46 protein-coding genes and 8 pseudogenes are annotated in these 53993 nt (G+C 68.7%); 27 read left to right on the top strand and 27 right to left on the bottom strand.

What is annotated here, in order from left to right; all coding sequences use genetic code 11:
- Positions 1 to 228 precede the first annotated feature (228 nt).
- Together ABT009_RS42360 and ABT009_RS42355 are read left to right on the top strand one after the other, a co-directional pair.
- Positions 229 to 1062: a YhjD/YihY/BrkB family envelope integrity protein gene (locus ABT009_RS42360; RefSeq protein ID WP_351307119.1), complete on the top strand. Its 834-nt coding sequence runs from the start codon at positions 229 to 231 to the stop codon at positions 1060 to 1062.
- 78 nt (positions 1063 to 1140) lie between these two features.
- Positions 1141 to 1581 (top strand): SDR family NAD(P)-dependent oxidoreductase, encoded by a 441-nt coding sequence (locus ABT009_RS42355; protein WP_351307117.1) that lies wholly within the window; start codon positions 1141 to 1143, stop codon positions 1579 to 1581.
- Between the two features lie 630 nt (positions 1582 to 2211).
- Here ABT009_RS42355 and ABT009_RS42350 read toward each other — a convergent pair.
- Positions 2212 to 2601, bottom strand: coding sequence for a MerR family transcriptional regulator (locus ABT009_RS42350; protein WP_351307115.1), 390 nt, complete (start codon positions 2599 to 2601; stop codon positions 2212 to 2214).
- A gap of 74 nt (positions 2602 to 2675) precedes the next feature.
- Here ABT009_RS42350 and ABT009_RS42345 point away from each other — a divergent pair, with 74 nt between their 5' ends.
- The 4 genes from ABT009_RS42345 to ABT009_RS42330 all read left to right on the top strand — a co-directional run bounded on the left by ABT009_RS42345 (position 2676) and on the right by ABT009_RS42330 (position 6527).
- A complete protein-coding gene (locus ABT009_RS42345) occupies positions 2676 to 3878 on the top strand; it encodes an MFS transporter (RefSeq protein ID WP_351307113.1) in 1203 nt (400 codons plus the stop codon).
- A gap of 116 nt (positions 3879 to 3994) precedes the next feature.
- Positions 3995 to 4225, top strand: a complete 231-nt coding sequence (locus ABT009_RS42340) for a hypothetical protein (protein ID WP_351307111.1) — start codon at positions 3995 to 3997, stop codon at positions 4223 to 4225.
- A 284-nt stretch (positions 4226 to 4509) separates the two neighbouring features.
- The gene (locus ABT009_RS42335; protein ID WP_351307109.1) at positions 4510 to 5385 is read left to right on the top strand and encodes a PP2C family protein-serine/threonine phosphatase; all 876 of its coding nucleotides are present in this window, start codon (positions 4510 to 4512) and stop codon (positions 5383 to 5385) included.
- Complete coding sequence (locus ABT009_RS42330; RefSeq protein ID WP_351307107.1) at positions 5382 to 6527, top strand: MASE1 domain-containing protein; 1146 nt, start codon at positions 5382 to 5384, stop codon at positions 6525 to 6527. The genes ABT009_RS42335 and ABT009_RS42330 overlap by 4 nt, the downstream gene beginning before the upstream one ends.
- A 435-nt stretch (positions 6528 to 6962) precedes the next feature.
- On the opposite strand, the gene ABT009_RS42325 is transcribed toward ABT009_RS42330, so the two are convergent.
- Entirely contained in the window at positions 6963 to 7760 is a 798-nt protein-coding gene (locus tag ABT009_RS42325) for an N-formylglutamate amidohydrolase (RefSeq protein ID WP_351307105.1), read from the bottom strand.
- Between the two features lie 377 nt (positions 7761 to 8137).
- On the opposite strand from ABT009_RS42325, the gene cutA reads away from it, so the two are divergent.
- The 7 genes and pseudogenes from cutA to ABT009_RS42290 form a co-directional block, all read left to right on the top strand.
- On the top strand, positions 8138 to 8434 hold the full coding sequence (gene cutA / locus ABT009_RS42320) for a divalent cation tolerance protein CutA (protein ID WP_351307103.1): 297 nt from the start codon (positions 8138 to 8140) through the stop codon (positions 8432 to 8434).
- A 354-nt stretch (positions 8435 to 8788) separates the two neighbouring features.
- Positions 8789 to 9607: a TnsA-like heteromeric transposase endonuclease subunit gene (locus tag ABT009_RS42315; protein ID WP_351307101.1), complete on the top strand. Its 819-nt coding sequence runs from the start codon at positions 8789 to 8791 to the stop codon at positions 9605 to 9607.
- A complete protein-coding gene (locus ABT009_RS42310; RefSeq protein WP_351307100.1) occupies positions 9607 to 11916 on the top strand; it encodes a transposase in 2310 nt (769 codons plus the stop codon). The genes ABT009_RS42315 and ABT009_RS42310 overlap by 1 nt, the downstream gene beginning before the upstream one ends.
- Positions 11870 to 12589 (top strand): annotated as a pseudogene (locus ABT009_RS42305) (hypothetical protein); the annotation flags it as partial. The gene ABT009_RS42310 and the pseudogene ABT009_RS42305, both read left to right, overlap by 47 nt.
- A 113-nt stretch (positions 12590 to 12702) precedes the next feature.
- Positions 12703 to 14442 carry a TniQ family protein gene (locus tag ABT009_RS42300; protein WP_351307124.1) on the top strand — a complete coding sequence of 580 codons (1740 nt, stop codon included), beginning with the start codon at positions 12703 to 12705 and terminating at the stop codon, positions 14440 to 14442.
- Between the two features lie 8 nt (positions 14443 to 14450).
- Entirely contained in the window at positions 14451 to 15674 is a 1224-nt protein-coding gene (locus tag ABT009_RS42295) for a TniQ family protein (protein WP_351307098.1), read from the top strand.
- Between the two features lie 2 nt (positions 15675 to 15676).
- Positions 15677 to 16096: pseudogene (locus ABT009_RS42290) on the top strand (TniQ family protein); the annotation flags it as partial.
- A 799-nt stretch (positions 16097 to 16895) separates the two neighbouring features.
- Here ABT009_RS42290 and ABT009_RS42285 read toward each other — a convergent pair.
- From ABT009_RS42285 to ABT009_RS42270, 4 genes are all read right to left on the bottom strand, one after another.
- Positions 16896 to 17699, bottom strand: coding sequence for an alpha/beta fold hydrolase (locus ABT009_RS42285; protein ID WP_351307097.1), 804 nt, complete (start codon positions 17697 to 17699; stop codon positions 16896 to 16898).
- Between the two features lie 162 nt (positions 17700 to 17861).
- A complete protein-coding gene (locus tag ABT009_RS42280) occupies positions 17862 to 18866 on the bottom strand; it encodes an NADP-dependent oxidoreductase (protein ID WP_351307095.1) in 1005 nt (334 codons plus the stop codon).
- A 172-nt stretch (positions 18867 to 19038) separates the two neighbouring features.
- On the bottom strand, positions 19039 to 20094 hold the full coding sequence (locus ABT009_RS42275; protein ID WP_351307093.1) for an aldo/keto reductase: 1056 nt from the start codon (positions 20092 to 20094) through the stop codon (positions 19039 to 19041).
- Between the two features lie 60 nt (positions 20095 to 20154).
- The gene (locus ABT009_RS42270; RefSeq protein WP_351307092.1) at positions 20155 to 20847 is read right to left on the bottom strand and encodes an SDR family oxidoreductase; all 693 of its coding nucleotides are present in this window, start codon (positions 20845 to 20847) and stop codon (positions 20155 to 20157) included.
- Positions 20848 to 20963: 116 nt separating this feature from the next.
- Here ABT009_RS42270 and ABT009_RS42265 point away from each other — a divergent pair, with 116 nt between their 5' ends.
- Positions 20964 to 21539 carry a TetR/AcrR family transcriptional regulator gene (locus ABT009_RS42265; protein WP_351307090.1) on the top strand — a complete coding sequence of 192 codons (576 nt, stop codon included), beginning with the start codon at positions 20964 to 20966 and terminating at the stop codon, positions 21537 to 21539.
- A gap of 564 nt (positions 21540 to 22103) precedes the next feature.
- Here ABT009_RS42265 and ABT009_RS47615 read toward each other — a convergent pair.
- The 5 genes and pseudogenes from ABT009_RS47615 to ABT009_RS42235 all read right to left on the bottom strand — a co-directional run.
- A pseudogene (locus tag ABT009_RS47615) lies at positions 22104 to 22386 on the bottom strand (transposase); the annotation flags it as partial.
- Positions 22387 to 22851: 465 nt separating this feature from the next.
- Complete coding sequence (locus tag ABT009_RS42250; protein ID WP_351307085.1) at positions 22852 to 23424, bottom strand: cytochrome b; 573 nt, start codon at positions 23422 to 23424, stop codon at positions 22852 to 22854.
- 1495 nt (positions 23425 to 24919) lie between these two features.
- Complete coding sequence (locus tag ABT009_RS42245; RefSeq protein WP_502990069.1) at positions 24920 to 26218, bottom strand: serine/threonine-protein kinase; 1299 nt, start codon at positions 26216 to 26218, stop codon at positions 24920 to 24922.
- A 376-nt stretch (positions 26219 to 26594) separates the two neighbouring features.
- Positions 26595 to 27011: a YeeE/YedE thiosulfate transporter family protein gene (locus ABT009_RS42240; RefSeq protein ID WP_351307081.1), complete on the bottom strand. Its 417-nt coding sequence runs from the start codon at positions 27009 to 27011 to the stop codon at positions 26595 to 26597.
- On the bottom strand, positions 27011 to 27667 hold the full coding sequence (locus tag ABT009_RS42235; RefSeq protein WP_351307080.1) for a YeeE/YedE family protein: 657 nt from the start codon (positions 27665 to 27667) through the stop codon (positions 27011 to 27013). Before ABT009_RS42235 ends, ABT009_RS42240 begins: the two co-directional genes overlap by 1 nt.
- 778 nt (positions 27668 to 28445) lie before the next feature.
- Here ABT009_RS42235 and ABT009_RS42230 point away from each other — a divergent pair.
- Positions 28446 to 28962: pseudogene (locus ABT009_RS42230) on the top strand (transposase); the annotation flags it as partial.
- Between the two features lie 74 nt (positions 28963 to 29036).
- Here ABT009_RS42230 and ABT009_RS42225 read toward each other — a convergent pair.
- The 10 genes and pseudogenes from ABT009_RS42225 to ABT009_RS42175 form a co-directional block, all read right to left on the bottom strand.
- Positions 29037 to 29246 carry a hypothetical protein gene (locus ABT009_RS42225; RefSeq protein ID WP_351307078.1) on the bottom strand — a complete coding sequence of 70 codons (210 nt, stop codon included), beginning with the start codon at positions 29244 to 29246 and terminating at the stop codon, positions 29037 to 29039.
- Positions 29247 to 30020: 774 nt separating this feature from the next.
- Positions 30021 to 30743 carry a pyridoxamine 5'-phosphate oxidase family protein gene (locus ABT009_RS42220; RefSeq protein WP_351307076.1) on the bottom strand — a complete coding sequence of 241 codons (723 nt, stop codon included), beginning with the start codon at positions 30741 to 30743 and terminating at the stop codon, positions 30021 to 30023.
- Between the two features lie 359 nt (positions 30744 to 31102).
- A pseudogene (locus ABT009_RS42215) lies at positions 31103 to 31345 on the bottom strand (globin domain-containing protein); the annotation flags it as partial.
- A gap of 177 nt (positions 31346 to 31522) precedes the next feature.
- Positions 31523 to 32263 carry a DUF6233 domain-containing protein gene (locus tag ABT009_RS47610; protein WP_502990070.1) on the bottom strand — a complete coding sequence of 247 codons (741 nt, stop codon included), beginning with the start codon at positions 32261 to 32263 and terminating at the stop codon, positions 31523 to 31525.
- A gap of 245 nt (positions 32264 to 32508) precedes the next feature.
- Positions 32509 to 32880, bottom strand: coding sequence for an iron chaperone (locus tag ABT009_RS42200; RefSeq protein ID WP_351307075.1), 372 nt, complete (start codon positions 32878 to 32880; stop codon positions 32509 to 32511).
- A gap of 437 nt (positions 32881 to 33317) precedes the next feature.
- On the bottom strand, positions 33318 to 35915 hold the full coding sequence (gene rph / locus ABT009_RS42195) for a rifamycin-inactivating phosphotransferase (protein ID WP_351307073.1): 2598 nt from the start codon (positions 35913 to 35915) through the stop codon (positions 33318 to 33320).
- Positions 35916 to 36543: 628 nt separating this feature from the next.
- A complete protein-coding gene (locus ABT009_RS42190; protein ID WP_351307071.1) occupies positions 36544 to 37038 on the bottom strand; it encodes a hypothetical protein in 495 nt (164 codons plus the stop codon).
- The gene (locus tag ABT009_RS42185; RefSeq protein WP_351307069.1) at positions 36945 to 37601 is read right to left on the bottom strand and encodes a transposase family protein; all 657 of its coding nucleotides are present in this window, start codon (positions 37599 to 37601) and stop codon (positions 36945 to 36947) included. The genes ABT009_RS42190 and ABT009_RS42185 overlap by 94 nt, the downstream gene beginning before the upstream one ends.
- A gap of 190 nt (positions 37602 to 37791) precedes the next feature.
- The gene (locus ABT009_RS42180) at positions 37792 to 38658 is read right to left on the bottom strand and encodes an AraC family transcriptional regulator (protein ID WP_351307067.1); all 867 of its coding nucleotides are present in this window, start codon (positions 38656 to 38658) and stop codon (positions 37792 to 37794) included.
- Between the two features lie 291 nt (positions 38659 to 38949).
- Positions 38950 to 39537 carry a helix-turn-helix domain-containing protein gene (locus ABT009_RS42175; protein ID WP_351307065.1) on the bottom strand — a complete coding sequence of 196 codons (588 nt, stop codon included), beginning with the start codon at positions 39535 to 39537 and terminating at the stop codon, positions 38950 to 38952.
- Between the two features lie 143 nt (positions 39538 to 39680).
- On the opposite strand from ABT009_RS42175, the gene ABT009_RS42170 reads away from it, so the two are divergent.
- The 7 genes and pseudogenes from ABT009_RS42170 to ABT009_RS42140 form a co-directional block, all read left to right on the top strand.
- Positions 39681 to 40934 carry a benzoate/H(+) symporter BenE family transporter gene (locus tag ABT009_RS42170; protein ID WP_351307064.1) on the top strand — a complete coding sequence of 418 codons (1254 nt, stop codon included), beginning with the start codon at positions 39681 to 39683 and terminating at the stop codon, positions 40932 to 40934.
- Positions 40935 to 41060: 126 nt separating this feature from the next.
- The gene (locus ABT009_RS42165; RefSeq protein ID WP_351307062.1) at positions 41061 to 41915 is read left to right on the top strand and encodes a hypothetical protein; all 855 of its coding nucleotides are present in this window, start codon (positions 41061 to 41063) and stop codon (positions 41913 to 41915) included.
- 40 nt (positions 41916 to 41955) lie between these two features.
- Positions 41956 to 42444 (top strand): flavin reductase family protein, encoded by a 489-nt coding sequence (locus tag ABT009_RS42160; RefSeq protein WP_351307061.1) that lies wholly within the window; start codon positions 41956 to 41958, stop codon positions 42442 to 42444.
- A gap of 64 nt (positions 42445 to 42508) precedes the next feature.
- The gene (locus ABT009_RS42155; RefSeq protein ID WP_351307059.1) at positions 42509 to 43162 is read left to right on the top strand and encodes an MBL fold metallo-hydrolase; all 654 of its coding nucleotides are present in this window, start codon (positions 42509 to 42511) and stop codon (positions 43160 to 43162) included.
- A gap of 52 nt (positions 43163 to 43214) precedes the next feature.
- Positions 43215 to 43454: a hypothetical protein gene (locus tag ABT009_RS42150; protein WP_351307057.1), complete on the top strand. Its 240-nt coding sequence runs from the start codon at positions 43215 to 43217 to the stop codon at positions 43452 to 43454.
- Positions 43454 to 43831, top strand: coding sequence for a toxin Doc (locus ABT009_RS42145; protein ID WP_351307056.1), 378 nt, complete (start codon positions 43454 to 43456; stop codon positions 43829 to 43831). The genes ABT009_RS42150 and ABT009_RS42145 overlap by 1 nt, the downstream gene beginning before the upstream one ends.
- A gap of 218 nt (positions 43832 to 44049) precedes the next feature.
- Positions 44050 to 44241, top strand: a pseudogene (locus ABT009_RS42140) (DUF2637 domain-containing protein); the annotation flags it as partial.
- A 204-nt stretch (positions 44242 to 44445) separates the two neighbouring features.
- Here ABT009_RS42140 and ABT009_RS42135 read toward each other — a convergent pair.
- Positions 44446 to 44604, bottom strand: a pseudogene (locus tag ABT009_RS42135) (hypothetical protein); the annotation flags it as partial.
- On the opposite strand from ABT009_RS42135, the gene ABT009_RS42130 reads away from it, so the two are divergent.
- The 3 genes from ABT009_RS42130 (at position 44586) to ABT009_RS42120 (ending at position 47933) form a co-directional block, all read left to right on the top strand.
- Positions 44586 to 45014, top strand: coding sequence for an AAA family ATPase (locus ABT009_RS42130; RefSeq protein WP_351307054.1), 429 nt, complete (start codon positions 44586 to 44588; stop codon positions 45012 to 45014). The pseudogene ABT009_RS42135 and the gene ABT009_RS42130 sit on opposite strands and share 19 nt — an antisense overlap.
- A gap of 175 nt (positions 45015 to 45189) precedes the next feature.
- Positions 45190 to 47148 carry a hypothetical protein gene (locus ABT009_RS42125; protein ID WP_351307052.1) on the top strand — a complete coding sequence of 653 codons (1959 nt, stop codon included), beginning with the start codon at positions 45190 to 45192 and terminating at the stop codon, positions 47146 to 47148.
- Positions 47149 to 47510: 362 nt separating this feature from the next.
- Complete coding sequence (locus ABT009_RS42120) at positions 47511 to 47933, top strand: hypothetical protein (protein WP_351307050.1); 423 nt, start codon at positions 47511 to 47513, stop codon at positions 47931 to 47933.
- 137 nt (positions 47934 to 48070) lie between these two features.
- On the opposite strand, the gene ABT009_RS42115 is transcribed toward ABT009_RS42120, so the two are convergent.
- Positions 48071 to 48484 carry a hypothetical protein gene (locus tag ABT009_RS42115; protein WP_351307122.1) on the bottom strand — a complete coding sequence of 138 codons (414 nt, stop codon included), beginning with the start codon at positions 48482 to 48484 and terminating at the stop codon, positions 48071 to 48073.
- 48 nt (positions 48485 to 48532) lie between these two features.
- A pseudogene (locus tag ABT009_RS42110) lies at positions 48533 to 48826 on the bottom strand (hypothetical protein); the annotation flags it as partial.
- 83 nt (positions 48827 to 48909) lie between these two features.
- On the opposite strand from ABT009_RS42110, the gene ABT009_RS42105 reads away from it, so the two are divergent.
- On the top strand, positions 48910 to 49266 hold the full coding sequence (locus ABT009_RS42105; RefSeq protein WP_351307049.1) for a hypothetical protein: 357 nt from the start codon (positions 48910 to 48912) through the stop codon (positions 49264 to 49266).
- Between the two features lie 12 nt (positions 49267 to 49278).
- On the opposite strand, the gene ABT009_RS42100 is transcribed toward ABT009_RS42105, so the two are convergent.
- The 3 genes from ABT009_RS42100 to ABT009_RS42090 form a co-directional block, all read right to left on the bottom strand.
- Positions 49279 to 49443 (bottom strand): immunity protein TriTu family protein, encoded by a 165-nt coding sequence (locus ABT009_RS42100; protein WP_351307047.1) that lies wholly within the window; start codon positions 49441 to 49443, stop codon positions 49279 to 49281.
- Positions 49444 to 50634: 1191 nt separating this feature from the next.
- Entirely contained in the window at positions 50635 to 51480 is an 846-nt protein-coding gene (locus ABT009_RS42095; RefSeq protein WP_351307120.1) for an aldo/keto reductase, read from the bottom strand.
- A gap of 141 nt (positions 51481 to 51621) precedes the next feature.
- Positions 51622 to 52509, bottom strand: a complete 888-nt coding sequence (locus tag ABT009_RS42090; protein ID WP_351307046.1) for a helix-turn-helix domain-containing protein — start codon at positions 52507 to 52509, stop codon at positions 51622 to 51624.
- Positions 52510 to 52850: 341 nt separating this feature from the next.
- On the opposite strand from ABT009_RS42090, the gene ABT009_RS42085 reads away from it, so the two are divergent.
- Entirely contained in the window at positions 52851 to 53828 is a 978-nt protein-coding gene (locus ABT009_RS42085) for an aldo/keto reductase (RefSeq protein WP_351307044.1), read from the top strand.
- The last annotated feature ends 165 nt before the right edge of the window (positions 53829 to 53993 follow it).

The raw sequence follows: 53993 nt of genomic DNA, 5'->3' as shown, positions 1-53993 counted from the left end.
GGGCGTGAGTCACGCGTCCCTGCCACCCCATAGGGGTGTCTGGACGGAGGAGCCCACCCAGCAGCCAGCTGGGCGCTACCTCCAAGCCCGGCCCTTCAGTTCAGTCTTCAGGGCCGGGTCAAGTTGACTGAGACAGGACAGCACAGTCCTGTGCCACCGAAGGTTGAGTGGGGAATCTCTGCGTCGCGCCTCACGCGGCCAGGGTTGCGAACGTGGTAGTCGACAGGCATGCCGATGGAACCTCTCGGTGCCGCGGACCGTTCATCTCGGTTCGGGCGGCTGCACCGCGTCATCAGCCGTTCACCAGTCGGGCGCGGATGGCGGCGGAGCAGGGAGCTTGAACTGTTGTCGCGTTCGCTGGGCTTCGCGGCGCTGGGGCTCCTCACGCTGGTACCGCTGCTGATCATTGTCTCCTCTGCCGACCCCGAGCACGGGCGGGGGTTCGCACAGTGGCTGGGTGAAGGGCTCGGCGTGTCGACTACCTCCAGGCGGCAAGTCGAGCAGTTGTTCACCCGGCCCGGCCAGGCCCTGCGGACCACCACGGCGTTCGGTATCGCCGCCCTTGCCGTGTTCGGACTGACCTTCGGGGCGGCTGTACAGACCGGCTATGAGAAGGTCTGGGACCTGCCGTCGGCCCGCTGGTGGGCCAGATGGCGGCATGTGGTGTGGCTCGGCGTCCTCACCGGATACCTCTTCGTCTCCGCCACCACCACGCTGCGGCACGAACCCCTGGCCGGTGGGGCTGCGGCCTCGCTGAGCGCGGTGCTGTTCCTCTGGTGGTCCCAGCGCCTGCTGCTCGGAGGGCGGATCCGCTGGCGTGCCCTGTTGCCCGGCGCCGTGACCATCGTGGTCGGGCTGCTCGGTCTGAGGGTCTTCTCCAGGCTCGTCTTCTCGCCGTTGATCGCCTCCAACGCCGTCACCTACGGACCCGTCGGAACCGTTCTGGTCATCCAGTCCTGGCTGGTCGGTGTGGGTGTCGTCGTCTTCGGCGGTGCGCTGATCGGCCGATTGCTGTGCGAGGAACTGCCCCGCGCGGCACACGCACTGAAACGGCGCAGCTGAGATGCGGCCGAACCTAGTGGTCACCAACCTTCGCTGGTTCTGAAGCGCTCCGGGTCTGTTGGAGGCTCGATTCCCTGCGTGTGGGAGCGGACCCTGGACGTCAACGTCCTGGGCTACGTCCGCACCGCCCGGGCCGTCCTGCCGCACCTGCTGGACAACGGCGGCGGCAGTATCGTCAACTGCTCCTCCGGTGCCGCGATCAGCGCCACCGACGGCAAGCGCCCCGCCTACGGGGCGTCGAAGTCGGCGGTCAACGCGCTCACCCGTCACATCGCCCGGCGCTTCGGCCCCCAGGGCGTGCGCTGCAACGGCGTGATGGCCGGCCTGGTCATGGGCGAGACCCAGGAGACGCAGAACGACGCCGCCCTGCAGAAGATGTTCCTGCAGCTCGTTCCCGCCACCCGCCTGGGCCGCCCGAGCGATCTGGCCGCCGCCGTGGCCTTCCTGCTGTCCGACGACGCCGAATGGTTCAACGGACAGGTATGGGCGATCGACGGCGGCGCCAACATGCGCGCCTGACCTCCGCGCGCACAACCGCCACTGAGCGGGGCGGTGCGCACCGAGGCCGGCGTACCGCGTCCTGTGGCGCCGCAAGGGTCTTCTGGGCGCGCGGTCTGCTCCGTAGACACGTCGCGCTGCCGCTACGCGGCCGGGGCGGGGGCGGGCGCGTTCCGCGCTCTGGGCAGTGGGGCCGTGCGGGCCGGGCTCGGGGAAGTTCCCGGCCCGCACGGGGGTCTGTTAGCCGTGCGCGGCGGCGGCCGTGAGCGCGGGGAGCGCGAGTGCTTCCAGGGGCGACGGCCTGGTCGGCGTCGGTGAGGGTCTGCGCGGTCGACGTGACGGCCTGCATCACGCCCCCGGCCGTCATCTGACCGCCCCGGATGAAGTGGGCAAGGATCATGTCCTTGGTCTCGGTACCGATGCTGAGCGTCTTGGTGACGTGCTCGATGGTCTTCGTCGGCTCGGCCAGCGTCTTACCGGCGGCGGCTTCCACCTTGCGCACCTTGGCCTCGACGTACTCCCGCGACAGGAACGTGCGCACGGCGTCGGCGCAGGGCCGCCGTAGGGAGCGGCTGCTGGGCAAGCGCCGCATAGGTGCGGTTCCACTCGCGCTGTGCCTGCACCAGGAGCGTCTTTGGCGAGGCTCCGTGTCTACGCAGCGCCAGCGACCGTCCGGCCGGAGGTTGCCTGCTTGACGGCGTCGATGTAGTTATCGATGGCTTCCCGGTTCCGGGTGAGGCAGTCGATGCGGGCCGTCATCCGGTCGCGCTCGCGGGCGAGGAGTTCGATCAGTTCCGGGTCGGCGTCGTCGACGACGATCGCGCGGGGACTGCCGAGGCAGGGCAGCATCTGCTTGATGATCCGGGTGGGGATGCCGCTGTCGATCAGCCCACGGATCTGGGTCACCCGGCGCACCAGATAGTCGTCGTATTCGCGGTATCCGTTGGGCAGCCGCAGAGGCTCGATCAGCCCCTGTTCCTCGTAGTAGCGCAGTGACCGCGCCGGCGTGTCCGTCAGCTTCGCGAGCTCTCCAATGCGCACGTGAGTGCCCCTTTCCGACCTCGTCCGGCTCCCATTTGACCTTCACACTAATGTCAACCATGCACGGTAAGGTCATGACGCAAGTACAACAGGCACCCGCCCCCACCAGCCAGTCGGGTCGCCTTCCGCTCAGCGGCCTGCTCGCCCTCGCGGCCGCCAGCTTCATCACCATCATGCTGGAGACGATGCCGGCGGGAATCCTCCCGGCGATCAGTGGCGGCCTCGGGATCTCGGAGTCGGCCGCGGGCCAGACAGTGACCATCTTCGCGATCGGATCCATCGTCGGCGCCATCCCGCTGATCAGCGCGACGATGGGCTGGCCGCGCAGGCGGCTCCTGCTCCTTGCGCTGACGGGTTACGCCGTGACCAGCGTCGTCACCGGCCTGTCCGGCAGCTTCGTCCTCACCCTCGCGGCCCGGTTCGTCGCCGGACTGTTCGCGGGCGTGCTGTGGGGAATCCTCGCCGGATACGCCCGGCGCATGGCGGCGCCGCACCAGCAGGGCAAGGCACTGACCATCGCGCTGGCGGGCACCCCGATCGCGCTGGCGATCGGCACCCCGGTCGGAACGCTCCTGGCCAGCCTGGTCGGATGGCGTGCCACGTTCGGGGTGATGGCGCTGCTCGCCGTCCTGGTGATCGTCTGGGCGCTCGCGGCCGTGCCGGACTTCCCCGGACAGGCCAAGGGGGAGCGCACGCCCATAGGGCGGGTGTTCGCCATCCCCGGTGTGGTCCCGGTCCTCGTCGTCGCCCTCCTGTACGTGATGGCGCACAACGTGCTCTACACCTACATCGCCTCGTTCCTCGCCCCTGTCGGCCTGGGCGGCAGCGTCAGCGCCGTGCTGCTCGTCTTCGGCGTCGCCTCTCTGGTCAGCATCTGGATCACGGGCGTCCTCATCGACCGCCACCTGCGGCTTCTCATGATCAGCAGTACCGCGCTCTTCGCGCTGGCGGTGCTCGCACTCGGCCTGCTGGCCTCCCTGCCCGCAGCCGTCTTCCTCAGCGCCGCGCTGTGGGGACTCGCCTTCGGCGGAGCAGCGAGCCTGCTGCAGACCGCCGCCTCCAACGCGGCCGGTGACGCCGCGGACTCCGTCCAGCCCGTCATCGTGACCGGCTGGAACATCGGCATCGCCGGCGGCGGTGTCGTAGGCGGACTCCTCCTGAGCGGGCTCGGGACCTCCTCCCTGGCCTGGGGCCCTCTCGTGCTGCTGGTCGTCGCGCTCGTCATCACCGTCGCCGGACGGCGCCACGCCTTCCCCGCCCACCGCGCACGACCTTGAGGAATATCCACGATGAACAGCAACCATTGCACCCCAGCGAGCGACTGCGCCGGCCTTCGGGCCTCCGGTCACTGCAGCTCGGCGAGACGAAGGTGACCTGCGTACCGAACGGAGCGGTGAAGTCCTCGCCACGCGGCTGGCTCCCGCAGAGCACCGACGAGGCGTGGGCCGCACACCCCGAGTACCTGGACGAGACCGGCCAGCTCACCGGATCCAGCGGCGCCCTCCTGGTCGAGCGGGGCGAGCGCGCGCTGCTCATCGACGCCGGGTTCGGACCCCAGTCGCTCCCCAAGCGGTCGGCCCAGGGCACATGCCTCGAATGGGGCCACACGTCTTCCTGGGCGTAGAGGTGTTGGGTGATGCCGCGCGCCCACTCCCACGCCGCTGCGGCCTTGCCGCTCTGCGCGGCCAGGTCCAGGTGGCGGCGGTGCGCGGCCAACACACGAGCGGCTTCCACACAGCCGAGGTGGCCGAGCCGGATCAGGGTGGGGCCCATATAGCCCTACCTAACCGGTGGGCTGGGGGGCGACTTCGTAGAGGCGTCGGTCTCGGATCAGGGCGACGACGCACGCCACGGATCTCACCGGCGATAAGGTGACATGAAGGGAAATCCGATCGTTTCGGAGTCGCTATGGGCCGACGCCGCACCTTCCTTCCCGGCAGCCCCAACAGCCCCGACAGCCCGGTAGAGGAGCTGCTGACGCTGGGGCATCTTGCGGGTGAGGCTCTGGAGCGGGTCAAGCTGCAGCGGGCAAGGGTGGAGCTGGCTGCGGCACTGCAGCGCTATCTGCTGCCGCCCAAGCTGCCCGATCAGCCGCCTGGACTGCGGATCGCCGCCCGGTATGCGCCTGCGCGGGGCGGCTTGGACGTGGGCGGCGACTGGTATGACGCCTTTGCACTTACCGACGGCTCGGTGGCGATGGCCATCGGCGATGTACAGGGGCATGACGTGGAGGCCGTGGCGTTCATGGGCCAGGTCCGTACCGGGCTGCGGGCCATCGCGCACACCACCACCGACCCCGGCGAGGTGCTGGAAGGCACCAACGAGCTGCTGCTTTCCATGGGCTGCGGGCTCTTCGCGACCTGTACCTTCGTCCGCTTCGACCCGCGCACTGGCGAGCTGGCCGCCGCCCGCGCCGGGCACGTCCCCATGGTCTGGGCCACCGCCAGCGGCCGATGCGGTGTCGCCATGAACGACGGCGGGCTGCCCCTGGGCATCCAGTCCGCCGAGAAGTACCCGGTGAACCGGCGACGGCTGACCGAACCCTGCGTCTTCGTCCTGCTCACCGACGGGGTGGTCGAAGGCCCGTCCTGTCCCCTCGAAAGCGGCCTCGACACGGTGATGCAGCTGGTCACCGGCGGTATCGACGCCAGCGTCGAGGACCTGGCCGCCCAGGTGGTCGCTGTGGCCGACCTGACCGGCCACAGCGACGACGCCGCCGTCCTCGTCGCCTGCTACGACGGCCCTGCGAACGGCTCGCTTGCGGACGGGGCGGACCCCCGTTGACTGTCACGGCGGGCACCCTGCGCAACCTGCGTCACGGCAGGCTGCCGCGCCACGTCACCACCAGCCTTCAGATACTCATCCTTGCCGCGGTCTACTTCGGCGCCGCCAAGCTTGGCCTGACTCAGGAACTGCCCCCCAGCACGATCAGTAGCCCGCTGCTGCCCCCGTCCGGCTTCGCCCTGGCCGCCCTGTTGCTCTTCGGCCTGCGGATGTGCCCGGGCATCGCCATCGGCGCGTTCTGCGCCAACATCACGGCCGACCCATCCATCCCCGTCGCGCTGGCGATCACGGCGGGGGCCACCCTCGCCCCGATCTGCGCCTACCTCCTCCTGCGCCGCGCGGGATTCCACATCGAGATACAGCGGCTGCGGGACGTGCTCGCGTTGATCTTCGTCGGCGCGCTGGCCGGGATGATGGTCGGGGCCGTGGTCGGCACCGGCGTGCTGGTGCTGTCCGGCAGGCTGCCGGCGAGTAGCTTCTGGCCGAGGTGGTGGGTGTGGTGGGCCGACGACGCGCGGGGCGTACTCGTCGTCACACCGCTGCTTCTCGTTCTGCGCCGTGTCCGGCTGCCCCGCGGCGTGTCGGCGTTGCGCTGGGTCGAGGCGTGGGCGCTCGCCGTGGCCACGATCGCCGCTTCGCTCTCGGTGAATGTCTCCGCTTTCCTCTTCATGGTCTTCCCCTGCCTGATCTGGGCCGCCTTCCGATTCCAGCTGGCCGGTGCCGCGCCGTGCCAGCTGGTCATCTCGACGCTGGTGATGTTCGCGCTGGCCCACAGAACCGGCGCGTTCGCCCACCGGGGGGCCGTTCTCAACGTGATCACCTACCAGGCGTTCAACCTCGCCACAGCGCTCACCGCCCTCCTGCTCTCCGTGATCATCGCCGAGCGGAACCGGACCCAGCAGGAGATCAGACAGGTCTGCGGGCAGCTGGCCGAGCTAGTGGCCGAACTCGGCCCCGTCGAGACCACGCACCGCAAGCCGGCCCCACCCGGCACCGGCGGGCCCTCACACATCGACGACACCAACGGCGCCGGCACCGAGGCGAAGCTAGACCCGAGGACCCAGACCGCTGAACGCTTGGGCCAGGCCAGAGGCTCCTCCCGAAAGAGCCGCACCCAACGCAAAAACCCTGGCCAGCGATAGAAGATGACCGACCGGGGTTGCCCGCCCCGAGGATTGAGGCCCCCGATCCCGAGACGGAGGCGCAAGCTTGGCATATGCATGGCGAGAAACGAGGAGAGGGCCTTGCGTCCCGCCGCGCCCGGCCTTTTCTGCAGCGCGCGGCGGGAGCCTGTGTGGGGGGCGCCCCACACGCGTAGGGGAGCCGTCCGTCCCGGCATCGGCACCGCTCCAGGCCGCCGACACCGGGGGCCTGCTATGGGACGTCGTCCCGAGCGCTCTTGTATGCCTGCCGCAGCGTGTCGGCAGCGGGGCAGCGTGCCCCCCGCTCCAGGCAGTCCCTCGCGCGTGGTGGAGGGTGTATTACGCGTCTGCGAGCCATGGGGCCACATGGATTCCAACGGACCGCGGCCCTCCACTGGCCAGTGCTTGTCGCGCGGGAGTGCATGCAGTCGGACGTCAGTGCGAGACGGCGTCGACGAGGGCGGCCAGCGCCGCCGCGAGACGCGGGAGCCCGCAGCCGGCGGGGCCGCCGGGCTCAGTCATGTAGGTGTCCCGGCGGATCTCTACCATCAGGGCGCTGACCCGCGGCTCGCTCCTGTAGAACTCCAGGGGCACGTACGTGCCGCTGAACGGGCTGTCGAGCCCCGTCTCCCCGCACTCGGCGAACGCCTTGCGGGCCGCGGCCTGCAGTTCGGGCGGGGTGTGGAAGGCGTCGGTGCCCAGGCAGATGGGCGGCCGGAGCCCGTCGTCGTGCAGCTCGTAGGGCAGCGGGTCGGTGGGGTACGAGTGCAGGTCGATGACGACGGCCCGCCCGGTGACGGCCAGCCGGTCGGCTACCGCGTCCCTCATCGCGCGTGCGTACGGCCGGAAGTAGCCCTCGATCAGCGGCTCCGGGTCGTTGTCCTCGGGCCGCAGGGGTGCCCGGTGCGTGGTCCGGGTGTACACCGCGCCCATCCCGACGGCAAGCATCTCCTCCCGCTCGTCCGGGAACCTCTCCGGGTCGACGACCAGCCGCGACAGCCGGTTGACGAATCGCCAGGGTGTGACGTGGCACAACCGGGCTGCCTCGGCGGCCAGTTCGGCGGTGTGCGCATCGGTGATGTGATCGAGTTCCCGCTCCAGCGCCTCGTCGTCCAGCAGGATTCCGTCACGCACAGCGGACGGAATCTCCCGCGCGGAGTGCGGCACGTGCACGATCACGGGGGAGTCGTCCGCGCCGGGCAGGAGCTCGACGGACGGGGCGGGATGGGACACGGGCGGCTCCAGGGTGTTGTCAGTGGTCCGGTGCAGGTTCAGGGTGCGTTGCTGTAGGCGGCCGGGGTACCAGGGCGTGCGCCCCAGCGTATGCGGGTTTCGCAGACGGCCGGTGCGGGTCTGGTCGTGGCTCGGCGGCACGTCTTCCGGCTATTGGCCTCCAGCGAGGAGACCAGCCGAAGCGCCAGGGCGACATTCTCTGGCGGTCTAAAACTGACGATCTGCGATTCGGTGTCCCGGCCTCGTCGTCGCCCCACCAGCACGACCGAACGACTACAACTGGCCCGTCGCAAGCTTCGCCCCATACACCCCTGCAGGAAGAGACCTCGGGAGTGACGATCAGGTCCACCCCGGAGTGGTGATGTGAGTGTTGATCAGTGCGGCGCTGGCTCGGGCTCGTAGGGAGTCGAAGGCGTTCGGCGTGCGAGCCGAACGGTCCGGAGACGGGCGTACAGCCTGTCGATAGGGTCGTGTCATGGCTGACGTCGCGCAGGTATCGACGGCGACGGAAACTCGTGAACAAGGCGGTAGAGCTCGCGCGGTTGGTGGTTGAAGGGAGGTTGGCGGCTGGGGCCCAGATCGTGGGTCCGGTGATCTCTGCCTTCTGGCATGAGGGCGAGTTCGGCGCGGGGGAGGAGTGGCAGCTCCTGCTGAAGACGCGGGCCGACAGGTAAACGGAGCTGGAGACGCACCTGCTGGAACACCACCCGTGGAAGAACCCGGAGATCTCGGCCGTGCCGATCGCGGCTGGATCGGACGCCAACTTGAGGAACCGACGGAATCCGCTGACCGGCTGAAACGCGGCTCAGACCCTACGAACGTCCCGCGTTGGAGTGTGGAGATTTGAGACTGAGCACGATAGGTGTCGTCATCCTTCCGTCCCGACCTGCCCTTTCGTGAAGCTCTGAGCGCGACATCTGTCGCCGAATTCGCATCGTTCCTGACGTGATCCGCACTCTTCGCAGGCAAGTTGTCGTCAACTTCGAAGATCGCCCCTCCCAGGGGAGGCGTGCGGCTTCCCTGGGAGCATGAGCGATACCCGGGACTCTTTGTGGTCCCATCGCTGTACGTGGACGGACCTGCTGGTCCCGGTCGGGCTGGACGCGGGACGGGGAGGCATGGACCTGTCCGATGGGTGGCCGGATCGGTGGACGGCGACGTGGAAGTACGCCGGGGACGAGATCACGGGCCCGGTCCGCCACCTGGAACAGGTGCCGGTGGCGAGCCGCGGGCCGATGCGGGGGTTCACCTGGCGGCGGGAGCAGCGGCACCGGCCCGGTCTGGAGTCGCTGGTGTCCACGGGGCGGCTGCACGGGTTCGAGAGTCTCGAAGAGGATCAGCTGCTGGTAGCCCTGGACTTCGCCGGTGGCCTGGTCGAGGTTCTGTCGCAGCCGCTGCGCATCCGGTTCCGGACAGCGGAGAAGTGGCGCAACCACACGCCGGACTTCTTCGCGGTCACGCGGGCGGGGATCTGGCTGATCGACGTGCGGCCCCGGGACTTGATCGAGCCCGAGGACCTGGAGTCGTTCGCGGCCGCCGAGGAAGTGGCGCTTGTCTGCGGATGGCACTACGCGGTCGCGGCCGAGTGGCGCCCACATGTGCGGTCCACGCTCAGTGCGTTCTACGGGAAGCGTCGTCCGACGCGAGACGTGCTCGGGGTGCAGCCCGATCTGCTTGCCCAGGCCGAAGCAGGCGTGATGTTCGGGGAGTTGACGGCCGAACAGACGTACTGGCCGGTGGCGCGGGCGCAGTTGTTGCACCTGCTGTGGCACCGCAGGCTCGGGATCGACCTTGCTCAGCCGTTGACGGACAGGTCGCGGGTGGTGCGTGCAGGAGGCGTCTTGTGATGGGGGCGGTGGCGCTGGATCTCTCGCCTGGCGCGGGCGTGGTGCTCGACGAGGTGGAGTGGCTGGTCGAGAGGCAGGAGCCGCATCTGGGGCGGGTCCAGCTCGTCCGCGGGGACGGCGAGCGCCAGCGGGTGAGCTTCCGTTTCCTGGTCAATCATCCGCAGTGTCGGCCGTCGCCGCGTACGGCGGCGGAAGGCGCCAACCGAGGGCGGCAGCCGGCTTCGTGGAGTGATGTGAAGCCGGAGAAGCGGCCCTTGATGGAACAGCGCTTCGCGCATCTGATGGAGGTCAACTGCGGTTTCCGCAGCGGTGACCCGTTCCGTCCCGAGCCGGGGGAGCCGCGCCCCGAGTACGACCCGGACCGTACGACGCTGGGTGAGCGGAGGGCGGCGAAGGTCGCTGAGCTGGCGGTGCTGCGGCCCGAGGAGGCCAAGCTGCTCCTGGGCGTCGCGACCGTCGGGGTGCGCACGCTGGAGCGGTGGGAGAAGCGCCGCAGGAAGTACGGGATCGTGGGCTGCGCCGATCACCGGTGGCTGCGGGCGAGCGGGGGACACCCGAGCGTCAGCGAGGAGGTTCGCGAGGCGATCTTCGCGGTCCGGGCGGAGACGCAGCGACACCGGTCCCGGGTGAGCGCGCGGACCCGCGAGGCCATGATCCGGCGCTATGTGCGGGAGACCTTCGAGAGCGAAGACCGAGACGAAGACGAGGCCAGGGACGAGAGCGAGAAGATCGAGGTCCCCAGCTATCACACGCTGCTGCGGGTGTGGAAGGAGTGGTTCGGGCCGGGCGGTACCCGGCTGAAGTACGAGCCCTCGGCCGAACTGCCCACCAAGAACGGGCATGTGCTCGTGACCCGCCCTGGCCAGGTCGTCGCGCTGGACACGACGATCCTGCCGGTGATGGTCCGCGAGAACGTCTTCGGTGACCCGGTCACCGTCCATCTCACCTTGGCACTGGACGTCTACACCCACTCCATCTGCGCGTTCCGGCTCACACTCGTCTCGGACTCCTCGGTGGACGTCGCGATGGTGCTGCGCGACGTCATGCTGCCGCTGCCGATGCGGGAGGAGTGGGGCGAGGACATGGAGTGGCCTTATCCGGGGCTGCCGGCGGCCATGGTCTCGGAGTTCGCCGGGTACGAGGTGGCCGGCCTGCCGTTCTTCACCCCCGAGACCGTCACTTCCGACCACGGCTCGGTCTACCGCAATCACCACTTGGTGGATGTCCAGGAGGCGATGGGCTGCCGGATCCTGCCGGCGCGGGTGCTGCGTCCGCAGGACAAGGCCGCGGTGGAGCGCGTCTTCGGTGGTATCCGCTCGCTGGTGTTCGAGAAGCTGCCCGGCTACACGGGAGTTGACGTCGCCGACCGTGGCGCCGACCCGGAGGGCGACGCGGTGCTCACCATGGCCCAGATGGAACACTTCATCGCGACCTGGGTCGTGAAGGTGTGGCAGAACCGGATACTCGGCGAGTTCGCCCCCTGCTGGGATCCGGGCGGTGACCAAAGCCCCAACACCCTGTTCGCCGCCTCCTTCGCCCAGGAGGGCTTCGACCTGGACATCCCGTCCCCGGAGACGTACTACCGCTTCCTGCCCGAACATCATGTGAAGCGGATCTACCGGCGGGGCGTCAAGGTCAAGGGACTCTGGTACGACGCCGAGCTGCTGCACACGCCCGAGAGAAACTCCGCACGCGGCGGCCGCTACAAGAAGCAGTGGGTCATCCACCGCGAACCCCGCGACCGGCGGGTGGTGTACTTCCAGGATCCCGATACCCATGAGTGGCACGAACTGCGCTGGACGGGCCTGCCCCCAAAGGGCGAGATCCCGGCGTTCGGGGATGCCCGGGTCGAGGAACTCCTCACCCGGGTACGGGAAGCAGGTCTCAAGCCGCGCTCCGACGCCGACCTTGTCCCCATCCTCCTGGAGATGCTGGGGGCCGTGGATCCGGTCGAGAAGTGGCCGTCCCAGCTGACCAAGTCCCAGCGGACGCAGCACGCGCGGGAGATCACCCAGGCCAGGGCGGCTGCCGCGGACCGGCCGAAACAGCCGACCAAGCCGGACGAGCCAACGCGCTTGGCCGCTGTTGGCGCACCGGATACGGAGCCGCCCTGGCGGGAGCGGGCCCGGGAGGCCACCGAGAGCCTGGACGCCCACAGGCGCCGGCGGCGGGAGGCAGCCACGTCCTCGCGGCAACCGTCGGCGCCCGCCCCGCTGGGATCGAGCCGCCGGGGCCGCAATCTCTTCGTCATCGCCGACGACGATGACGGTCCCGGCGATCCGGCCTCGCAGCCGACAGAGGGGACGTGAGATGAGCGACCTGCATCCGGAGCCGCCGAACGCTGTCGTGCCGTTCCTTCGCTTCGGCCCCAGGCCCGACCGGACCCGGCACGAGGGCTGGCAGGAGTTCCGCCGGACACGGGATCTGTTCGTGCCGGTCAGGAAGATGTCCCTGGCCGAGTACCGGCGGATGAGCCCTCGTAAGAAGTCGCTGTACGACCTGCACCGCGCGGCCACGCACGTGAACATGCAGATGCTGGACACCCCGATGAGCGAGGTGGTCACTACGCTGATGCGCTCACGGATCCAGAACAACGCGATGCGCATCGGCCCGAGCACCCTGGACGGGCTGATGATCAACGGCGGCGGCTACCAGGGCAAAACGGAGACCGCCTGCCGCACCGCCGCCGAGTTCGAGGACACCTGGCGCGACCTGTACGAGCAGTACCCCGAGTGCTACCTCGACCCGATGCCCGGCACCCGGGACCTGATCGCACCGGTCGCCTACTGCCAGACCCCGGTGAAGGCCACCCCGATCGGCCTGTCTGAGGCGATCCTCGATTACTACGGCGCCCCGTACGGCAGAAACCTGCGCGGCATGATCCGCAACGTCCGCGAATCGATCAAGGCGCATGCCACCACAGTCCTGATCATCGACGACATCACCCGACTGAAGATGCACCGCGAAGACGACCAGGACACCCTCGACCTGATCCGCAGCCTGATGGACCTGGACGTCACGCTCGTCCTCATCGGCGTGAACATCCCCCGCTCCGGCCTGCTCAGGGAGGGCTGGCACGACGCCCGCACCAACCAGTGGGTCTACGCCCCGCTGAAGAAGGGCAAGAGCTACAACCCCGACGCCTCCACCCAGACCGAGCGCCGCTTCGACATCGTCACCCTCGACGCCTTCGACTACAGCAGCGACGCGCGCACCGGCGCCTTCATCGACCACCTCATCGGTATCGAGAACGAGATCCGACTCTTCAACGCCGGCCCCGGCACGCTCTCCGAAGGCCGGATGCCCGAGTACCTCTACCGCCGCACCCACGGCATCGTCGGTCTCCTGCGGCGCCTGGTCGAGGACGGACTGACCAAGGCCATGGAGAGCGGCCTGGAGGACCTGACCATCGACCTCCTCGACGAGATCACCATCAACCTGGGCAAACCCGGGCAAGGACGGCGTACGGGACGCCGAAGCGGGAGAGATCCCCGACGTCGACACCTCCCCGGAGTCGGAGCCGGGGCGGAAGCCGGAGACGAAGAGATCGAAACCCCGGAAGGGACGCAACAAGGTCTTGGACGACCGCGGCACTCCTCCGGCGGCCGAGGCATGACCCAACGTCGCCCCTGCCGCGCACGCTCGTGCCCCTCGAGGACGAATCGCTGGTGGGACTTCTGCTGCGTCTCGCTCAGCACACGGGAAGTTCACCCGCGGCCATCGCGGTGCGCATGGGCCTCGCGGACCGGGTGGGAATCCATGTGCCAACTGGGTCACTTCTTGCCCTCCCGCCGCGAAAGCTCGCCGAAGCCGCGCACGTGGCAGGCCTCTCGCTCCCCGCGATGGAGAACCTCTTGCTGGCTCCCCTCGGAGAGCGCTACGGACCGCTGAATCAGCAGCACGCGCCGTGGTACGGGCCTCAACTTCTCACCAACCCTCGCCGATGGGTCCACCTGCGCAGCACCCAGTTCTGCGAGTGCTGTCTGGCCGGGAAGGACAACCCCTTGGGCGCCGAACTCGGTGGCTCATGGAAAAGGCATTGGCACCTGCCGGTGGTCTTCGTCTGCGTCGATCATCGCCGCACGCTCCGACGCTGCTGCCCCTGCTGCGGGCGCCCCGCCCACGCCACCAGGCAGGGGCTCATCGCGCATGCCACCCATGAAGGCTTGCACCCCATTCAGTGTCGCGCTTCCTCCGTCTTCCAGGCCGACTTCAGGGAAAGATCTGTGTGCGGCGCCTACATGACCGGCAAACCGCGTGGCCGCAGCATGTCGAAGGACTTTGCGACACACGAGGAGATCATCAATGTCCAGAGGAGCATTGATGCACTTCTTTCCCCTGATGGGCCGGCCGAGACCATAAGCTGTGGCGAACTCGTCTCCGCGGCTCAGTACTTCATGGACCTGCGGGCCGTCGCCGCGTTGATCTACGGGTCCTGGCCTCAGGCGCGCCCCCTGGCGGCAACGGAGATGCTGGCCAGAGCCATTGAGTGCGATGCGACACGTCGCCACCGTAACTCCCGGGGCCTTCGCAGTCGGGTCATGGGGGCTCCGGCCCGTGACTACTTCCTCGAACCTCCCGCCACGGCACTCGCGACCGGCGCCATTCTGGGAATCGCGGAACGCCTCCTCAAGGCGGCGGACAACTCAGCGGAGCGCGCCGAGCTCGTAGCCCTCTACCGGCGGGAAGTTGAAGGATGCCACGCGCTCGGCTCCAGGCACGTGAACGATCTCGGGGCATCCCCGCCCCTGAGACGCATTTTCGGCCTGGCTCCGCGGCCGCGCAGGGCCGCTGCCCGCGGCGTGTCGCAGATGCCTGCAGCGGAGGCGGAATGAGGAACGGCATGCGCCCCCTGCCCCGCGGCCTCGACCCGCTCGACGACGAAACCCTCATCGGCTTCCTCCTCCGCCTTGCCCGGCACAACGGCACGACACCGGACCAAGCCGCCGTCCGGTTAGGCCTGACGGACGGCCCGGAAGAATCTCCCGGCATTGTCTCGCCCTGGCTGTTGGTGGACATGGACAAACCGCGCCTTGTCCGGGCGGCACGCGCGGCACAGCTGACCGTGGCGGAGGCCGACAAGTTACTGCTCGCCCCCATGGGGCATCGATACGGTCTGGTGAGCAGGAGATACCGCCCGTGGACGAGTCCCCGGCAGCTGGACCGCCCCAATCGATGGATCCTCGTACGGACCTCCCAGTACTGCCCGTCCTGCCTCGCGGGCGACGGAAGCCCGCAAGAGGATCTGAACGGCGGTGCCTGGAGACGGTCATGGCGCCTGCCGGTGGTCTTCGCCTGCGTTCGGCACCGGCAGCTCCTCCATCGGGTCTGTCCTGTTTGCCGCACCCTTGGTCAGTTCGCCCGCGCCGGCCTGATCGCTCGCCCGGGGATGGAAGAGCTCCACCCGGCCCAGTGCCGATCGCCATCCGCTCCGGGCTCGGGCGGGGTCCGCCTGTCGGTCTGCGGGGCCGACCTCTCCCGCGTCGGGCCAGCTCGTATCCCGGAGGACGCCGACTCGCTCAAGGCGCTGCTGACCCTCCAAGGACGCCTCGACGAACTGCTGGCCACCAACGGGCCGCCGAGCGTAGGGAGTTGTGGCCGACTCGTGCCCGTCGCCCAGTACTTCATCGACCTGCGGGTGGTGGCCACGTTGATCCTCGCCTCCTGGCCGGAGGCAAGCCGCTTCGCAGCGACACCCGCCCTGGCACAGGCGATCGAACGGGAAGCGGTGCAGCGAATGCGCGACAGCCGACGCCGCACGCGGCGGGGCGGATCGAAAGGCCCGTACGGGATCAACTCGCTGCTCTCACCTATGGAGTCCGCCCTGACCATGGGCGCGGTACTGGGCATCGCTGTGTCCGTGCTCGAAGCCCGCGACAAGAACTGGACAGAGCGAGTGCTACGCCCGTTCTACGACGCCGCCCTCGCATTGAACCGGGACACCTTCCGGCGCCTTGCACGCCTCCCCGGCACATCCCTTGCGCTGCAGCAGGTGCTCGGAGTCGCAAAGGAGGCAGCGGACACTCCGAGCCCCGAGATCTACGTCCGCGGTCCACGAAACGGCTGACCATGCGCTCCCTGCCCCGCAGCCTCGATCCGCTGCCCGACGAGACGCTCACCGGATTCGTGCTGCGCCTGGCCCATCGGCTGGGCACCACCCCCGCAGAGATCCTGCTCCGCACCGGTCTGGCACCCGGCGGCAGTCCTGGTCTGCCCACCCGCCTGCCCCTGAGCTTCCAGCACCACTTGGACGACGCCCACCTCACGGTCTTTGCCCGCGCCACCCTCCTGATGCCCGCCGAGGTCGCCGACATGCTCCTCGCTCCGCTCGGGCAGCGGTATGGGCCACTGAACCCCGCGTTCACGCCACGCAACACCCCAGCCCGGATGATCTACGACAACCCGTGGGTGATGACCCGCTCCACGCGCTACTGTCCGCTCTGCCTCGCCGGGAACGGCACCCCCATCCAGGACTGCCACGGCGGCCCCTGGCAACGGCTGTGGCGCCTGCCCGTGACCTTCATCTGCGTCAGGCACCGACGACTCCTCGCCCACGAGTGCCCTGGCTGCGGAGCGCCCGCGCAGTCCGCCGGCACGTCAAGCGCCATCGCGCGTCTGACGGACGACGCGCTGAACCCGTGGCAGTGCCGCTCAGCGGAGGCGTGTGCACCACCGACCGAGCAGCCCACAGGTGTCTGCGGAGCAGACCTGACCCGGCAGGACGCACTCCCCGAGCAACCCGACACGCTCACCACGGCCGTGCTCCTCCAGGTCCAGCGGCATTTAGCGGACTTGCTCACCGCAGAAGGTCCCGAGGCCACTATGAGCGCCGGGGTGCCTGTCCCCGTCGCGCACTACTTCGCGGACTTGCGAGCCGTGGTAGCCATGATCTTTCGGTCCTGGCCAGTGGCTCGCGACTACGCCGGAACGCCGGTCCTGGCCACTGCGCTCGACGTGGAGCACGCCGCCCGCGACGCGCAGGCGCGGCCCATGTTCAACACTCCCGGACGACCTCCAAGCCCTACACCGCGCCCCCCGCGGGCTCCCTGGCCGCGGGTGCAGTCATGCAGATCGCCGTACGACTCCTCAATGCCGCGGACGCGCACGAAGCGCGGGAGCGTCTGGCGCCGCTCGTCGAGAGGCTGCGTGGTGCCGATCGCGCACTCAGCATCTACTTGCGTCGCTCCGCCTGGATATCGACGGCCTTGTGGCGCAGCCTTCAGGGATGAAAGACGGCGAGGCGGACAGCCGAATGGGGCGGCGTTCGGCCAGCCGCTCATCGGCCTGGCTACGCTTCGAGGAATTCCAGTGCCCGTGGGACGAAGGCGTCGTGGTACTGGAAGATCCCCCCGTGCCCGGCGTCGGGGTAGAGGGGTTCGAGTTCGCCCTGGGGCAGCCGGGCCGCCAGGTCGAGGGTGTTGACGCTCGGGACCATCCGGTCGCTCTCGCCGTTGGCCACCAGGGTCGGCTGGTGGATGCGCGACAGGTCGGCGGGGGCCTGGACGCCCCAGCGGTGGATGGCCTTCAACTGGGCGCGGAATGATGAGAGCGAGATGGCTTTGTCGCGGTCGTCCGTGCGCTCTTTCAGCCGGTCCAGGAAGGCGTGGGCGGCCCGTCGGCCGCTTTCGGTGGCGGTGAAGAAGAGGAACTGCTTGGGGTCCCTGCGGGTCGCGACGGCCTTGAGGGTGTCCTTGATGGTGAGGGAGGTGACCTTGTCGATGCCGGGGCCTCCGGCGGGGCCCGTGCCCGCGAGGATCATCTTCCGTACGAGGTCCGGTTCCTGTGCCGCGACGACCTGGGCGACGAAGCCGCCCATCGACAGGCCGAGCAGGTCGACACGGTCGTACCCGAGAGCCCGGATGAACAGCACCGTGTCGCGGGCCATCGCCTCGATGGTGTCGGGCGTGGAGCCGCCGGAGGCGCCGACGCCGCGGTTGTCGTAGGTGATCACGCGGCGTCGGGCGGCGAGTCCGTCGACGACGCGGGGGTCCCAGTTGTCCAGGACCGCGGACAGGTGGTTGAGCAGGATCAGCGGTACGCCGTCGTCCGGACCGTGCTGCCGGTAGGCGAAGTCCACGCCGTGCACGGACACGGCGCGGGTCGGCGCGTTCTTGTACGACGACGGGGTGGGCGTGGGGGAGCTGGACGGTGCGTTCGTGATCGGGTCCTGGTGTGGGAGAGAGGAGCGTGGGGCGGGATCTTCTCGTTGTGGCGGGCGGCGTTCTCGGCGTCCGGCAGGGCCGGTGCCCTGTGCTCACGTCATGGAGACGACGACCTTGCCGGCTTTCGGGCGGCCCTTCTCGGCGTACTCCATGGCCTGGAGGGTCTCGTCGAAGGGGAAGACCCGGTCGACGATGGGGCGGATCTTCCCGGCGTCGATGAGGGGGGTGAGTTCGCGGAGTTGGGCGCCGCTGGCCTTCATGAACAGGAAGGCGTAGGTGACGCCGAGGCGCTTGGCCTGGCGCCGGGTCTTGGCGCTGAGGGCGGTGATGGCCAGGCGCAGGACCGGGTTCGCGCCGAGCTCGCGGGCGGTGGCCGGGTCGGGCGGGCCCGCGACGGAGATGGCCTGGCCGCCGGGCTTGAGGACGCGCAGGGACTTGGCGAGGTCCTCGCCGCCGAGGGAGTCCAGGACGACGTCGTAGCCGTGGAGGATTTCGGTGAAGTCCTGTGTGCGGTAGTCGATGACTTCGTCTGCGCCGAGTTCCTTGACCAGGTCGACCTTGGCGGTGCTCGCGGTGGTGGCCACGTACGCGCCCAGTGCCTTGGCCAGCTGGACGGCGATGGAGCCGAGGCCGCCGGCGCCCGCGTGGATGAAGACCTTCTGGCCCGGCTGTACGTGGGCCCGCTCGACCAGGGCCTGCCAGGCGGTCAGCGCGACCAGGGGGAGGGAGGCGGCCTCGGTCATGGTGAGCGTGGCGGGCTTGGGGGCGAGGTCGTCCTGGTGGACGGCGATGAGTACGGCGAAGGTGCCGATGCGGTCCTTGTCAGGCCGCGCGTAGACCTCGTCGCCCACGGCGAAGCGGTCGACGGACGATCCGACCCGGACGACGGTCCCGGCGAGGTCGTTGCCCAGGACGAGCGGGAGACGGTAGGGCAGGATCGCCTTGAGGTCACCGTTGCGGATCTTCATGTCCAGCGGGTTGACGCCCGCCGCGTGGATCTTGACCAGGACGTCGTCGGCGCCCACCTGAGGGTCAGGTATCTCGGCGGCGCGCATCCCGGCCGCATCACCGTACTTCTCGACCATGAAGGCCTTCATCGTCATCTCCGTTCGTGTGGTCTCCCGTCCAAGCGGGAGGGGTGTTCTGTCCGTGAGGGGCTTGTCTCGGGACGAGACAGTTTGTGGTGTTCTTCTAGTCCGCGCGCTCCGCGTCGGCACGGCAGTGGCCAGTGCCTGCGCGGAGAGCTCTGCGTCGGCCGTGTTTCCGGGCTCAGGCCACCGGCACGACCGGGGTGATGACGCTGCTCGCGTCGCCGCCCTGGAGGTGCCCCAGCGAGCCCGCGATGCCCTCGTGCGGTACGCCGAGCGGCACGGCGCTGACCTTGTCGAGGCGCGCGTATTGCTCGTCGGTCAGCTGGACGTCGAGGGCTGCGAGGTAGCTGTCGAGCTGGGAGAGGTTGCGCGGGCCGATAATCGGGACCAGCGTGGCCGTGGAGCGGGCGGCGCGCTCGCGGACCCAGGCCACCGCCACCTGGGCGGGCGTCGCACCGGTCTCCTGGGCGATGGCCAGGACGGTGTCGACGACGGCGGTCTTCTGGTCGGTGCTCTCGGTGTGGATGACCATGCCCAGGTCGCTAAGGCGCCCTTCTGCGGACGTGCGGTACTTGCCGGTGAGCAGTCCGCCGCCGAGCGGGGACCACAGCGCGGCGCCGAGGCCGAGGCTCTCGGCCATCGGCAGCGGCTCGCGGTCGGCGGTGCGCTCGACGAGGCTGTACTCGTGCTGGATGCCGATGATGGGGGACTGGTTGCGCAGGTCGGCGAGGGTTACCGCGCGCGAGACGCGCCAGGCGGGGAAGTTGGACAGGGCGGCGTGGTGGATCTTGCCCGCGCTGACCAGGTCGTCGAGACCGCGCAGGAGCTCCTCCATCGGAGTGAGCTGGTCGGGGAAGTGCACCCACAGCAGGTCGATGTAGTCGGTGCCCAGGCGCTTCAGGCTGGCCTCGACGGAGGCGACCAGGTTCTTGCGGCTGTTGCCGGTCTTGGAGATGTCCGGCTGCGGGGCGGCGCCGAGGGCGAACTTGGTGGCCAGGACGAAGTGCTCGCGGTCGGCGGAGACGAGCTTGCCAGTCAGTTCCTCCGACTCGCCGAACTGGTAGCCGTCGGCGCTGTCGAGGAAGGTGCCGCCGGCCTCGGCGAACCGGTCGAAGATGCGGCGGGCCTCGTCGGGCTCGGCGCCTGCGCCCCAGCCGGTGCCGAAGTTCGCGGTGCCGAGCGCGTACTCGGACACGCGCAGTCCGGTCCTGTGTCCGAAGGTCGTGTAACGCATGAGAAGTCCTTGCGCAAGGGGGCCTGGAAGGCCGTCGTGCCGTGGTGGAGGGGGTGAGCGTCAGCCCGCGTTCGGCTGGGGCGCCGCGGACAGGCTCTGCTTGACGTACCGGCTGGTCTCGTCGGCGAGGATCTCGGGCAGGCCGGTCTCGATGCCGCGCAGGGCCTGGGCCGCGACGTCGGCGGCTGCGACCTTCTGATCGGCGGGCACGCCGGCGGCCATGTCGGTGTCCATGTAGCCGACGTGCAGCGCCGAGACGGTGATCCCGCGGGGCGCCAGTTCCTCGCGACTCGCGTCGCTCAGCGCCCAGGCGGCGGCCTTGGAGGCGGCGTAGGAGCCGAGTCCTGCCGGGTGGAACCAGGACAGGGCGGACAGGACGTTGAGTACGGCGCCGCCGCCGTTGCCCTCGATGACGGGGGCGAAGGCCCGTGTGGCGACGAGCGGGCCGAAGAAGTTGGTCTCCATCTCGCGACGTACCTCGTCCAGGTCGCCGCCGACCAGCGTCGCGCCGGTGGAGATGCCCGCGTTGTTGATCAGTAGCGTCGCGTCCGACGCGATGCGGGCGGCCTCCCGTATCGACTCCTGGTCCGTCACGTCGAGGCGCAGTGGGCGGACGCCCGGCAGGTCGACCGTCTCGGGACGGCGGGCCGCCGCGTAGACCTTGGCGCCATGCTCCACGAGCTGGGCGGCCAGGTGCCGCCCGAGGCCCCGGTTGGCGCCGGTGACCACCGCGACCGCGTTCTTGAGTTCCATGCTCGCTCCAGATCATTTCGGGCGCCGTCGGGACACCCGCGCCAATTAGATTGCGACAACAATCTAAACACGGGTCTACGATAGATGCCAGTCGACATCCAAATGGGAGGGTGGTCATGGGCCGCGTATCGCAGGCGCAGGCGGAGGAGAACCGCAGGCGGGTGGTGGACACCGCGTCGCGGCTGTTCCGGGAGCAGGGCACCCACGTCAGCGTCGCCGATCTCATGAAGGCGGCCGGCCTCACCCACGGTGCCTTCTACAAGCAGTTCGCCTCCAAGGAAGCGCTCGTCGATGAGGTCACCGCCCACGCCTTCGATGAGATCGCACGGCGCAATGCGGCCGGGCTCGAGCGGCACGACGGGCAGCGGGATGCCGCTCAGCGGGCCCTGATCGACGCCTACCTCTCCGTCGAACACCGTGACAACGCGGCGGACGGCTGCCCGGTCGCGGCTCTCGCCATCGATGTCGCGCGCGGACCCGAAGGCCGCGAGGCGCGCCGTACCTACGCGGAGGGCGTGGCCGACTTCGCCGCGTTCCTCGCCCCCGCCGAGGCCGTCGGGGGCGGCGAGGGCGGCCTCGCCCGGCTGTGCACCCTGGTCGGTGCTCTGGTCCTGTCCCGGGCCACCCAGGGCTCCCCGCTCTCCGAGGAGATTCTCGCCGCCGCGCACGCGGCCCTGACGGAAGCCAGCTGACCGGGGGCCCGGCATCGGGCGCCGCGCGGCGTGTGTGCACCGGTCGCACCCGCGAGGTGACGCGGGGCCCGAGGCTTCCGTGCTCGCGGCCTGATCGATCTGGCGTAGTTCCGTGCTCCCTACGACAGTTGTCGTGCAAATGCGACACCTATCGTGCTCAGGCTCAGTGGAGATTCCCGGTGAACCTCCGTCCCCCGGCGTCGCCGGTCCGGGTGGTTCGGCAGTGTTCCCAAACTGGGAACGCTGCCGCGCCGCGAACGTGATCGGACGCGCGCCGCCCGCTCGCTGACTCCGCGACCGGCATTCCGTCACCTCACGAGCCGCATTTCGTCGGTAGCCCTGATTGGCTCAGTGGGCCGCGCGTGTCTGCGGCACGTGACGGTCCCGGCAGTGACGGTGCCGCGCCCGACCAGACCGCACCGCTCGTGAGGTTCAGCCGCAGCTCAGGTAGTCGTAGCCAGCGGGCGAAGTATGTCGACGGAGACAGCTCCAGCACCCGGCAGACGGGATCGACCCCGAGGCTCTTCGCGCGCAGGTGGTCGATCACCTGCTCGGCCTCGTCCGGGGACGGTCGATCTCCTGGGCAAAAAACACGCTGGCCGCTTTGAGGATCTCGTTCGCCCGCCTCAACTCGGCCTTTTCCTTGCGGAGTTGCTTGAGTTCCTCGAGCTCGGCGGTGGTCATCCCGCTCACCGGCATCGGCCTCGGCCTGGCGGACTCACTGCCGCAAGGCCTCCTTGTGGATGCCGAGGTCCCTCGCGACATGCGCGACGGGACGGCGGGTGGAACGGACCTCACGGACGGCCCGCTCGCGGAGCTCGTCCGGGTATTTACGTGGTGCTGGCACTGCGTGGTTCTCCTTACGCCAGGATCATAAGCCTGGCTTCAGGGACTCCACGAAACCGGGGTCAGCTCAGAGCGGACGATTCAGCACTCATTGGATGAAGCGGCACGCCATTGAGCCTTGCAAGTCTCTGACCAGGGAAATATGGATCGAGCGTGATCACGGGTCAGCGACCGTCACGATCTTGCAGGTCCTCGTAATGCGTAGGTCTCGGGTTCGAATCCCGTAGGCGGCTCAGTGAAAAGGCCAGGTCAGATAGCTTCGGACCTGGCCTTTGTCGTTTCCTTGATCGTCACGTGGTCTGAACCAGTTCGGTGATGGGGCTCTCGGAGGGCCCGATGGGGCCAATATGGGTCCCGCGTGCGGGAGAGGTGGGCCCGGAAGAGCCAAGCCCTGCTCCCCAGCGCCGTTTTACCGGGCGCAATGGCGACGTGATCCGCCCTCCGGCGCGGTGGCGCGGCTTGGCTCTTACGGTGTGGTGCGGCCCCAGAGCATGCGCAGCAGGAGGTGGTCGCGGTCCAGGAGCTGATGCTTGAGGGCCAGGCCCACGTGGAGCGCCAGGACGGCAAAGAACGCCACATGCCCGGCTATGTGCCAGGGCAGCGCGTCGTCGTCGGCGGCAATCAGCCAGAGGCCGCTGAGGGGGACGGCGAAGGTGAGGAAGTGCAGGGCCCGCTCGGTCCAGGTGGCGAGGCGCCGCTCGACGGCCGTCAGGGTCGGCGCCCACGGCGGCAGCGGGGTGGTGAGACGCCAGAGCAGCCGGACGAGCCCGAGGGCGAGGATGGTCGCGCCGAGGGCGACGTGCAGGGTGAGCAGGCTGTCGTCGCCGAATACCTCGTACCCGCCGCCCCGGCCCTGCCCCCGTCCGTGTCCCGACTCGCCGCCCCGGCCCCGTCCTCTCCCGCGACCGTGCCCGCTCTCCTCGCCGTCCAGCAGATACCCGACGGCGAACTGCGCGGTGAAGGCGGCGACGAGCAGCCAGTGCAGGGTCTTGGTGACGAGCCCGTAGCCGTACGGGCCATTGCGCAGGTGCGGCGACACGAGTCCCCACTTCCGTTGACAGCCGTTGGCCCATTATTGGCGGGCCGGTCCGTCGGCGGTATGGCGCCGCCTCGGCCGCAGCCCTGGCTCGCCACCGTGGCCGGACACATCCACGACGACCGCCTCGGCGGACGCCGATAACCCCTGGAAAACGGCCCCATAAAGGCCAACGTCCCCAGCCGGTTACGGCTGCTATCCACCGCCCATGACGATCAGGGGGAAAGTCACCGCCGCAGCATTGGCGTTGGCGGCAGCCATCCACGCCACCGACGTCACTACCGCACCGGCACCACAGTCCCGGCCGGGGACTCAAGTGACGAGAGCGGTGCGGAGACTTCGTGATTGACTCGCGAAACAGATATGGGTGGCTCTGTGCAAAGGTGTTGGCCTCGGGGTGATCCGCGTTCGTGGGTGACACTCCGGGCTTTTGAGGCGCAGTAGGAGTTGACCCGATCACGAGGGTCAACCGGCCCGCCCTCTGAGGGAGGTACGCGGGCCTCGCGCGCAGGGTCAGGCTGGTCCCCCCCGTGCTGGCCTGCCCCTGCGCGCTCCAGGCTCAACACGCTCGTCACGGGATCCTTGGCGCTCCTGGGGGGCACGGTCTGGTGGGGCATGGCCGAGGCCCGACCCGCCGGTCAGGGGCAGTGGCGCTGTCAATCCTCCGTCGATTCTTTGCAGATGACAGCGATGGAATACTCGTCGCTGTCCGCGTTAGATTCCGGCGTGGGTGTCGGCGCCCGGCACCCTGAGGGAAGTGGAAAAACAGAGGACGACGGTTCGGGATGCGGACCCGACGTCGGCTCGATGCCATCGTCGATTGACTCTGTGAAAGCCCAACTGCCGAGTACGAGCACCAGCCACCCACCGGTCAGCCACCGTTTCGTACGCGTCCCCATCCCGCTCCCCTCCTGAAGTCCCCGCGGGCAGGGCCAGTCTGTCAGCCGCGCGACAGCGCCTCGGCCAAGGCCACCACCTCGCGGTCCGGGCAACGCGCTCTGCAGGTCGGACTGTTCCCGGCCCTGGCCGGCTGGGCTCTGCTGGGCGCCCTGGTGCCTTTCACCACGCGAGCCCTCGATCGCGGCGGCGTTCACCGTCCGCGGTCTCATTCCCCCCTCTGACCGGGATCGGGAATGACCGGCGGGACCCGCACATCGCTGGCCCTGGCATCTGCGCCGTCGCGGCGGTGCTCGTTTGTGGACCGGTCGGTCCCGGAACTCAGGCCAAGCCGTGAGCCGACGTGCCTGCTCGAAGGGGCCGAGCGCCCGGCTGCTGTGGCAATGACCCCGGGCCGCTGTGTTCGTGCCGGTCAGCAACCGTCAGCAGGTGGGGGGTCGTTCCGCTGTCGCGTCGGTCTTGGTGTTGCGCTTCGTCGCTGGCACACGCGTCGCCCAACTCCCCGCGACGACGCAGTGTCCGTGCCAATCGCCCACCGGTACCTGCACGATGCACTGACCTTACGACCACGCCCCGGACCAGTAACACGCTGCCTTCTTGGTCAGTCGTCCTCGTCCTCATTCGCATCCTTGTCGTGACGCTCTTGCGTCTGCTCTTGCTTCTTCTGCTGCTCCTTCTCGCTCTCCTGTCGCTCGCTGCCGGCGCTCTCCGTCGCTGCCCTGTCCGCGGTACTGGTTGGGAGTAGCCCAGTGGGTGGGGTCGGGGATGTGCTCGGCTCCGAGGCCGTGGCGGGACTCGTACGGCCGGGCGAGTCGGTTTGGGGATTCTCCGCCGAACTGCCCTCGGGCGCGGACAACAGCATGCCGACAAGCATAGCGGCCAGGAAGATCACCGATGCGGCGACCGCGCTGGCCGCTCCAGGGCGGTGAGCGGTGAGTTCACGGATCGCCAGCAGCCCCCGACGCCGTGGGACCGTGTGGCCGTGCCGTGTGCCTGGCGGCGGACGGCAGCAGATACGTGGTCGCGGGGCCGGCGTCCGGATCGTGCGGGATCGGCCCGGGGGCTGACCCGGCCCTGGCGCAGGTGGGAACGTCGCCTGCTGATCGGCAGCCGGTGCGGCGGCGGGCAGTGGCTCGGGCCTCCCCTGCCAGGCGCCGGAGGCGAACCAGTCGGCGACCTGCTGTGCGGTGGGCCGGTCCTCGGGCAGCTTGGCGAGGAGGCCGAGGAGGTAGTTCTGGAAGGCGGGCGGGAGTTCGGCGCCGAGCTGCCGGGGTGGTACGGGGGAGGCGTCGAGGTGCTGGTGGAGGATCGCGACGGCGGTGTCGGACCGGAACGGCGGGCGGCCGGTGAGGAGTTGGTACAGCACGCAGCCCAGCGAGTACACGTCGCAGGCCGGATCGGCGGGCTGCCCCAGGGCGCGCTCGGGGGCGAGGTAGAGGCTGGTGCCGACGATCTGCCCGGTCGTGGTGAGGGCGGCTGCGGGGTCGTCGAGGAACCGGGCGATGCCGAAGTCGCCGATCTTCACGGTGCCGTCAGCGTCCAGGAGGAGGTTGGCAGGTTTGATGTCGCGGTGGACGATACCCTGCTGATGCGCGGCGGCGAGCCCTGCCGCCGCCTGGGCGGCGATGCGGGCCACCTGCCCGGCGGGCATCGGCCCGGTGGAAGCGAGGTGGCGGGCGAGGCTGTCGCCGCCGACCAGCTCCATCACCAGGAACAGACGGTCCTCGTACTCGCCGAAGTCGAAGACGCCGACCAGGTGAGGGTGGTTGAGTCGCCCCGCGGTCTGGGCCTCCAAGCGAAAGCGCGAGGCGGCCGTGGGATCGGCGTCCTGCGGTAGCAGGAGTTTGACGGCCACCGGTCTGCCGAGGCTCTCGTCGAAGGCCCGCCAAACCTCCCCCATCGCGCCTCGCCCGATCGGGTCGTGCAGCTCGTACCGCCCCGCTATCCGCACCTGTTTTCACCCTCATGCCGTGAGACGTCTCGATCGCCGCAGGCCGACACCGCGTAGGTGGGGGTGATGGTGGGATGCCGCAGCCGGGCCCAGCGTACCGGCTGTGACATGAGGGACCGCCAGGGTCCGCCACGTTGGCGGACGCCCCTGATGAAGGGGCGGCCCCAGTCAATTCCTTTGGGTGCAGATCCTGTGAGGGTGCCTCATTGGGTGATTCGTGAGGGGCTGGATGAACCGGGCTGAACTGCAGAGATGGCAGGCGAGGGGCGGCGTTCGGGCCGGGCTCGTACACCGAGAGCAGGATGCCTTCCGCGGGCGCCCTTGGTCACAGCCCGCAGGAGCCGCGGTCGAGATGGAAGTATCGGGCGTTGGCCCAGCGGCACAGCCGCATACCAACGGCGACGCCGGCGATGGTGACCACGGCGGGCAGGTACCCGCTGGCGACCTGGATGATCGGGATTGCCGGGCATCCACCTGAGATCGCCCAGCCCGTACCGAACAACACCGCCCCGGGGATCACGCCGGCGTGGATGCGCCCAGGGGTGCGGCGGACCCGCAGCAGAGCGAACACACACACGATGATCACGACGGCGCCGACGAAGGCGAGGAACATGCGCAGGTCTTGGAAGGTGAACATGCGGTTGAGTTCGGCGTAGTCGCCAAAACCGATGTTGGTGACGGTATAGCCGAGGGCCAGTCCGGTGATGACGGTGGCCAGCAGAACTGCGCCCCGGGTACGCATCAGATCACCTTCCACAGGAGGAACGACACCACGACGGCGGTGCCGAAGAACACGGCGGTTGCGACAATGCTGACCGGGCTCAGCCGACCGCAGCCGCTAAGTCCGTGGCCGGAGCTGCACCCGCCGGCCAGTCGAGTGCCAAAGCCGACCAGCACGCCTCCCACGAACAACAGGGCGATCATGGCGGTCGGATTGGCAGTGACCAGGTTCCGAAACCCCGGGCCCATATCGAAGCGGAACTGGAACCGCCCGGAAGTGACCGCGGCGATCCATCCGCCGAGGAAAATCGACACCAGCAGGGCAGCCTGGGTGACCACCGGAACCGGGCGCAGGCTCGTGACCGAGGGGCTCTCAGCCGACGTCGGCTCGCCGTTCGGGTCCTGCGGCTGCGTCTGCTCATACGGACTGTGCGGCGAGGTGGGCGCACCGGGGCCGGTCCCGAAGTGCTCGGCGGTGGCTGCGGCGAGCGCCTCGGCGAGAGCACGATCGTCGGTGAACTCCTCCTCCAGCCGCTCGAGGTGGCGTTCACTGCGCCAATGCAACACGCGATCCCACGCCGACGACACCCCGAAAGACCGATCGGTGGCGAGGGTGTAGGCGATGGTGACCAGAGCGAGCCCGATAGCGCCCGCCCACCAGGGCCAGTAGGTACTCATGCGGGTCCTCTCATCCAATCGACGAGGCGAGCCCACCAGCCGCGCCTTGAGCGGGGTGCTTGCCGCGTGTGTCGAGCGAGGCGGTCTTGTGGCTGGAGATTGTGTGCGGATGGTGACGGTTGGTGATGGGCCTGTGCCGGCGGCGGGGCTGGTTCAAACGGGGCCGTGGTCTCCGCTGACCACGGATTGGGCTGTGATGGCGCCTGCCGAGGTGTCTGCCTCGGGTCGGCCGCCGCGCCGGAAGGATCCACGTCGGCTACGGGTTGGAGGTGATGCGCGTGGTGCCCGTTGGGCAGCAGGCTGATGGGCACGCGCTCGCCGATAAGTGCCAACTTGTAGCGCGCACAGTCGCGATACCGATCCTCGCTGTCGCAGTAATAGTCGCGCCAACCCTGCAAGCTCGCCCTGAGTAAGGGGAAAAGGGGACATCCTGAGGTGTGCGAGCAAGCCACGCTGCTCCCTCCTGACCGGCGCACCGCCCGCCTGGGGTGGGCGATTGCCGTTCTGGGTTCTTGTCCTTGCCGTGCCCGGTCGACGATCTCAACGCGTCGGAGAATGTAGGCACAGCGCCGTGATGTGACTACCGTCACAACATCATGTGTGATGCAATCATGTCTGGGTGTCGCGAGCAACTGACAACGGCTAACGCAAGGTTGATCTGCACTGATGGCCGCGTCTGAGCGGCGAGTTGGCCCTTGTGAAAGGAGGATCGACACGGATCCCTCGCCGGTCGACCGGAGCGGGGGCGGCTCCACGCACCACTTCGGTCCAGGTACCGCCGTCGGCCTGTTTGATCGACGTCCAGAGCGTGAAGACCTCCACCGGCTCCCGCCTCCAGCCAGGGCGCGGACGCGGCGAAGAAGATCGTCGGGAGGAAGCGGAGCATCGTCAACACGCTCGGACTGCTGCTGGCGGTGCTGGTCACCCCCGCGAGCGTGGCCGGCACCCGCCGGATCGAGACGGTGGCCGGCGCCCACCCCATGATCCGTAAGTCTTGGGTGGACGGCGGCTACCGCCAGCACCTCGTCGAGCATGCCGCCGGTCTCGGCATCGACATGGAAATCGTCCAACATCCGCCTGCCGCTCGGGGGTTAACCCCGCTACCGCGCAGGTGGGCGGTGGAGCGAACGCTGGGCTGGCTGATATTCCACCGGCGCCTGGCCCGCGACTACGAGACCCTGCCCGCCCGCTCCGAAGCCACGATCCACCTCGCCATGACCGGCCTGATGGCCCGCCGCGTCACCGGCGAAGCCGCCGTGTCCTGGCGCGACCCTGCATCACGGGATGAAACGTAATCCAGGGGGTGAACCAACAGGAGAAAGCACCGTCCGGTTGGCAGGTGCTCCCTGACAGGCGTTCAGGCCACCGATCAGAAGGAGACGCTGGCGCTGGCGTGGTGGTACTGGCCGGCCGCGCTCAGGACCTCGTTCTTGACTGCGTCGACCTGGGCCAGGACGGCCGAGTCGCTAACCGCCGCGGGGCCGGCCACGACGCTGGCGTGCGGGCTCAGGCCGCCGGAGACGTTGTCGAGTTCGGCGTCGGAGATCTCAACGGTCTCAACCTGGGGAGCGGAGTTCATGATGAAACTTCCCTTCGTATGGATGATCCACAAGGGGGGCGGCCCCGCTGGGGACGGATAGCGGGCCTCGACCGCAGGCGTGTGGCATCCGTTTCCGGAAACCTTCGCGCGACCCCGCGGTGCAAAGGATCAAAGCACGGAACTCCGCGAGGCATCCAACAAACGATCCCTCCCACCACGGCAGTTCAACGCAAAAGCAACTCATCCGTGTAGACGCGCACACGACTTGGGTGTGACTTCTTCGCATGACGCACGGCACTGGACGTGACTGGTATTGCCATCGCCGCTCCTAACAGGACACTCCGGACCAACAGAGCACGATGCGACGAGCCCATGTGCAGATCCATCGCACACTTTGCCGTGGTTGCGCATGCGGTGTGCAGATTCACTGAAGCCGGGCCGCCACTGCATCTCGGGAACTTTCCGCTATCGATCGATAGCGGACTGTATGTGCCATGCCGGTCCGGCCCGCTTACCAGATCGCGCCCACGATGGTGCGCAGGTCGTGCTGGGGGTGGGGCGGCCGATGTTCATGCCGAACCCGCGACACGCGGCCCGCCAGGGCGACAGGACCGGCTCGGTCAACTCCCACCAGGCACCGGATAGATCACCCAGGACGGACGGCGTTTGCTCATGCCCTGTACGTAGCGACCAGGCCGAGTGCGCCCAGGCGCGCGGCTCTGTCTTCGGGAGCAAAGCACGTGCGAGGGCGCGAGCGGGCCGCTTGTCTTCCCTACTCAGAGGGGGTTTTCATGGCGCATTGACGGCTCTGGTCTAGCAGAACCAGCCGCGGAACGGCTCCTCCTCCGCACCGGCGCCCTGCTGCCGCGCCGCCGTGGCGAGCACCCTCTCCGCCTCGCGCTGCCAGGCCTCTGTCCCGTGGTGCGCCCAGGACTGGAGATCGCCGTCCTCGCGCCGCGGGCGCTGGTATGGAGCGCGGTCGGCCGCCTCGGCCGCCGCGCCAAAGAAGTCACCGCCCTTGCGCTTGTGGTCGTCCGTGCCCCACGCGCGGCCCCCGCGTGCCGGGACCTTCTGAAGATGCGGGATGTGCTTGGCGCAGTGGATGTACGCCTCCTCCACCGTGACCTCCACCCACACCTGAGCCCGGCGACCGGGCACGGAGTCGACCGGCAGGTCCGGACGAGCGCGGCGCAACTCGTCGTCGGGGACGATACGGGCCCGGCCGTTGACGTGGAGGCCGATCCGGTCCTGAAGGAAGTCGATCATGAGAATGCCGACGTGTGGATTCTCCTGGATGTTGCCGAGGCTGGCGAGGACGCCATTGCCGCGGTACTCGGGGTAGGCCAGCGTCCTGTCGTCGAAGACCTGGATGAAGCCGGGAGGGCCAGCCCGGAAGGTGTTGTCGCACTCCCCGTGGCGGTCGGAGGTGGCCAGGAAGAACATCTCCTGCCGTGCCGCGAACTCCCGCATCCGCGGGTTGAGCCGGTCGAGCACCTGCTCGTCGTAGAACTTGTCGGCGCGGTCGGTGGTGCCCATGCGCTCTTGGAGCCGGTGCTCGCCGTCATTGCCCGGGAGGTCAGGGTGGGAGCGTCGGGCGTGGCGGCCGCGTGGTACGAAGGCCCGCTGGTGCTGGATCGGAGCACCGTCGCCGCCGTGGGCCAGGTCGGCACCTTCGGCCCTGGACGCGGCCGCCCCAGTGCCGTCGGGCCCGGCCTGAAGCGGCCGCGTGTCCACTCCCGGGCGCGCTGCGGCGGACCCCTCGGGACCTGGCTCCGGCCCACCGGCCTGTCCCGGGGCAGTGCCCGGGACAGTCTTCCGATCCGGGTCCTCGTTCCTGTCCCAGCCCCCGTGCCCGTCCAGGTTCACATGCCCGTCCACGTTCTTCCGTGTCTCCTTCAGGCCCTCGTACCGTGGCCGGGAGTAGCCGCGACCAGTTCTTCGATGGAGTCGTGCCGACTCCGGTGGGAGGGGATGCCAATCCCCGCGAGGGTGTCGACGCCGCTGCGGATCATGCCCGGCGGTCCGGACAGAAAGCCGTCGCAGGCGTGCCACGGGCCGAACTGCCGTACGGCGTCGGGCAGCTCACCGCTCAGTCCATGCGCCGAGCCGTCCGAGACCACCGGACGCACCGACCGCCAGGAGCGGGGTCCTGCTGCAATGCTTCCCCCGCCGCAGCTGCCGCCGTCGGCCGGCGTAGCAGTCGAAGCCTCCATGGTCTGCCTCGCGCCGAACGCCTGTCGGTCTGTCTGCGCACATCCGAAACGGAGCGTGCCCCTCGTTCATCGTCTGGATCCGTCGGTACGCTGCTCACTCAGTCAACATGCCAATACGCAGCGGACATAGTCCCCTTGATGTGACATGCACCCCAGTTCACCCTGCGAGCAGCATGTCCCTCCGTGCCACCTCCGCGGACAGACAGCCGGAAATCCAAGGCGCGGGGCGAGTTTCCGCTTCGCCGACAAATCCTCACGGCTCCACGACGCACAACCGCCTGGCCGAGCCGACATCAGACCATACCCGGCCAGGACGGATACACAAGGGGCCGCTTCCGGCACATCCGCAGACCCACGAATCATGAGGTACTGCGCACATGCGAGAAAATTTCTCTTTCCGTCCAGACCACCACAGGTCCGCGCCGTTGGGGCCGGGGGGCGGCGACGCGCTCGGTGCGGACCGCGGTGCCGTCCAGGTTCAGGTGCGTCAGCCCGGCCTCCTCCGCGCGCTGAAGCGCGGTGGCCAGGTCCGGCGCGCCGGCGACCCCGGGTATTCCGTCCGTGGGCCCTCGCCACTTCGAGGCAAGAGCGGCACATCATGACAGCCGCCCGAGCCCGGTGGAGTGCCGAGACTTCTGACACACGCCAGCCAGCCTCTTGATGCGCATGCCAAGAGTGTGTGACGCAAAGATGACGCCCTGAACGCCCGCCCCTGACCGACGTCCCGACGCCCTCGGTGAGCGCCCGCACAGCGGCCTCTCGCGGCACGCCACGGAACCGCTTCCCCGCCATGTGGCAGCCGCCGACGTGCACAGCTACGGGATGCTGCGACCCGAGGGACATCTGCACCACCCAGTCCGAAGGCGTGCGCCCGCTGCCATCCTGGGGCCAACCTGTTGTCCTGTGACAGTGAACCTTGAGCTCGTGCCATCGGAGTTTGAGTGACGGTAGCCGCCGGTCACAGCGGCGCCTGTGCGCCGAAGACGTCCAGCGATGCCCGGACTATCGCTCTGTGGGAGGACTTGGTGACGTGCCTGCTGCCGCTTGCCGTGGTGACAGCCCGTGCCAGGAGGGGCGTACCACGGTCGTCACGTCCACAGCACGCCGTCGTTCTCGTGCTCGCGCATGCGGAACGCAATCATCTGGCGCAGCAGGTCGCCCGGCACGGGCTGGCCGTACGGGAGCTTGACCGAGCCCTTGCCAGTGGCGAAGTCGGCGAGGTCGGCGTCGAACGCCTCGCGGGTGCTGGGGGTGAACACGACGTTCGCGTGTTTCGCGTGGCCGCTGACCATGAACAGGATCGTCCCGGACGGGTGCACCCACGCGGGATGGCCCCACTTGATCGCCTCGCTCGCCTCGGGGACCGCCTCGCGGGCCATTGCCCGTACCTGCCCAAGCATCTCGCGGCCCTGCCCGGCGAAGCCCTCGATGTACTCATCGATCGTCTGCGGTCTGCCCATTGCGCCAGTATGGCCTGCCCCACCCCGGCCGCCACAGGCGGACCGAGGAGCTCAGACTTCGCTGACTCGCGAACGTGCCCGCCAGCATTCGATGGCACGAGCTCAAGGTTCACTGTCACAGGACACCTGTCCGTGCCTATTTGATCCAGCCCAGCGGCCCCACTGCGCCGGTTCCCTCGCCCTCGCGGGGCATGCACCTAGCCTCGGGCTTTCACGAGGGGCGCTGTCCGATAGGTGATCGAGAAAGTAGAAAGTGCCTCTGAGCTGCAACGATAGGACGTGCTGAGGGTCCTGTACGTGGTAGCGGAAGAGGCACTTTCCCAGGTGAAGAACAGTTACGGGTCGTGTGCGCGTTGCGGGCGGCGGTCGTGGGGTGGTCATCAACTGCTTGGCGTTGTTTAGTCGGAACTACGGATGGGGCTTCTCGGTGTGGTCGGTCAAGGCAGGAGCTCGACGTACCCGTCGGTTCCGTGCACGCGGATCCGCTGCCCGTCCCGGATCAGCCGGGTGGCCTGCTCCACGCCCACGACGGCTGGCAAACCGTACTCCCGGGCGATCACTGCGCCATGGGTCATCAGGCCGCCCACCTCCGTCACCAGGCCCGCGATTCCGACGAACAGTGGCGACCAGCTGGGGTCCGTGAAGGTCGTGACCAGGATGTCGCCCGCTTCGAGATCGGCCTCCGCCATGTCAAGGATGACGCGGGCCCTTCCCTCGATGGTCCCGGCGGAAACCGGTAGGCCGATCAGGGCGCCAGCCGGCACGTCGTCGCGCCGGTACGCCCCGGTGACGGCCTCGCCATCCGATGTGAGCACCCGGGGCGGTGTGAGCGCGTGGTACGACCGGAAGGCGTCCTTGCGCTGCTGGATGAGCTGGTCATCCACCTGGTTCGAGCGCACGACGTCGTGGAGTTCCTGGAACGTGAGGTAGAAGATGTCCTCCTTCTCAGGAAACACGTTGGCCTGCACGAGGCGCTCGGCCTCCTCCAGCAGGGCCTGCTTGTAGACGAAGTAGCGGCTGACGATGCCGTACTTCGGGTACTCCCGGTACCCGATGAAGGTTCTGACCCGGTCGATCATCCGCTTGGCCTCGTCGGCTTTTTGGTCCCCATCCGGCAGGGCTCGCAAGCGCGACAGCACGTCGTGTTCCTTCTTCTGCGCCTTCTGCCGCCCTTGCTCGAAGCGCCGCTCGGCGGCGCCCGGCTCGAAGTTCCTGACGTTGTCGAGGATCACGGGCACGAGCGTGGTGGGGCGCTCGCGCCAACGTGGCCTCGTGATGTCGATCTCGCCGACGCAGCGCATGCCGTACCGGTCGAGGTAGGCCTCTATGGCGTCGCGCGCTTCGGCCCCGCCCGCGACCTTCGCCAGCTCGTCCAGGAAGCCCTCGTCCTCGACGCCCTGCAGGAACGCCACCACCTCCGGCTGCGGGCGGATCACGTCCGCGACGTCGAGCAGCGCCAGTCCCATCTCCGACGTGACGTTGTCGGGGGCGGACAGCGTCAGCGTGTCAGCCGCGTTCTTCTCGCCCAGCCACTCCTGCAGCTTGTCGTTGAGCCACCACGTGGCCTCCATCCCCGCCATGATCGCCTGAAGGTTCAGCGGATCACTGAGGACTCGCTTGTGCTCCTCGAAGGCCTCCAGCAGGAAGTCGAACAGCGCCGGTCCGGTCTTCGTCCGGATGTCGCGCTCCAGGGCGGCGATGGACACCTGGCTGCGCTCGATCAGCCCGGTGACGATGGCCGGATCGGTCTCGATCGGGACGGACGCACCGCTGGCCGGCGGCCCGCCGGGACCCGCGTCCGGGAGCGACGGGACGAAACCGTCGCGGTCGAGGACGGTCTCCAGCGCGTCCCTGACCAGCGGATCGCCTCTTCCCATGACGTCCAGGAGGCCGGCGCGGCTCGCGGGCGAGGTCAGGCGCCGGGTGACGTCGACGAACAGCCTCCCGCCGGCCTCGTGCATCGGCACCATGGCCGTCAGCTGCCACATGGAGAGCCCCAGGGGCTTCATGGGGTCGGTCATCATCTGCTGATGACCGACGGAGACGTAGACGTGATTCTCCTGGTCGCCGGTCTCCGGGACGGGGAACAGCGTCGTGATCGGCCGGCTCTGAACGATCTGGAAGCCCTCATCGACCAGGCACCATTCGATGTCCTGCGGGCTGCCGAAGTACGCTTCGATCCGCCGCCCGAGCTGCACGAGCCGCACGACCTGCGCATCCGTCAGCGCCGGCTGCTCCTGCCGCTGCGAGTCGATCGCCATTTCCTGCGTACCGCCGGCCGGCAGGGCGTGAACGGCGCGCTGTTTGGCGGCGATCTCCTTGGCGACGACTTCGCCGTCGCGCACCTTGAAGACGTCCGGGTTCACCAGGCCGGAGACCAGGGCCTCGCCGAGGCCGAAGCCGGCGTCCACGGTGGCGACGTTCCGGTTGCCCGTGACGGGGTCGGCCGTGAACAGGATGCCGGCCGCATGCGGGAAGACCATCTGCTGCACGACCACGGCCATGTGGACCGTACGGTGGTCGATGCCGTTCCGCTGGCGGTAGGTCACGGCCCGCTCGGTGAACAGCGAGGCCCAGCACCGGCTGACGTGCTGGAGGATCGCCGTCGGCCCCACGATGTTCAGGTACGTGTCCTGCTGGCCGGCGAAGGAGGCCGTCGGCAGGTCCTCTGCCGTCGCGCTGGATCGGACGGCGTAGGCGGCTTGCTCGCCGTGCTGGGCGAGCGCGCGGGTGATCGCCGCCGCGAGATCGCCCGGGATGGCGATCCCTTCGATGGTCCGGCGGATCTGCGTGCTGAGCGTGCGGATCGCCTCCCGGTCGTCCGGGTTCAAGCGCGACAGTTGATCGAGCCGATCGTCGATCGACGGCGCTTCCGCCATGATCCGCCGGAAGGCGTCCGTCGTCACGCAAAAGCCGCCCGGCACGCGGATGCCTTCGATCCGCGACAGCCCGCCCAGGTGCGCGCCCTTGCCACCAACGACCGCGACCTGCATCTCGTCAACCTCTTGAAGATCCAGCACGTACTGCTCAATCATTGCGATACCTTCGAGGCAGCCGTGCTCCGGTGCACTGCGGTGGCCAATCGAATAACCGGCGCCTGCAGCTCTGTCGAACCTCTTGTCGGGCACGTCCTCATCCCTGGTTGCCTTCCCTCTGACGAGTCGGCCGGCCGCGCCGCCCAGTCGGGCGGCGCGCACCCCCGCACCTCCGCGCCGAGCACCCGCAACTGCACTGCCGGTCCCACCACTGGTTCGACGTCACCGCGTCCCCCATACGTCGACAACAGCACACGCACGTCGTGCCCTCATTTCCGCAGGTTGTGGCATCGGCCGACGATTCTGCGCTGTGACCCGGGTCTTGCGGCAAGCCCCCCAGCGCGCTATATGTTGAAAGTGGCAAGGAGAGAGCTCTCCTTGCCTTTGCCTTTTGCTGTTCCAATGGAACTGACAAGCTTCTCGCGAAGCGGTGGCGCGCCGCGTACGGGTACGCGTCGTTGGCCCAGGCGGATGTCCCATCGGCCTACGGATGCAGCCGCGGAACCAGAAGTTCTTTCCCTTGTCGGCAAGGCCCGAACGTCGAGCGCGCCGCCATCTCCCGGAGGTCGTCGCGCCACGCGAGTGCTGGGCCAAGCTCGCCAAACGGACGCTTGACGGTCGCCGTAGCTCAAATCGGCCGGCACCCAAGCGAACGGTCCCACGCCACCCCGCCCAGATCGTGGCCCGGCTGTCCCGCCACACCGACCAGATCCTCCTCCTGCGCGCCGCTAACGGGCTGCCCCACGATTGATATCGGGGTGTGCCGGCCTGGGTTCGGCTGGGCGGGTGGCCAGCGGGCCATCGTGCGGGCGGGCACGAGTTCGGTGCTCTGCTGGTGTCGGGTGATGCGCCGGGCAGCGCGGTCGGAGACCAGGCTGGCGACGGCCAGATGGATCTCGCCGTAGTCCTCGCGGCGTCCGGTGTACCGCTGGAGGGGCCGCCACTGCCGATGCTCGGCGTTGGCGTGCTCGACGCAGATCCGGCGGGAAGATTGCCGGCGTCGCAGCTCGCGCCACCCGTACCGCTCGGTCAGCGGCGTGTTGTCGATGTCTTTCGGCTTCCGTTGCGGGGCGCTGATCTGGTCGGGGAACTCGTTGGCCAGACCGCGGTAGCCCTCGTCCACTTCCGGATGGAGACGGACCTGCTCGGCGATGCCTCGGTGCGGATCGCGGTCTGGTCATGCATGCGGCCGGGCCGCACGGCGCCGGAGTACAGGGTGCGCCCCTGCTGGTCGCTGATCGTGGTGGTCTTGATCGTGTTCTGCCTGCGCTTGCCGGAGACGAACGCCCGCCGTCCTGGACAGTGCGCTTGCGGACGTCGCACCCGGGTCTCGGTGCCGTCGATCCGCAGCGTGACGTTCTCCGCCTCGGCGTAGGCGAACACGTCGGCCAGGGTGCGCAGTCGCAATCCGGGGCGATCGGGCACGGCGAAACCACGCTCGGCCAGCAGCGGGCGAATCTCGCTGATCGCCCGGCCGATGGTGGATGATCCCACCTCGTAGAGCACGGCCAGGGCCTCGTGGGTCAGACCGGTGCGCAGGTGGACCAAAGTGGCCAGCACCCGGTCGGTGAAGGCCAGTTCATACTTCGGCCCGGCTCCCCGGTGCCGTCGACGGGCGCCCCGGCGCCGCTGGTGTCGTCCGGACTCACAGCGTGCCTGCCAGCGTGGCGCGAGTTCTTCGATCAACTCGCCGAGATGGTGCCACGACAGACCGCAGACATGGCCGTGCGGATGTGCTTCTTGATCACACTCGAAGAACCCGCACGGCCCGCCTCCTGTCACGGCCGAACCCCAATCAATCGCGGGGGCGTAAGCCGAACAAGCGGCTGTACGAATACGGCGGGCTGCTCCGCAAGCCCGTAGCCAACGTAGGGATTCAGCCGCTGACCCGCTCCACCGGAATCCACACCTCCGCGTCCGCGTGTGTGCCGTCCTCGGACACCCGCGTGCGCGAGAGTGATGGACCCGGCCGGCTCCGGTACGGGTTCGACGGGAACCACTGCGTGTACACGTCTCGCCAGAGGTACTGCACCGCCAGCGGGAACTGGCCCGAGGACTCGAACACCGCCCACGTCCCCGGCTCGACGTCAAGGCTGTCCGAAGCGCCGGGCACCTCCGCGTCGCTCACCACCCCGTGGAAGTAGTCGATTTCGGTGCCCTCCGCGTCGTCCGCGGAGTGGTTGCTGACAGCGGCCACGACACCGCCGGGCTCCCCGTCTGCGTACTCCTCCCAGCGCCCCAGCGTCTCCTTGCCGATGCTCTTGACGAACTCCACGATGGCCGGGTTCATCCCCTCGTAGACCAGCGGGACTTGTGTCCCCCTGCCCATGAGCCTGAACCCGTCCTTCTCCACTACCCGGTACCGCATGCTGCTGCTCCCTTCTACGATGAGCCGGAAGGACATCCGCGGCTGGGAGTGCAGCGCCGCACCCGTCCGCCGCGCCTCGCCGGGGCCGACCCCGTGCACGGCGCGAAAGGCGCGCGCGAACGCCTCGCTCGAGCTGTACCCGTACCGCACCGCGACATCGAGCAGAGTCCGCTCCCCGACGAGCACTTCGGCCCCGGCGAGCGTCAGCCGCCGGCGGCGGATGTACTCGGAGAGCGGAATGCCCGCCAGCGCGGAGAACATCCGCCGGAAGTGGTACTCCGACGTCACGGTGATACGGGCCAGCTCAGCCGCGTCGATGGGCTCATCGAGGTGCTCCTCGATGTAGTCCATGGCCTGATTCAGCCGCTCCAGCACTCCTGGCCGTCCTTTCCTAACTGGTCTCCACGCTAGGGAAGTCCCACTGTGCCGGACCCGACATCCTGTGCCCGGTGCGGTCGGGTCAGCTCGCCGCCCGCGTGTCTCGCGTGCCCTCATCACGCAGTGCCAGATGGCGGAGGTCACGCATGCCTGACGGCTCCGGCTTCGTCGGCGCCAAGGGGGCCGGTGCCACGGCCGCCCCCACGCTGCGGGCCGAGGGTCATACCGGCCGGGACACGCTGATCAGGGCTCACGATGAGGCGCCGTTCCGGCATTCCTGCCCCGCGATCAATCGCGGGGCAGGCCGTAAGCCCCTTCCAAGGAAGCACCCTTGGAAGACGCGCCCTTGGGGTACCGGACGAAGAGGACGCCCTGGACCTCGCCGTCCGGTGCGCTGTAGAAGTGCGGGGCGTCGGCCGGCCAGTGGGCGTGGCCGCCGGGCCCGGCCGTCTGCGGTGCGTCCGGCAGGCCGACGACCGCCGTTCCGGAGAGCACCATCAGGCTCTCCGTGGTGTGCGGGACATGCGCGGCCGACTCCTGGGTCGCGCCCTCGGCGATGGTGACGCGGAAGACGTCGGTGGCCGCACCCTCGTCCTCGTACCGCTCCAGGAGGACCGCGGTGACGGCGCTGCCGGAGACTCCGCCCGCGCCGGCCGCGACGCCGGGCGGCGGGTCGTCGAGGACGGCGCTGAGCGGGCGGCCGAGCGCGGTGGTCAGGGCGTAGAGCGTTTCCAGGGTGGGGTTGCGCCGGCCCGTCTCGAGTTCCGAGAGCGTGCCCTTGCCGACGCCTGAGCGGCGCGCGAGCTCCGACAGGGACAGGCCGGCGTCCTGCCGCAGCCGCTTCAGCCTGCGGCCCACCTCGTCGTTCAGACCCATTCGCCTGGTTCCGTCCGTTTCTGCGCCACCGGTGCTTTGACGTGCCGCCACCTGCGTCCTTAGTGTTCCACAAACAGAACGTTCCGTTTATGGAACCCTCGGAACCCGCTCTCCCGCACCCCCTTTTCGGAAGTGATGCCCGCATGTCCCCGCTCGCCCGCATACGCGCCACCGCACCGCCCTCGGCCGTGGCGGCGGGGCTCATCGCGGTCACCGTCGGCGTGACCAGTACCGCTGCCCTCGTGTTCACCGCGGCGCGGGCCGCGGGGGCGGACGCGCGGGAGGTCTCTTCATGGATGCTGGCACTCGGCGTCGGGATCGCCGTGACCTGCGCGGGTCTGTCGCTGCGGTACAAGGCCCCGATCGTCACCTCCTGGTCGACGCCGGGAGCCGCGCTCCTCGCCACGAGCCTGAGCGGGGTGTCCATGGCCAAGGCCGTGGGCGCGTTCGTGTTCAGCGCCGCGCTGATCATGGTGAGCGGTCTGACGGGGTGGTTCGCGCGGATCATGGACCGGATCCCGGTGCCGCTGGCATCGGCGCTGCTCGGCGGTGTGCTGCTCGAGTTCGGGACGGGGCTCTTCTCCCAGATGGGCGGCAGTTTCGCCATCGCGTTCCCGGTGTTCGTGCTGTATCTCCTCGGGCGTCGACTGCTGCCGCGCTACGCGGTCCTCATCGCGCTCGGCGGCGGAGTCGTCGCCTCCGTCCTGACCGGGGGCTGGCATCTGGAACGGGTCCGACTGTCGCTCGCGCAGCCGGTGTTCACGGCTCCCGAGTTCGACTGGAAGGTGCTGATCAGCGTCGGCGTGCCGCTGTTCGTCGTCACCATGGCCTCGCAGAATCTGCCGGGGGTCGCCGTGCTGCGCGGGTCCGGCTACGAGGTGCCCGTCTCGCCCGTCCTGACGTGGACGGGTGCCGTGCAGGCGGTGCTCGCGCCGTTCGGGGCGTTCGGCATCAACCTGGCGGCGATGACCGCCGCGATCTGCACCGGCGACGGGGCCCACCCCGACCGGCAGCGGCGCTACCTCGCGGCCGTGTGGGCGGGCGTCTTCTACCTGTGCGTCGGCCTGCTCGGCGCTACCGTCGCCTCGCTGCTCACCGCGATGCCTCACGCGCTCGTCCTGGCCGTCGCCGGGGTCGGCCTGATCGCCACGATCGAGGCGTCCCTGGCCAGTGCCCTGTCGGACCCCGCGTCCAGGGAGGCGGCCGTCGTCACCTTCCTCGCCACGGCCTCCGGTGTGACGCTGCTCGGCATCGGGTCCGCGTTCTGGGGGCTTCTCGCGGGCGTGCTCACCAGCGTCATCGCGTCGGTGGGACGGCGGCGCCGAGCCGCCGCATCAGCGCCCGCCCCGCAGCCGGTCACGGCAGCCTCGCGCACACCTGAGCGAACCTCCGCGTGAACACCGACCACGCCGAGACCGCCGCGCCCTCGTCGGCCACGGCCTCGGTGTGCAGCCGGTCCCTGTCGAAGCCTTGACCCAGCCGCGCTGCGCCGGCCGACGCTGTCGGCCTGGGCCAACCTGCTGGTGCGCTCCGAGCCCGTCCAGGTCGCCCGGCTGCTCCGGCTCGGTGAAGGCCTGCGCCAGGCCCACCAGGACCTTGCCCGCGAGGGGCTGACGCGCCTGAACCGGCAGCAGCACACCCTCGTGGGCGCCCTGTCACGCCAAGCCCGCACCCTGGCTGCCGAGGCCGGACACCCCCTCGGCGAGGCGGCGCAGCGCAAGGTCGAGGAGACCTTGCAGCGGTCCTCGCCGATCCGGCGGCGGAAACTGGGCCCACAGCTGTCGGCCGCCGACGAGAGCCTCGTCCTGTACACGCTGCCGTGCACCAACTACCCGGAGGTCTTCGCGCCGGACCAACTGGCCGATCCCTTCTCGGTGGTTCGCCCCAGCTACGCCCTCCACGAGGTGCCGCTGCCGGATCTGCGCCCCGAGGACGGGCCGAAGGTGACGGAACCGATCACGCTCGGCCAGTGGGTCCAGGCGGCCGGCGAGGTGCGGGTCACGCTGGTAAACGGGGGCCGGGCGGCCGACTTCCACTGCGAGTTCACCGGGCTGCTGCCGCACAGCCTCTACACCGTCATGTCCGTGCGGCGCCGCGACCTGGACCCCTCGGGGCCGGTGAGGCCGGGCCCGCTCGGTGTGCCCAATGTGCTGATCGCTGACCACAAGGGCAACGGCAGTTACCACGCACGCATGCCGAACCCGTTCCCCGACCCGGAGGTCGCGGCCGGTGACCGGATCATGAATGTCGTGCTGCTGTGGATGAGTTACCAGCAGAACTACGCAGGAGCCATCGGATGGTTCGGTCTGGGCGGCGACGTCCATGCCCAACTCAGGCTACGCGGCCCGAGTTTCGCCGAGTTCGTGACCCACGCCTGACAGGCCATCCAGGGAAAGGGAGTAGGAAGTGGAGACGAAGGTGTCGACTCAGGGATCCTTCCGTGACGTGCTGGGCCGCTTCACCACGGGGGTCGTCCTGGTCACGGCGCAGACCGAGGCCGGGCCTGCCGGAATGGCGGCCAACTCCTTCACTTCGGTGTCCCTCGTGCCCCCGCTGATCGCGCTGTGCGCGGCGCACACCTCGACGACGTGGCCGGCGATCCGCGCGGCCGGAGGCTTCGCGGTGACCATCCTGCGCGAAGACCACGAGGAGGTCTGCAGGACCTTCGCCACCCGGGGGGCGGACCGGTTCGCAGGCCGCGACTGGGTCCGCACCCCGGCCGGACACCCCCTGCTGTCGGACGGGCTCGGCTGGTTGGACTGCACCATCGAGCAGATCCACCTGGCCGGCGACCACGAACTGGTGATCGCCAGGGCCGTGGAGTGGTCCACAGCGGGCGGGCCGGACACGGCCTCGGCGGGCCCGCTGGTCTTCCACTCCGGACGCTACGTGCGGCTGCCATCCTGACGGGATGATCCTCAACTGCCTTACGATGGCGGGACTTGGGTCCCGCAGAAAGGCGCGAGCAACGATGAGCTACACCGGTGACGTCCAGGCCGGCGGTTCCGGGGACACCCGGGAGACGACCGATCTGGTGATCACGAAGATCTCGGTCGGTGAGATCGACAACAACGTCTACCTGCTCCGCTGCCGGACGACCGGCGAACAGCTCCTGATCGACGCGGCAGCCGAGCCGCAGACGCTGCTGGACCTCATCGGTGACGGCGGCCTGACCACGGTGTTCACCACGCACCAGCACTGGGACCACCACCGGGCCCTGGCCGACGTGGTCGCCGCGACCGGCGCCCGCTCCCTCGTCGGACGCGATGACGCACCCGGCATCCCGGTCGCGGACGTCCTGGTGGACGACGGCGACACCGTGCGGGTCGGCGCCGTGTCCCTCACGGCGATCCATCTGGTGGGCCACTCGCCGGGCTCCACCGCGCTGCTCTACTGCGACCCGAAGGGGCCTCCGCACCTGTTCACTGGCGACAGCCTCTTTCCCGGCGGCATCGGCAACACGGAGAAGGACCCGGCGCGATTCGCCTCTCTCCTCCACGACGTCGAGACGAAGATCTTCGCCGAGCTCCCGGACGAGACCTGGGTCTACCCGGGCCACGGCAAGGACACCACGCTCGGAGCGGAGCGGCCGTCTGTGCCGCAGTGGCGGGAACGGGGCTGGTGACTGGCGCGCGAGACGCTCGCGCGACGGGCACCTACTAGGTACCATTGGGTGCATGCCATCCCTGAATGTGTCTTTTACCGACGAGGAACTCGAGGGTGTACGGGCAGCGGCCGCCGCCGAGGGCAAGAGCCTCAAGCAGTACCTCCACGACCTCGGCGTCCGCGAGATGCAGCGCAAGCAGTTCATCGTCGGCGCCGCCGCATGGGCCGACCGACTGCGCGACGAGTTCGACCAGGCCTTCCCCGACGAGGTGCCGCCCGCCCAGCGTGGCAACGGAGCCGCTGCCGCCTGATGCATCTCTACATCGATGTCTCCTGGCTGCTCGATGTTCAGGAGACCGCGCTCGGTCACGACGACCTCACCGTCTCGGACTACTCCGCGCTGGTGGCCGCCGTCGCCCGTCACAAGACCCGGCTTCCTACCCTCGCTGCCGCTGACCCGGACGCGGCCTGGCGCGCAGCAGCCCTGATGCACACCATCGTGCGTCTGGAGCCTCTCCCGCACCGCAACAGCCTGTATGCCGCGTTCATCGCCGCCCAGTACATGGACCAGTGCGGCGAAGGCATCGATCCCCCCTACGGCGCCCTCTCCGACCTCGTCCGCAAGATCCGCGACACCCGTATCGGTGTGCAGGACGTCGCCGACCAGCTGCGCACCTGGAAGCTGTAGGGCCCTGCCTCCCCGGGCCGCCTTAGTCGGCATAAGCCAGAGCCTCACACGAGCGGGAGAGTGGCGCGGTAGCGGTTGCGGGGGCGAACAATGCAGCGCAAGTGGCCGTTTTCGCTGGAGTTTTAGGGCAGTTGCGCTCCGAAAAGCGGCAACGTGCGGTAGATCGTGGGAGGGTGATAGCTGCTCAGTTGTCGGCGGCTGTGATGGGGGAGTGAGCTGTGAGTACGGGGGGCGGCGCGGTACCCCGGCTGGCGCGGGGACATCGGGTCCTGATCGGGGTGGTCGTCACCGGTGCGGTCATCATCGCCGGGATCGGCTTCGCCGGCTCGTACGCGGCGGTCCGCGAGTTGGCCATCAAGAAGGGCTTCGGGAACTTCTCCTATGTCTTCCCGATCGGCATCGACGCCGGCGCCGAGCGCGTCCACGACGGAGGGCGGGGCGTAGTGGTGAGGCCGCCCGCTGCCGGCCGCCAGGGGGGCCCGAGTGTCCGCTTTCGCTGAAACGGTGCGCGGCGACGGCCTTGGCCGGCGACAAGACTCGGACCATCGACATGCGCCGAGTTCATCGAGGTCTGCGCGCCGTTGCAGGGTCAGCTTCTCTGCTCGTCTGCGGGTGTTGGCGATCCATATGCCGAGCTTGACCTCCAGGGGGCCGTCAGCGCCTGTCTGACGGCCCGCGACACCGGTGCCGGCCGTCAGGTGCTCGATGTGCTTCCTGGGCACGTCCAAGTGCCCCTCACGCTGGTGGAACTGTCGTGCAGCAGCCAGGTTCATCGCCCACGCTGCCTGCCCGAACTCGAACCCGACGAGGACATCCGCCGCCCCACCTTCCATACCCGCCCCACCACCCGCGCGGTGCGCGCCATGAACTGTTCACCGCCCTCGAGCTACCGGGCCAACCCCTATGCTACGCCAGCGAGTTCGACCACCTCCTGAAAGCAGCGCTTGCCAGCCATCCGCACACACTCATTCTCGACGAAGCACAATGGCTCTCCAGCGACCAGCTGGAGTATTTTCGCTATCTCTGGGACGGCCCCGACATTCAGCTCGCCATTATTTTCGGTGGCGGCGATGGATGCCATACCATCCTGCGTAATGAGCCGATGCTGTCCTCCCGAATTTTCATCTGGCAGCATTTCACCCGCCTTACCCCAGCAAAGAAATCCAAGAGGTTATCCCGCTGAACCACCCGCCTCGGCGTTCAAGCCGAGCTCGACCGCGCGGACGAGACGACGGGTCTCTGCACTGGCTGACCGGATCGCACCGGCCGCCGGGCTGAGCATCGGCGACGTCGCAGCCCTGGTCCCCGCCCTCGGCACCGGCCACTCCACCGAGCCGCAGCCCGCCGAGGCCGCTGCGGTGCCGGAGCCCGCCCGCGGCACACCCGCCCCCGACTTGCTCCGCCCCGCCGAGGCCACCGTCCCGGCCGCGGGCACAACCGAAGTCCCGGCAGACGAGGCGCCCGAGCAGGCCGCCGAGTCCGCCACGACCCCTGGCGAGACTGCCGTGCCGGCGCCCGCCGCATTCACGGCACAGCCGGAAGGTGCGGACAGGGAGCTGCTGTCCATCCCGGCGGGGGAGCGGGGCGACCGGTGGGTCGCAGCCGCAGGCGATCTCGTGTCCCGCCGCCCGACCTTCACCCAGCAGGTATGGGACACCGCGTTCCTGGACACGGAGACCGGAATGCTGGTCCACAAAGCCAACTCCGGCCGCATCGACTTGGGTTCGCGGAGTGCGGCCGACATCGTCACAGCGGTTGCGGCGGTCCTGCCGGAGTCCGTGGAGCGGCTCTACATCACCGCCGGTGACCCGTGGCACCGTGATGCCGACCGCTTCCCGCACCTGACCGACGCGGTGGCCGACTGGCTCAACCAGCCCGTGCCGTGCTGGACCGTGGCGTCCGGCAAGGGCCAGTCGAAGGGGAAGGACCGGCTGGCCGGGCACTTCGTGCACGAGCGGCTCCCGGTCGGCCGCTGGCAGCAGGGGCCCAGGCACCTGGAACTGTGCGCCATCGGCTCCTGGTTCGACGCGGAAGGCGCAGACCCGCTCACCGTCAGGGACACCTTCGTACTGCTGTGGAAGACGCTGCGCGACTACTGGCCCGACGTGGTCATCATGGGCTCACCCGCCCGCACCGGCCGCGACCTGTGGTCCCGGACGATCCCGACCAAGAAGGGCGCCAAGTGGGCTGACGGCTATCCCGTCATGTCAAGCGAGATCCGAGGTCTGCTGCACGCCACCGCCGGCCAGGGCCGCACCGACCTCATCACCCCGCCCCACGTGCCGGAGCAGCTGCCGCAGATCACCGAACTGGACCGCACCTTCGCCTACGCCAAACACACCTGGCAAGGCGCGGTCGGCATCCCCCAGCGGGTCACGGCCGCCACGTTCGCCAGCTGGAGCGAGCAGGAACAAATCCTCGCTCTCAAGCAGCCCTCGCACTGGCAGATCCGCGTCACCGTCCCCGAAGGCTGGAACCACGTCGGGCTCCTGCCCGCCCCGGTCACCGGGGAGGCGGGTTGGGCCTACCCGAACCAGCCGGGCCGCACCTTCACCACCTGGGCCGGGGGAGCAGAGGTCCACCTGGCGCTCGCCAACCACCTCACGCCATGGAAGATCGAGATCCTGGACGGCCTGGCATGGGAGTCCGGCTCCCCGCTACGCGAGTGTGCCGACAAGCTCAAAGAGGCCTGGAACCAGCTGACCGCCTTGGCCCACTTCCACGGCGACGAGCGCGAGCGCATGGTCGCTCACCTCGCCTCCCGGGCGGTGCGCTCCATCCTTCTGTACGGAATCGGCAGCTTCGCCCAACGCCCCCGCCTCACCACCGGCACCGTGCCCATCGCCGAAGCACACCGCATCCCCACAGGCGCGGAAATCATCGGCAACGACGGCGAGATGCTCACCTGGGAGCGCCGCACCTTCTCTCCCGACCCCTACGCGCACCCGGAGTGGGCGGCCGGCGTCTGGTCCAGCGCCCGGGCCGGACTACTGTCCATGAGGATGGGCAAAGACGAGGGCTCGGTCGGCGCCCTCCACCTCCCCCACGACAGCATCGTCGCCTTCCGCACCGACGCCATCTACACCACCGCGTCCGTCGACTGGCCCTACCGCGGCAAGCCCGGCGACTACCTGAAGAAGGGCTACCTGCCCTTCCCCATCACCGCGCCCACCACCCTGACCGAGCTCATGCACCTCAAGTCCCTCGGCCGCGCCTTCGCCACCGACCACGCCGCCGGACTTGAGACCGCCCTCCGCGCCGCCGACGGAGACACGGACATGGCCCAGCAGTGGCTGGGTGACAGGCAGGAGGCATAGTGCGCCCCGCAAGCGCACCCCCGGCCGCCGCGCACGCGGCGGCCGGCCGCAGATGAACGAGGCCGCCCGCCTCACCCAGGAACTCGTCAACGCCGGATACACCAAGAAGCAGATCGCCGACATCATCGGCCGCAACAGCAGCCTGGTCAGCCAGTTCTTCACCAAGAACAAGGGCGCCGCCTTCGTCGACGCCCTGCGCAACGTCGTCCAGGAAGTCCAGTCTGGCGGCGTCACCGACGTCGAAGGCCTCAAGCAGCTCGCCGCACAAAGCATCACCCCCCGCACCCGCAAGGCCCGCCCGGGCGAGGGCACCCCGCCCGGCCCGCAAGCGCACCAAAGACGTCATCGAGACCCCCGGCCACTTGGCCCGCGCCGGGAAACAGCACATCGCCTCCGGCGCATCCCGCCTGCGTCCCGTCATCGAACGCACCGCAGCCGTCGGCGGGAACATCGCCTTCACCGTCCGGGCGAAGAAGACCGCGTTCACGATGGACGCCGGCGACCGGAGGGACTCACCCGGCCTGCGCCGCAACGTCGTACGCCGCCGGGACAGCACTGAAGAACGCGCCTACGGCAAGAGCCTGGGCGCCGGCCAAGGCCCAGGCGGATTCGACGCGCGCGAGTGGAAGGACCGCGTCGACGCCGCCGACGGGGACGTGGCCGCCGCCGTCCGGAAGTGGCTGGTCGATACGGGCCGCCTGCGGCCGGATGCGGCCCTGACGCATCTGGAGATCCGCGGCTGGAAGGTCCCTGAAGACCCCGACCCGCGACGCCGCCACCGGTGACCCGGTCCGCGTACGGGCCTGCCTCCCGACACGGCGCCTCATAAGCTTGATGTACGATCTCGCCGCTCGTGTCATAAAGTACAGCCCTGACCAGCGGGTTTATGAGCTGTATCAGCCCATGTCCGCGTGCCCGTGTCTCAGTTCCGTGGCATTTCTTCAGGACCGACATCAGCAGCCATCCGCTCTGCCCACTCACGCTGGGGCACAGCTCGCTCAATACGACTGACCATGTCCTTCTTGGACGCCGCGTCCAAGGTCTCCGGGATCTTGTCGAAGGTGCCGGGAAGGACGTCGAGCAGACCCCAAATCTGTTCGCCAGTCCTGACGGTCAGCAGCAGCTGACACCTCCACTGTGGCGACACTCCGGGACGGTGCCTGAGCCGGTGCATGAGTGTAGGGAACAGGTAGTGCGTCGCCTCTGCGGCAAGGTGCTCTTGGAGCCAGTCGACCGGGAGCCGCTGGCTGAAGCCATATGTGGCGGCCTCCTGTTCCAGGTGGAGAAGCTGGTCGGTGTCGACGGCTCGGACGGTGTGGGGAAGAGCTGGGGCCATGCCGTGATGATGCCAAGAAGCCGCCGCGGGGCCGAGAGGCCAGCGGAGCCGGGCCGCGATCTGCCGACGGGCAGGCCCCCAGACTGCCTCGAACTCGTCGGAGGTCAGTTGCTCGGGCTCATGGCCTTCCCACTCTGAGACGGGCAGTTCTGCTGTGATCCCGAACCTGTTGTCGTACTCGGCGAGGCGGCCTGCAGCGTGGGCCTGCTGCCATTCGTCGAGGGAGGCCGCCGCGATCGGGGTCAGCTCAGGTCCTTCGAGCTCGATCTGCCGGGTCACCCAACCTTCGGCGTCGACCTCGAAGTAGAACCAGACGTCTTCCACGTCCCAGTAGCAGCGCATCCATGTCGTCACCAGCCCATGATGACGGAGCCCTCGGATCGTCCACCGCGGCGCTGTCAGAGCCATGCTGGAGGATTACGCCCATGCTGATCGCGACGAATGAGGCTGGGCGCGTGGTGAAGAAGCCGTCGAAGCCGGTGATAGGCACGATGCTGGCCAACCTCCATCGCAGTAACGCGCATCTGGTTCTGGAGCGCGTGGAGGATGGCGTGGAGGGCAGCTGGTATGTCCAGGTACTGCTGCGCGACGACAACACGTACCAACTCGAATATCGGGACGGCGTTGCCGCCGAGCACTACCAAACGCGGACGATCTCCCAGGAGAAAGTCCTGACGGCGATGCTCGGCTGGGCTGCTGGCAGGGGGGAGCGGCGGGACGCTTTCATGTGGAACAACATCGGCTCGCAGTTCGAAACCGGAGAGGCTCCGCAACTCGGCTGATCAGGTCACCCATCAGGTAGTTGCTTCGCCCTTCGTCTGGATCCACTCGCGGATGGTCTCGACGGCGTCGAGAAGCTCCTCGAAGGTGCGGAGATCACGATGCTGCCGACGAACCCGATCTGTTGCCACGTCCTCGCACTCAAGTTCCGCTTCACCGCTGCTCCAGACGATGAGCATGGCGACTTGGTCATCCGTTTCCAAGCGTCACCCAGGTGCTGGTCTTGGTTCGGCCGTCCTCAGGCGATCGCTGGACGCCACCCGTGATTCCGCACGATCGCAAGCGTTCCTCGTGCTCGTCGAACCAGGTCTGGAGCCTCTGAGGCAGCTCATCCGAGGTCCGCCGAGCTTCTCGACTGTCTCTCATGGCTGGGGGATGAATCCCGCGGATCGGTCGAGCCGGAACGGAGAGCCGGCCAGCATTGGATCCCAGCCTTGGCTCCGCGCTTCCCGAATGCTCGCAGCAACGTGAGCTGGCCGAATGGGCTCAGTCTCAGCACCCAACCAGTTTCTGGGATGGGCCTGGCCGCTGGTGACGATCAAGGTCCTGCCCGGCTGGTCGACGTTGGCGGTCTCGACCGCGTAGGTCATTGGTGTCCAGCAGAGTCCCTGCATGTAGGAGGGCTTCCTGCGGATTCGCCAGCGGTACTCAATCCCGTCAACGGTTATGCGCCGGGCCCCCTTCTTGTTCAGCGCCATCGTCCCCCTCTCCTGCCTCGGACTGTAGTGCCCTGCCACTGGCCTGTCCCTGGATATTCCTGGCTGCGGCGGCGACCTTCTTCCCGAAGGCGGTCAGCTTCATGGCTCTGCCTCGTTCGGCGCGCTCAAGCAGAGGCTGTCCCAGGTCCTTTTCGAGAAGCACACTGTTCCCGGACAGTCCGCGCTGCACCCCCAATCACCCAAACGGGTGAACGCCCTGACCTGCCAGTCTCAGAATCGCGTCCTATAGGAATTCACTTGGACATCCGAGACCTGCTCGGGGCTGTTCTGGAGGTACTGCCATGCCCCGACCCGTCTGGAGCGGCGCGATCTCATTTGGGCTAGTCACTTCTCTGAACTAGATCTGGCCATCGACGTTCGATATCGACGCGTCGTCCTTGAAGGCGGCGTGGAGGGCAGTGCTGGACGGACTACACCGAGGCGAGTTGGCGCATAGGTGAGCAGGCGGTGCCCCGCAGGACTCCTGGGCTCCGGGCATGGGCCACCCCGGCCGGAACACCCGTCAGCATGAGGGAGTCCGGCCGGGGTGGGCAGGATTGTGTTCTGGGCCGTCAGGTGGAAGGACCCCCTGCGCCAGCAGCTGACCGGCTGGCTCTCCCACATGGCTGTGTCGCTCGCATGCCGGTGTCCGCGAGAAGGAAAGGGTGTTTCTCAGCCGAGGCGGTACCCGCCGATGGCGCTGACTGTCTGCGGGTCGCGGTGGTCGAAGACGATGCTGGCTCCGGTGTCCAGCGCGGCGATGCGGTCCATCTCGTCGCCGGTCAGCTCGAAGTCGAAGACCGCGATGTTCTCGGCCATGCGCTCGGGTCGCGAGGACTTGGGGATCACCACGACACCGCGCTGGGTCAGCCAGCGCAGTACTACCTGGGCGACGGACTTGCCGTGCGCCTCACCGATGGCGGTCAGCGTCGGGTCGCTGAAGATGTTGTTGCGGCCTTCGGCCAGCGGACCCCACGACTCGATCTGCACGCCGCGCTCGGCCATGAGGGCCTGGTCGTCGGCGCGCTGGAAGTACGGGTGTGTCTCGATCTGGTTGACCGCCGGGACGATCTCGTTGTGGTCGATCAGGTCGACCAGGCGGTCGGCGTAGAAGTTCGACACGCCGATCGCCTTGATCAGACCCTGACGGTGCAGGTCCTGCATGGCGCGCCAGGAGCTGTAGTAGTCACCGAAGGGCTGGTGGATCAGGTACAGGTCCAGGTAGTCCAGTCCGAGCAGGCGCAAGGACGTGTCGAAGGCTGCCTTGGCGCCCTCTTCGCCCTGTTCGTTGACCCACATCTTGGTGGTGATGAACAGCTCGTCACGGGCAATGCCGCTGGCCTTGACGGCCTTGCCTACGGCCTCCTCGTTGCCGTAGGCGGCGGCCGTGTCGAGGTGGCGGTAGCCGGCGGCGAGGGCGTCGGTGACGACCCGCTCGGTCTCCTCGGCAGGGACCTGGAAGACGCCGAAGCCGAGGATCGGCATCTGGACACCGTTGTTCAGCGTGACATGGGGAATCTTGGACATGGTGAACCTTTCAGGGTGGTGCTGAAGGGCGCGAGGGTGCGCACCGGCACGTGGGGGAACGGCGGTTCGTTGCCCGTGCTCAGCCGGTGGCAGGCGGCGGGCTGGATGGTTTTGGGGAATGTGGGCCAGGTGCTACTGGCCGCGGTCGCTCGGCTCTTCCTGAGCGCGCTCGACGGAATCCGGCGCGGCAGCCCAGCTGGCGAGCAGATCGAGAGCCTGGCGGCTGGGTGAGCCGGGTTCCGCGGTGCAGACGATCAGAACGAGACCCGCGTCGGCAGGCAGATCCAGGGCTTCGTAGGAGAGCTCAAGATCACCGACGATTGGGTGGTGCAACCGCTTGACTCCCGTGCGGTGCATACGGACGTCCTGTGAGGCCCACCGGGTGCGGAACTCCTCGCTGCGGGTGCACAGCTCCCCGATCAGATCGGTGAGTGCTTTGTCGTAGGGGTTCTTGCCGGCCATGAGGCGCAGCCCGGCGACGCCGTCGCGGCCGGTGGCCTCCCAGTCGAGGTAGTAACCGGCCGCGCGGGGGTTCAGGAAGCGGAACCGTGCGGCGTTGACCGGGCGGGCGGGGTCCTCGTACAGCGGAGACAGGAGGGCTCTGCCCAGCGTATTGGTGGCCATGACGTCCCCGAGGCCGTTGGTGACATAGGCCGGGGACAGCTGGCTGTCCAAGATCGCCTGGATGGCCGGACGTACCCGCTGCACCGCCGGGCGCCGGCGTACCGCCGTGCCGCTGTTGGCCGCACGCGCCAGGTCGAACAGGTGTGCCCGCTCGGCCTCGTCCAGCAGCAGCGCCCGGGCCACAGCGTCCAGGACGCTCTCGGAGGCGCCGCGCACGTTGCCGCGCTCCAGCTGGGTGTAGTACTCCACCGACACCCCTGCCAGGTCAGCCACCTCGCTGCGTCGCAGACCGGGCACACGGCGGGTGCCGCCGTGATCGACGAGGCCCACCTGCTCGGGGGTGACCTTCCCGCGGCGTGAGATCAGAAAGTCCCGTACCTCGCTGCGGTTGTTCATGTCTTTCACGCTACGAGCTCTGCTTCGGACGTGGGAGATGCTGCCAGCACCCCCCTCAGCGCCATCCCGCACGGCGGCGTCCGCTGCGCCACCGCACGATCATGCCGGGATAGTCGTCGCGCGCACCTGACCGCGGATCCGGCCGAGCTGGCCTGGGGGTGATCCGCGCCCGTCGTGCGGCCAGGAAGCGTCGCACCCAGGCGGCCCATACCGCGACGGCAGGCATGTCGCCTGCTCGGTAGGGGGTGCTGGCAGCATCTCCCACCGCCACCGTCGGCTACCTAGCCTCGATGACGAGGCAGCCGGTGTCGGCCGGCTGCACCGACGATGAGGAACACGTCATGCAGTACACCCGTCTGGGCACCTCCGGACTGAAGATCAGCCGCATCGCACTCGGATGCATGAGCTTCGGCGACACCTCGCAGATGCCGTGGGCTCTGGACGACGACGGCGCCGAACCGATCTTCCGCCAGGCCGTCGAGTCCGGGATCACCTTCTGGGACACCGCCAACATCTACGCCTACGGCACCTCCGAGGAGATCGTGGGCCGCGCGATCAAGAAGTACACGAAGCGCGACGACGTCGTCCTGGCCACCAAGCTGTTCAACCCCATGCACGACGGACCGGGTGGGTCGGGCCTGTCGCGCAAGGCCGTGATGGAGCAGATCGACGCCTCCCTGACCCGGCTGGGCACCGACTACGTCGACCTCTACCAGATCCACCGCTTCGACCCGCAGACCCCGGTCGAGGAGACCATGGAAGCTCTGCACGACCTCGTCAAGGCCGGCAAGGTCCGCTACCTCGGCGCCTCCTCGATGTGGGCCTGGCAGTTCGCCACCATGCAGCACGCGGCCCAGAGCCACGGCTGGACGCCCTTCGTGTCCATGCAGGACCAGTACAGCCTGCTGGCACGGGAGGAGGAGCGCGAGATGTTCGGCCTGCTCGCCCACTCCGGCGTCGGCTCCATCCCCTGGAGCCCCCTGGCCGGCGGCCGCGTCGCCCGCCCCTGGGGCCAGGACAGCACCGCACGGGCCAAGGCCACCCCCGACACCGACTACGCCGGCCGCCCCCTGTTCGTCGACACCGACGAAGCCATCGTCGACGCCGTCCAGAAGATCGCCGACGCGCACGGTGTCCCGATGGCCCAGGTCGCGCTGGCCTGGGTACTGAAAAACCCCGTCGTGTCCGCGCCCATCGTCGGCGCCACCAAGACCCACCACCTCACCGACGCCGTCGCCGCGCTCGACCTCACGCTCACCGAGGACGAGATCGCCGCACTGGAAGACCCCTACACCCCACGCCTGCCCACCTTCTTCTGATCGGCCAACCAAGGGTCTGCCCCACTTCAGTCGACTCTTCTCGGTAGAGCGATCAGATCGCGTGATCTTCAGAAGCCGTTGCTCTATCGATCGAGGTGAGTATTGGTTCGAGTGTGGCGACTCGGTGGGGTGATCTTCGCTCGGGACGTGCATGAGGGTAGGGCC

The organism is Streptomyces sp. NPDC002896 (assembly GCF_040295225.1).
Classification (GTDB): domain Bacteria; phylum Actinomycetota; class Actinomycetes; order Streptomycetales; family Streptomycetaceae; genus Streptomyces.
Note: the sequence above shows the minus strand (reverse complement) of the source record. Positions and strands in the feature narration are given on the sequence as shown.

Excerpts from the sequence above, each read along its gene's own strand:
- ABT009_RS42155 (WP_351307059.1), top strand. The coding sequence starts at position 42,509 with ATGAGCTACACCGGTGACGTCCAGGCCGGCGGTTCCGGGGACACCCGG.
- ABT009_RS42225 (WP_351307078.1), bottom strand. The coding sequence starts at position 29,246 with ATGAACTCCGCTCCCCAGGTTGAGACCGTTGAGATCTCCGACGCCGAA.
- ABT009_RS42345 (WP_351307113.1), top strand. The coding sequence starts at position 2,676 with ATGACGCAAGTACAACAGGCACCCGCCCCCACCAGCCAGTCGGGTCGC.
- ABT009_RS42170 (WP_351307064.1), top strand. The coding sequence starts at position 39,681 with ATGTCCCCGCTCGCCCGCATACGCGCCACCGCACCGCCCTCGGCCGTG.
- ABT009_RS42090 (WP_351307046.1), bottom strand. The coding sequence starts at position 52,509 with ATGAACAACCGCAGCGAGGTACGGGACTTTCTGATCTCACGCCGCGGG.
- ABT009_RS42270 (WP_351307092.1), bottom strand. The coding sequence starts at position 20,847 with ATGGAACTCAAGAACGCGGTCGCGGTGGTCACCGGCGCCAACCGGGGC.
- ABT009_RS42240 (WP_351307081.1), bottom strand. The coding sequence starts at position 27,011 with ATGCGTACCCGGGGCGCAGTTCTGCTGGCCACCGTCATCACCGGACTG.
- rph (WP_351307073.1), bottom strand. The coding sequence starts at position 35,915 with ATGATTGAGCAGTACGTGCTGGATCTTCAAGAGGTTGACGAGATGCAG.
- ABT009_RS42105 (WP_351307049.1), top strand. The coding sequence starts at position 48,910 with ATGCTGATCGCGACGAATGAGGCTGGGCGCGTGGTGAAGAAGCCGTCG.
- ABT009_RS42360 (WP_351307119.1), top strand. The coding sequence starts at position 229 with ATGCCGATGGAACCTCTCGGTGCCGCGGACCGTTCATCTCGGTTCGGG.
- ABT009_RS47610 (WP_502990070.1), bottom strand. The coding sequence starts at position 32,263 with ATGTCCCTCGGGTCGCAGCATCCCGTAGCTGTGCACGTCGGCGGCTGC.
- ABT009_RS42085 (WP_351307044.1), top strand. The coding sequence starts at position 52,851 with ATGCAGTACACCCGTCTGGGCACCTCCGGACTGAAGATCAGCCGCATC.
- ABT009_RS42245 (WP_502990069.1), bottom strand. The coding sequence starts at position 26,218 with ATGGGGGAGGTTTGGCGGGCCTTCGACGAGAGCCTCGGCAGACCGGTG.
- ABT009_RS42175 (WP_351307065.1), bottom strand. The coding sequence starts at position 39,537 with ATGGGTCTGAACGACGAGGTGGGCCGCAGGCTGAAGCGGCTGCGGCAG.
- ABT009_RS42115 (WP_351307122.1), bottom strand. The coding sequence starts at position 48,484 with ATGGCCCCAGCTCTTCCCCACACCGTCCGAGCCGTCGACACCGACCAG.
- ABT009_RS42235 (WP_351307080.1), bottom strand. The coding sequence starts at position 27,667 with ATGAGTACCTACTGGCCCTGGTGGGCGGGCGCTATCGGGCTCGCTCTG.
- ABT009_RS42265 (WP_351307090.1), top strand. The coding sequence starts at position 20,964 with ATGGGCCGCGTATCGCAGGCGCAGGCGGAGGAGAACCGCAGGCGGGTG.
- ABT009_RS42295 (WP_351307098.1), top strand. The coding sequence starts at position 14,451 with ATGCGCCCCCTGCCCCGCGGCCTCGACCCGCTCGACGACGAAACCCTC.
- ABT009_RS42145 (WP_351307056.1), top strand. The coding sequence starts at position 43,454 with ATGCATCTCTACATCGATGTCTCCTGGCTGCTCGATGTTCAGGAGACC.
- ABT009_RS42150 (WP_351307057.1), top strand. The coding sequence starts at position 43,215 with ATGCCATCCCTGAATGTGTCTTTTACCGACGAGGAACTCGAGGGTGTA.
- ABT009_RS42100 (WP_351307047.1), bottom strand. The coding sequence starts at position 49,443 with ATGCTCATCGTCTGGAGCAGCGGTGAAGCGGAACTTGAGTGCGAGGAC.
- ABT009_RS42315 (WP_351307101.1), top strand. The coding sequence starts at position 8,789 with ATGAGCGATACCCGGGACTCTTTGTGGTCCCATCGCTGTACGTGGACG.
- ABT009_RS42335 (WP_351307109.1), top strand. The coding sequence starts at position 4,510 with ATGGGCCGACGCCGCACCTTCCTTCCCGGCAGCCCCAACAGCCCCGAC.
- ABT009_RS42220 (WP_351307076.1), bottom strand. The coding sequence starts at position 30,743 with ATGGGCACCACCGACCGCGCCGACAAGTTCTACGACGAGCAGGTGCTC.
- ABT009_RS42310 (WP_351307100.1), top strand. The coding sequence starts at position 9,607 with ATGGGGGCGGTGGCGCTGGATCTCTCGCCTGGCGCGGGCGTGGTGCTC.
- ABT009_RS42200 (WP_351307075.1), bottom strand. The coding sequence starts at position 32,880 with ATGGGCAGACCGCAGACGATCGATGAGTACATCGAGGGCTTCGCCGGG.
- ABT009_RS42280 (WP_351307095.1), bottom strand. The coding sequence starts at position 18,866 with ATGAAGGCCTTCATGGTCGAGAAGTACGGTGATGCGGCCGGGATGCGC.
- ABT009_RS42275 (WP_351307093.1), bottom strand. The coding sequence starts at position 20,094 with ATGCGTTACACGACCTTCGGACACAGGACCGGACTGCGCGTGTCCGAG.